The sequence below is a fragment of the Williamsia herbipolensis genome (assembly GCF_000964005.1).
GTDB lineage: Bacteria > Actinomycetota > Actinomycetes > Mycobacteriales > Mycobacteriaceae > Williamsia_A > Williamsia_A herbipolensis.
Genome location: NZ_JXYP01000003.1, coordinates 55,940 through 111,977 on the forward strand (window position 1 = coordinate 55,940; position 56,038 = coordinate 111,977).

Genomic DNA, 56,038 nt, shown 5'->3' on the forward strand with positions numbered 1-56,038 from the left:
CGAACTGGCGTCGGAGGTTCTCGCGTCCTCGCCGACGTCGGTGCGCGCCTCACTGATCGGCATCACCGAGACCCAGGGCATCAGCGATCCCGTTGTCGCGGCGGCTCATCCGACGACGGCGATGGACGAACTCATCATCAGCCAGGACACCATCGAAGGCGTCACCGCCTTCGTCGAGAAGCGCGCCCCTGTGTGGCGGGGTCGTTAGGACCCTAGGGCGCGATGTAGTAGTAGCCGGAGCCGTAACCCTGGAAGACCCGTACCGGGCTGTTCGCCGCATACGGCACCAGGCCGAGTTGGACCAGGCCCGACCCGGTTGCGATGTCATGGGTGACCTTCTCGCCGCGCTTGGTACCGAACACGACGGGGAAGAAGTCCTCCCGGTTGAAAGCTATTGCGCTCGTGAAGTTGGTCCCGATCAGGAGCTTGCACTTGGGATTCTTCGCCCAGCCGACGCCGTTGCCGGTGAAACCGAAGGAGGTCAGCGTGACGCGGGTGACTCCACGTTTCGGAGAGCTGAGGCGAACGTTGAAGGCGCCGCGACAGAAGTCGTGGTCGCCGAAGGCCCCGATGTTGTCGCTGTACACCGACAACTTGGGGATGTCCTTCGGTGGTGCGGCAGATGCAGGAGCAGCAGCCAGCGCACCTCCGGTGAGGGCGGCAGCGGTGACCGCGACGGCGGCGACGAGTGAGCGAAAGCGCGTACGCATGGTGATTGGATCTCCCCGAGGATGTGGTCGACGCCCCGTCGGCGTCGAGAACGTCGTCAACCTACCGTACGAACGTTCTGCGTCGGCGTGCTGCCCGGTGGTTATCCACAGGCCGAACGTCAGAGTCGCGCGTGTCTTAGGTCACATTGCGATAGTCACATGAGTAACATCTGTCACACCGGTGCTCGGGTCGACGGGTGTCGGACCTCTCGGAACCAGGGATGTGATCCTTCGTGAAGCTCACCACGAACATTCATCACGGACGTACTGCCCGACCCACCCACATTTTCGCGGGACGCCCCGGCGGCCTGTTCACCCGGCACCGTCTGGCTCGTCGGTGGCCCGAGGACGGCGAGCGGATGGTCACCGCGGCCGACATGCGCGCATTCGGTCTCTGACGCAGCCGCAGGTCGAATCCACTGCCCACTTGCGGTCTTTACGTGCCCAACCGGTGGGTTTACGTGCCCAACTGGCGGGGCGGGGTGGGGAGATGCCCGGCGCGGCGGGCGAGGCGCTCGATGTAGAACGCCGTGTCGGCCGGATGCTGGGCGACGACGAGGTGGTTCGCCGGGCTGATCTCCTCGTACACGCCACCGAGGATCTGCGCGTAACGACGGTGTCGCCACCGCCACCAGCGCAGCCACAGCCCCGCCGCCGGTAGTGCGGCGAGCACGGTCACCGCCGCACGCACCGTTCCGCCGTCGCGCCGGCGCAGGTCGATGAGATCCATGTTGATGGAGGGGAACGCGGCGTTCTCGACGAGGGTGGCCAGCAACATGTCCGATCGGCTGAACACCTGACGGACCCAGAACCGTTGCGCCGCCGTGTAACCGGTCGGAGGGGTGGGGAAGACCGAATCGTGCGCCGCGGCGCCGAGCAGCTGCGGCAGTCGCAGGAGGTCGGCCACGGCCACGGCGCGGTGACAGTTGCGCACGCGCAGAGCAGTCGGCAGCACGCGCCACGGGAACATCACGAACGTGCCGTCGATCATGAGCACACCGGCCGTGCGATCGGGGTGTTCGCGGGCGAACGCCTCGGCGTACATCGACGACATCGAGTGCGCGGCGATCAGCACGGGTTCGTCGATCGCGAGGGCGTCGAGGACGCTCGAGATCCTGCCGACCTCGCCGACCAACGTGGGCCACGTGTCGCGGGGGAGTGCCTCGCTGGCGCCGTACCCGGGCCGGTCGAAACGGATGACCGTGAACGACGGCGACAGCGCGAAGGCGAGCTGATCGAGATCGAACCAGTTGCTGCCCAACGCCGCCAGCAACACCACAGGCGGGCCCGAGCCCTCGATGATCACATGTGTGGAGCGACCATCGATGTCGATCAGCTGCCCGGGCAGCTCCTCGGTCACCGGGGTTTGGCCAACGGGAAGGCGAGGGTCTCGCGGATCGACTTGCCGGTCAGCAGCATCACCACGCGGTCGACGCCGATCCCCAGACCCCCGGTCGGCGGCATCGCGTACTCGAGGGCGTCGAGGAAGTCCTCGTCGACCTCCATGGCCTCACGGTCGCCCCCGGCCGCGCGGTCGGACTGTGCGGTCAGGCGCGCCCGTTGCTCCACGGGGTCGGTGAGTTCGCTGTAGGCCGTACCCAGTTCGACCCCCCAGGCGACGAGATCCCATCGCTGCGCCACCTCGGGGCGGTCGGGATCCGAGCGCGTCAGCGGCGACACCGACGTGGGGAAATCGACGTAGAACGTCGGCATGGTGGTCCGATCCTCGACGAGGTGCTCGTAGAGCTCGAGCACCAGCTGACCCGCATCCCACTCGGGTCGGTGGAGTATCGCCAGACTGTCACAGATCTCGCGCAGCCGAGCCGCATCGGTGTCCGGGGTGACCGGCGCACCCACTGCGTCCGACACCGCGCCGTGCACCGTCCGGATCGGCCAGTCGCCGGAGATGTCGACCGCCGTCATCGCGCCATCGGGGCCGGGCCGCATGGCGACGGCCGCACCGTGGGCCGCGATGGCCGCGGCCTGGATCAGTGAACGGGTCAGATGCAGCATCGTCATGTGGTCGCCGTGCGCGAGATATGCTTCGAGACTGGTGAACTCGGGATTGTGCGTGCTGTCGACGCCCTCGTTGCGGAAGTTGCGACCGATCTCGAAGACCCGCTCGATCCCGCCGACGCACAGTCTCTTCAGGTAGAGCTCCGGCGCGATGCGCAGGTAGAGGTCGAGGTCGTAGGCGTTGATGTGCGTACGGAACGGCTCGGCGTTCGCCCCGCCGTGCACCCGCTGCAGGATGGGTGTCTCCACCTCGAGGAAGCCCTGGGCGACGAGGTGATCACGGATGGCCCGCACGGCCAGGGCCCGCGTGCGCAGAGCGTCGGCCGCCGAGGGGTCGACGGCGAGCTCGACGTGTCGTAGCCGTACCCGGGCTTCGGGGTCGGTGAGGCCACTCCACTTGTCCGGCAACGGGTGCAGGCATTTGCCGAGCATCGTCCAGTCGTCGGCCAGCACCGACTCCTCGCCCGACCGGCTGCGCCCTCGACGTCCACGCACCGACACCAGATCGCCGAGATCGACGAACTCGGCGAATCGGTGGGCGACTCCCGCGTGCTCGCCGGCGTCGAACAGGACCTGCATCGACCCCGACGCATCGCGGACGTCGGCGAAGATCACGCCACCGAGATTGCGGGCCCGCAGGATTCGGCCGGCGATCTCGACCGGCAGACCCGACTCGGCGGCCAGCGCGGCGGCCACGGTGTGACTCGGCGGCCGGGCGGCCGGATAGGCGTCCACGCCGGTCGCGGTGAGAGCGGCGAGCTTGGCCATGCGCACCCGGACCTGCTCGGGTCTGCGCGGTCCCGTCACCGAGGCCTCTGCCGCAGCGTGGATCTCGTCGATGACGGTGTCGATGTCGAGTCCGGCGGGGATTGCGGGGGTCGTGCCCACGTGGCGCCGCGACCCCATCCGGGTCCGGCGAATGTGGGGCATCGTGACGAAACCCTCGGTGACGATCGCGGCGATGCCCGCGCGCAGGATGAACCGCGCGTCCTCGCTGCACAGGAACCGCGGGGCCCACTGCGGCAGGTACTTGGCGTTGGAGCGGTACAGCGATTCCATCTGGACGAACCGGGAGGCGAAGGTGAGCACGCCGTGCGCCCCCTTCATCACCGGTCCGGCACCGATCTCGCCGCCGCGTTCGAACACCGACCGGAACGCCGCGAAGTTCAGCGATATGCGGGTGACGCCGAATTCCCCTGCCCGGAGCGCGAACTCGGTCACCATCGCCTCCACCACGCCGTTCACGGCATCGCGGTCGCGGCGCATCAGGTCGAGGGATGCGCCGGCGCGACCCCACGGCACGAACGACAGCATCCCGACGACCTCAACGGTCGGATCCGTCTCGTCACCGGCGATCACGGCCTCGACGAGCAGGCACCGGTCGTCGTGTCGATCACCGAGTCGACTCAGGGCCATGGCGAAGCCCCGCTCGTCCTCGGTGTCGCGCCACCGGTCGGCGCGGTCGATGACCGCGGCCATCTCGTCCTCGCTGAGGTCGCCGTGGTGCCGGATCCGCACGGTGACACCGGCGCGACGGGTGCGGGTGACGGCCTGTCGCACACCGCGCATGTCGGGGCCGTGGATGCGGTAGGTGCGGGCGTCGACCACCGCCTCGTCGCCGATGTTGAGCGCGGTCATCCCCGCCGCGGCGTAGGCGGTCGCGCCGCGTTCACTGGCGCCCATCGCGGCGGGATGCCAGCCGTATCGGTCGCAGAGGGTGAAGAACTCGGCGATGGCGTCGGGCCAGAACCGCGGATCGCCGATGGGATCGCCCGAGGCCAGCCCGACACCGACCTCGACGCGATAGGTGATGGCGGCGTGGCCGTTCGGCGCGAACACCACCGCCTTGTCCCGGCGGGTGGAGAAGTACGCCAACGAGTCGTCGTCGTTGTAGGCGGTGATCAGCGCGCGGATCAGACGCTCGTCGGGCGGGGTCATCAGCCCCGCGAGCCGCTGCGAGCGGAACAGCACGACGGCGGCGGCGATGAGCGCGAGCGCACCCAGGAGACCGAGGAGTGAGTTGATGACGGTGTAGGTGTGGTTGCCGTCGAAGGTGCGCGTGCCGACCGACGCGAAGGTCACGACCCGGTTGAAAGCGTAGGGCAGGCGCTGCTCGGATTGGAGATCGCGGGGGAACGCCTCGACCAGGCCCCACCCGACCAGGGTCGCGGCCACCAACCCGCCTGCCAACACCGCGAGCGCGGTGAGCAGTGCGCCGCGACGCACCCGTGTGTAGAACTGCCGATACCGCAGGATCAGGTAACCGAGCACGACGATGTCGATGGCGAGGCCGATCGCGACACCCACCCGACCGGCCGTCGACACCTCGTACTCCCGGGCGACGGCGGGGACGAGATAGATGCTGTTGGTGCCGGCGAACAACACGATGTAGCCGACCGTCACCCACCACGCGACGCGCTTGCGTGCCGAGAGTGCGACGGAGAGCAGGACGAGCACGAACGCCCACGCGAAGCTGGTGTCGGGTGCGGAGATGACGTAGGTGTCGATCCAGTCCCGCGGCACCGCGACGATGTGGCGGACGGTGACCGAGATACTGCCGACGACGGCGAAGGCGGCCAGCACGCCGACGACGCGGCCCGCGAACCGCGGTGCCCGTCCACCGTTGCCCGACGGGGTGCGGATGCGCTCGAGGATCCGCGCAGAACGCTCGACCGGATCGCGCCGTTCGACCGGGTCGAGACGCTTCTCGGCGGAAGCGGTGACGGTCATCGCAGGCGATCCCCTCTCCGGCCTCGTGTGCCCTCGACGTCGCGCGTCCCACGGTGTCGGTGTCACAGTGGGGCAGGTGACATGGTGTCACCTGCACACCTGTGTCGTCATCGGGTGTGGGCGACCGGCGGCGAGGAGCGTGACATGGCAGAGGTGTCCGGCGAGGTCGAGATCGCCGACGACTCGATCCGACTGGGCCAGTTCCTCAAACTGGCGAACCTGATCGAGAGCGGCGCGGAGGCGAAGACGGTGATCGCCGACGGTGAGGTGACCGTCAACGGCGAGGTCGAGACGCGACGGGGTCGGCAGCTCGTGGTCGGCGACGTGGTCGCCGCCGGTGGCATCGCCCTGCGCGTGACCGGCCCTGTCACGTGAGCTGATCCGCACCTAAGCTGATCCTCCGTGAGCGAATCGACTTTTCAGGCCACCGCCGACCTCGTCGACGAGATCGGCGCCGACGTCCGCAGCTGCGACACCCAGTTCCGCCAGTTCGGCGGGCGTCGTGAGTTCTCCGGACCGGTCCGCACCGTGCGCTGCCACGAGGACAACGCGCTGCTCAAATCGGTGTTGGGGACGCCCGGTGACGGCGCGGTCCTCGTCGTCGACGGTGGCGCGTCGGTGCACACGGCGCTCGTGGGCGACCTGATCGCCGAGTTGGGTCGCTCGAACGGATGGGCCGGCGTCATCGTGCACGGCGCGATCCGCGACTCCGCCGTCATCGGCGGGATGGATTTCGGGTGCAAGGCGCTGGGTACCAATCCCCGCAAGTCCACCAAGACCGGTGCCGGCGAAGCCGATGTCGACGTCGCCTTCGGTGGCGTCACGTTCCGGGTCGGCGACGTCGTGCACAGCGACGACGACGGCATCGTCGTCGTCTAGCCACATCAGCTCTGGGCGGGACGCGAGCCACCGCCTACACTGACAACATTGTGTGTCAGATCGGCACACCGCTTGCGAGGAGAAGAGCCCCGATGGCGAGACCGGACACCGCGACCTTCGACCGTCTTCGTCGACTGGTCGCCATCGACCAGTACGACGCCCGACCCACGCGGTCAGTACTCGAGGCCTACACCGGCACCGAGATGACCACCATCCCCATCGGCACCGCCGAGGACCTCGAGGTGGCCGTGCGTCGTGCCCGGGCCGCGCAGGCCCGCTGGGCCGCGACGTCGCCGAAGGAGCGCGCCGACCTCCTGCTGCGCTTCGCCGCGCTGGTCTTCGACCGCCGCACCGAGCTGATGGACATGGCCCAGGCCGAGACCGGCAAGGCCCGTTCGTACGCACAGGAAGAGGTCATCGACGTCGCGCTCACCGCGCGGCACTATGCCAAGACCGGCCCGAAGACGTTGGCCGCCAAGAAGGTCAAGGGCATGATCCCCGGCGCCACCGACGTGCGGGTGCGCTATCAGCCGAAGGGCGTCATCGGCGTCATCTCGCCGTGGAACTACCCGGTCACCCTCGCCGCGTCGGACGCCGTCGCCGCGCTCATGGCGGGCAACGGCGTGGTGATCAAGCCCGACAGCCAGACCCCGTACTGCGCGCTCGCGGTCGCCGAACTGCTCTACGCGGCCGGCCTCGAACCCGAACTGTTTGCCGTGGTGCCCGGCCCCGGCGGTGTCGTGGGGCAGGCGCTGGTGAAGACCGCCGACTACCTCATGTTCACCGGTTCCTCGGCCACCGGCGCCACGCTGGCCGAGCAGGCCGGCAGCCGCTTGATCGGCTTCTCCGCCGAACTCGGCGGCAAGAACCCGATGATCGTGACCTCGGGCGCCAACGTCGACAAGGCCGTCGAGGGCGCCGCCCGCGCCTGCTACTCGAACTCCGGCCAGCTGTGCATCTCCATCGAGCGCCTGTACGTCGAGAAGCCGGTGGCCGACGAGTTCACCCGCAAGTTCGCCGCCAAGGTCGCCTCGATGAAGGTGGCGCCGGCCTACGACTTTGACGCCGACATGGGCTCACTCGCCTCGCAGGCCCAGATCGACGTCATCGACGCCCACGTCAAGGACGCGACCGCGAAGGGCGCCACCGTGCTCGCCGGCGGCAAGAAGCTCGACGAATTGGGGCCGTTCTTCTACGCCCCGACCGTGCTCAAGGGCGTCAACGAGCACATGGAGTGCTTCGCGACCGAGACCTTCGGCCCGCTGGTGTCGGTGTACGAGGTCGACTCGGTGGACGAGGCGATCAAGCTCGCCAACGACACCGATTACGGCCTCAACGCCAGCGTCTTCGCCGGTAGCACCGGCCAGGCGCGGGACATCGGCGCTCAGCTGCGCGTCGGCACCGTCAACGTGAACGAGGGATACGCCGCCGCATGGGGCTCCACCGCCGCGCCGATGGGCGGCATGGGGGTCTCCGGTGTCGGGCGTCGCCACGGCACCGAGGGGCTGCTCAAGTACACCGAGCCGCAAACCATCGCCACCCAACGCGTGATCGGCATCGACGGCATCCGCGGTGTCCCGCGCAAGCTGTTCCTCAAGGTGGTGCCGACCTCGATGAAGCTGCTGAGGTTCCTGCCCGGTCGCTGACCCGACCGTGTGAGTCGTCCCCGCTCAGCCGCTGCGGCGTCGGCGACGCCGGCGCCGCAGGGCCACGGCGACACCGACCACACCCACCGCGACCACATACGGCACGGGGTTGATCGGATCCTGTGTCGACAGCGCGGTCGGTGCGGTACGCCGCAGCTGCGTGAAGCGAGCGGTCTCGTCTCCCGCGTCGGGCGTCGGCACAGCGGGCGCCGGCACCGCAGGCGGTGGTGTCTGCTCGGGCGTCGCGACCGGTGGGGTCGGCGGGGTGTCGTGTGGCGATGACTTCGGCGGCGCTTTCTTGGCCGGTGTCCGGCTTCCGGGCGACGTCGACGCGCGTTTCGCCGGGGCCTTCTTGGCGGGGGCTTTCTTCGCCGCCGCTTTCTTCGCGGGCGCCTTCTTGGCCGCCACCTTCTTGGCCGGGGCTTTTTTCGCCGGGGCCTTCTTGGCAGGTGTCTTCTTCGCCGGCGTCTTCTCGGGTTCGTCGGGGGTGCCGGCGGCCGGTTCGGTCATCGTCGAATGCTCCCTGCTACGCGATGGTGTGGGTGGGGGTGCCTCACGTTGGTGATCATCATGCCGAAATGGACGGGTGCGGCGCGCGTCCTTGGTGACCCTCACAACCGACGATGCGGTGCGCCGGGTTCCGACGCACCGCATCTGTTGTCACAACTGTCGGTCAGGTACGCGCGCGTCGTCGCACCACGAACGTCGTGGCGACGCCGACGACCACCACCACGACGACCACGTAGACCCACACCGGGATCCCCGAGTCGTCGGAGGAATCCGAACCGTCCGCCGAGGGACCGGGCGTACCGGTACCCGCGGTGGTCAGCGTGAACGGCACCTGCCCCGAGACGGGGTGACCGTCGGCCGAGGTGACGCGATAGTTGATGCGGTACTCACCCGCAGGACCCAGTGGGCGCAGAGCGATGCTGATCCGCTGCCCGACGACCTGCGCATCACCCTGCTGCCAGAAGTTCTGGTCGGGTCCCACCACGGTCAGGGTGTCGTAGGAGTCCTGCAGCGCCTCGTTGAAGGTGAGCGTCACGCGTTGCGGGCCCGCCGACACCGACGCACCGCGCGCCGGGTCCGAGGACACCAGCGAGGAGTGCGCCGAGGCCGGCCCGGCGAACGCGATCGACGCCAGCACGACGAGGAACGCGGCGAGCGCGCCCCCGACGAGCCGCCGCGCGACGGACGAGGTCATGCCCGTCGCCGGAACGCGACACCGGCAGCGGCGAGACCGATCACGCCCACGACCAGGCCCGCGCCGCCGAGCCAGCGCGCGGTGGTGTCGGTGTCCGAGCACTCCTCGGCACCGGCAGCGGTGCCCGACCCGTGGTGGTCGTCGGACTTCGCCGCCAACTCGATCTCGGGTGCGGGATGTTCGGGCTCGGAGCCGTCGGCGTTGGGGGCCTGGTTCCAGTCGACCCGCTCACCGTCGGAATAGGTCTGCACCGCGGGGAACGTGACCGACTCCTTCTCGGGCAGCGGACCGGCGCTGAGCACGAACCGCTGGAACTGCCCGGGCGCCACACCGGTCGCCCCGGGGGTGGTGGTCCACGTGACCGAGGTGGCCTCGTCGGTGGTGGGGTCCTTGGTCACCGCGGCCTGCCATCCCGGGATCGCCTCCGGTCGAGCCGATTTCAGGTTCGGGAGGGTGATGGTCAGGCTGGTCGTGGTGGTGTTCGTGTCGGTCTCGTTCGGCACGTTGAACGTGATGACGCCGTAGCCGCCCTGCGCGAGACCGGGGGAGGTGGCGGTCACGTGCGCAGAAGCGGCGGCCGGTGCGAGCGCCGCACCCAGACCGAGGGTGGCGACGGTCGCGACGAGGGCGACCGGGACTCGACCGCGAAAACGAGATCCGGGCCGGCGAGATCGAGGCCGGGAGATGTGATGAATGGTCATGACTGAGATGGATCCTCACTGAGAAGAGATGTGGGTGTGCCGCCTGCGACGGCTCTCATGCCGGCAGGCGGTGCGATGCCCTGTGGGCGGTGTCAGGCGAACGTGCCGACGACCGGAGGGCCGCGTGTCCCGGCGCCCGCGGCGCGATCGATGCGGCGGGCGATGACGAGCAGCGTGACCGTGACGACGGTCGAGACGCTCTGCGCGAGTGCGGTGATGGGTGTCGTGAGGGCTGCGACGACGACGGTCGCCATCCCGGACACGGCGCCGGCGAGGGCGACGAGCACGACGCACAGGGGGATGGCCACCAGGTGCGTCAGCAGCATGAGCAGGCCGTCGGCCGACCCGGGGTGGGCGAGTACCGCGAGATGATCGAGCAGCATCGACGATCCGCCGCCGGCGGAACCGTGTGTCGCGTGACCGGCGCCGCCCATCATCTCGCCGGACGGCATCACGTGGTGATGCCCCGGGGAGTCGGGCGGGGACGCCATACCCGAGGACATCGCGCCGGAGTGCGACATCCCCATCGAGAGGGCGAGGTGGGCGACCGCCTGACCGGCGGAGAGGACCAGGAGCAGCCCGAGACGACCGCAGTGCGGTCCGGCGAAGATGCCGGCGACGACACCGACGAGCAGCGCGGCACCGACACCCAGCGGGCCGGGGGCGGAACCGGAGGCGATCGCGTGCGCGGCGACGGCGAGTGCGGGGATCAGCGCCGCGACCGCGGCCCCCCGGACCGACACGACGCCGGCGACACGAGCGCTCACGGCGCGGCGATCACCGCTCAGGGACGCACCCCGAGGCGGGCCAGAAGATCGGCGTTGATGGCGGTCAGTTCGGTCGAGATCGCCTTGTGTGCGGCACGACGGCGCGGGGCCGGCATGTGCTCGGCCGCCTCGGTCGCCGCGGTCAGGTCGGTGAGCCGCGACTGCATCGTCGAGACGAAGGTCTTCGTCTCCGCGTCGTTGTCACGCGTCCCCGCGAGTGTCGACAGCGACCGGTTGGCCCCGGCGATCTGCGCCGACAGTGCGGCACCGTGGCCGCTGTACTGGTTGATCTCGTCGACGGGGACGCCGACGCGCTCGGCCTGGTAGCGGGTGAGCTGCTCGCGGGCGAGCACCGATCCGCGGTAGGCCAGCGGCACCACGATGGGGGAGGCGACCTTCGCGATCGACAGGTAGCGCTTGACCTTGCGCGGGGTCAGCGAGGTACCCGCGGCGGCGGCGTCGGCCTTCGCCTTGGCCACCTTCACGCTCGCCTTGTTCGTGTCGGTGATGGCCTTCACCACGGCCTTGTCGGACTTGCGCTGGGCGCGCAGCGTCTTCTTGGTGAGCTTCGCCTCCTGGCGCCTGCGCGCCTTGCGATCCCGGTCCACTCCGCGTGAATCGAGGCGTGCCTCCAACTTCGCCTTGGCCTTGAGGGCCTTGGCCTGGGCTTTCCTCTGCGCGCGCGTGCTGCGTCTCGAGGTGAACAGACCCATGAATCGGATCCTCCCGGTTGAAGAAATGTCTCGGCACTACGGTAGAAGAACAGCCACACCAGCATCGCACAGCCGACGGGCGGTGCCCTCGCGCGGGCGAGGAAGCCGGCGGGTGACTCCGGGGGCATGCGAAAGGGATGGGTGCGGATGGACGACAGGGTGGCCGTGCGACGTGCCCGTCGACTCCTCTCGGCACGTGATCTCAGCGGCTGTGACCATCGCCTCGCGCTGGACTCGGGCGTGGTACCCGACACGCTTGCCTCTGCTGAGTCCTCGCCGGAGAAGGGTGTCGTCGCACTCACCGCCGAACCGTCGGCGGAGGATCCGTCGGTCACCCGCCGCAAGGAGGCCGCCACCGCTCACCGCGAGACGGTCGCCGAGATGCTCGAGGGGCTGCACAGCGATCAACCCGGCGCGGTGGTGCGCGTCGCGGGCTCCAATGGTGGTGACCGCGTGGCGGCGACGATGGCGGCCTGCGCCGCCGACGTCGCGTGGATCTGGAACGCGTCGCTGCCCGCCGATCCCGACGCGGGGATCCGCGGGGGATCCGAGCTCCTCGTGCGCGTCGCCGACGGCTACGTGCCCGTGATCGTGGTCAACCACCGCGTCACCGTGCCCGCACCGCCCGCCAAGAAGGCGGCTCCGGGCTCGGGCGACACCCCGGCGGCACCTCCGGTGACCAGCCCGCTCTGGTCGTGGTCGCCCACCCCCGACCCGACCCGCGCGGTTCGTCGCCATCGCCGTGACCTGCTGCGCCTGGCGCACCTGACCCGACTGCTCGCCCACGCCGGCGTCGGGTCGACGACCGGGCTCGGCGGTTCGATCGGACTCGACGCCGACTGCATCGTCGTCCACGACCTCACCGAGACCCTCGCGGGCTACGACGACCTGCTCACCCGCCGCGGGGCCATCGCCGCGGGGGAGTTGACGACCGGGCCGAGCCGCGTCGGTGAGTGCCGCACGTGCCCGTGGTGGGTGCGGTGCGAACCCGAGCTGACCGCCACCCGCGACGTGAGTCTCGTGGTCAACGGATCGCAGGTCGACGCGTTGCGGACCGTCGGAGTGCTGACCATCGACGATCTCGCCGCGTTCGACGGTCCGGTGCCGTCGGACTGGCCCGGTCGGGCCGACCTCGCCGATGCAGTGACCTCTGCGCGGGCCTGGTTGGCCGGGGTACCGCTGATCCGCCGCATCGAGGAGCCCGTCGTCGCGCGCGCCGACGTGGAGGTCGATGTCGACATGGAGTCGTACGGCGAGGACGGCGCCTACCTGTGGGGCACCCTGCTGACCGATCGCACCGACCCCGCGCGCGAGGTGCTCTACCGCCCGTTCGTGACCTGGGACCCGCTGCCCACCGACGACGAGGCCCGGTCGTTCGCGGAGTTCTGGGCGTGGCTGATGGACGAGCGTGCCGCCGCGCACGAGGCCGGTCACACCTTCGCCGCCTATTGCTATTCACAAGCCGCCGAGAACCGGTGGCTGCTGGGTTCGGCCCGGCGGTTCGCGGGCCGTCCCGGCGTTCCCGCGATCGGGGAGATCGAGCAGTTCATCGGTTCCCCGGAGTGGGTCGATGTCTACGAGGCCGTCGGCACGAACTTCGTGTGCCCCCACGGCAAGGGACTGAAGAAGATCGCCCCGGTGGCGGGCTTCTCGTGGCGCGACCCCGAGGCCGGGGGCGAGGCGTCGATGGACTGGTACCGCGTCGCGGTGGGGCGTGACGACCCCGCCGGTCCCGATCCCACCGACTCCGCGGAGGGGCAGCGGGCACGACTCCTGCGCTACAACGAGGACGACGTGTGGGCCACCAAGGTGCTCCGGGAGTGGATCGACACCGCCGCGAAGGACGCGATCCCGCACCGGTCGGCCCTCTAGCCGCCTCGGGTCGACGATCGTCGGGAGGCCCGTCGGGGCCGCGACGTCCACGTTTGACCACCTTGTCGTATATCCTGTGCGGGACCATGTCGGTGACCGGGGGAAACGGTCGCCACCGGCAGGGTTGTGCGGGGGCGGATCATTGTGAGAACCATCTGGTGACGTCCCGCACCGATTTCACTGAACTCAGTGGGGGTGGGGAAAGATGTCTGGATCTGTTTCGGGCACATCGCGTCCGGACGATGGTGTGTCGACGAGCGACGACTCGACGGACGACGGGGTCGAATCGTCGGATGCGGGTCTGTTCGCCCGGCGGCTCGAGGAACTGTTCCGGACCGTGCCGGGCCCGAACGGGCGAGCGTACAGCGCGAAGGCGATCGCGGCGCGGTCGACCGAGCGCGGATTCCGCCTCGGCGAGTCCTACCTGAGCCAGCTGCGGTCGGGCAAGGCGAAGTCGCCGTCGTTCCGCACCGTCGAGGGCATCGCCGCCGCGTTCGGCGTCGACGTGCACTACTTCCTCGAAGACCGTGCGGCGCAACGTACCCGGGATCAGATCGAGCTCATGCGCCTCCAGGCCGACTCGAGCGTGCAGGTCGCGGCGTTCCGCCTCGCGGGCCTCTCGAGCGACTCGGTGTTCATCGTCGGGGAACTGATCAAGGTCCTCCGCGCGCAGCAGGGCCTACCGGTCGATCCGCCGGATCTGGCTTCGGCACTGAACGGCGTCGACAGCCGGCCGTCGAACGAGCCGGTGCACAGCGGTTTACGCGTGGTCCCCGTTCGATCCTGACGGAGCCTCCGCCACAACGGGTTCCGCTGTCGCAGCGCGGGCGGCCCGCGATCTGCGGGTGGCGATGATGACGCCGATCCCGATGACGGTGATCACGACGGCGGCGCTGATGGCGCTGACGGCGATCGTGGTGCTGGCAGCGGCGAGGATGCCCTCGGTGAGCAACCAGATCGCGAAACCGAAGAACAGCACGGCCGCACCGAGGGAGATGGCGCGCTCCGGCAGCTTCCGCCCCAGCGCTGCACCCACGATGATCGCCAACGCGTCGGCGGCCACCATGCCGACGGTCGAACCGATCCACACCCCGACCCAGTTGTGGTCGGTGGACAGCGTGATCGTCGCCAGCATCGTCTTGTCGCCCAGTTCGGCGAGGAAGAACGACGACATGACCGCGAACATCACCGAGGCCCCGGTCCGGGCGGCGCGGCTCGACTCGTTGTCGTCGAGTTCGTCGCCGCGCACGGTCCACAGCCCGAAGACGAGCATGGCGAGACCGCCGACGATGGTGATCAGGTCCGACGGGATCGACAGCCCCAGGTAGTGGCCGACGACCACCGACACGAGGTGGACGGCGGTGGTGGCGATGGTGATGCCGAGCAGCACGACCCACCAGCGGTAGCGGATCGCGTAGGTCATCGCCATCAGCTGCGACTTGTCGCCGAGTTCGGCGACGAAGATGACGCCGAAACTGATCATCAGAGCGGAGAGCATGACTGTGACGGTAGAGGGGTCCGGCCGGGCGAGCAACAGTTACCCAACCCTCATAACCGCAGTTCGGAGGCCCTTTCCGAGCGGTTTCGGCGACCCGTGCGAGACGGTTCAGGCGGCCAGCAACATCGCCAGTACGGCGGTGTCGGGGTCGGAGTTCGGGTCGACCCCGACCTGGTTGCGCAGCGTCACCACCGTTCCGTCGGCCTCCGCCTCGGCCCAGCCCGCGCGGTGTTCGAGGCCCAGTTCGGGGACACCCGGCAGCAGGACGCAACCCGACGCGACCTCCGAACACTCCGGCAGCGACGGTCGCGTCTGCGACGGCGGATGGAGCATCACCAGGGCCGGCGGATGCCCACGCAGGCCGGATCGGTCGCCGCGGCCGTGGGCGAGCACCGCGATGAAGTCGTCGCTGAAGACGCTGCCCATCGCGAGCATCATCCCCACCGTGCCCGGCTCGCACTCGTCGGGACGGTCCTCGACCACCCCGAAGATGGTGGTGGTCTGCAGCAGGCCGGGCCGGCACGCGATCCGCACCGAGGCCACGAGGGTCTGGGTCCATTCGAGGGTGGTGTCGGGCCAACGGCCGGAGATCAACATGCCGCCGAGGCGGCCGTCGCGATGGAACGGGGTGAGGCCGATGGGGATGCCCGCGGCGGACCGCCTCGCCGGACCGATGTCCTCGCTCATGAGGCCTCCTACCGCAGACGGACGCCACCACCGAGCGTCACTTCTCACGAGCATCACCGACCGCGAAGGGCGCCACAACTGCTGGCGCGTACTGCGCAGTGCAGCGTTACAGGATGTTTGCAGGACCGAGACACAAGGAGGGCCACCGACTCTCGTCGATGGCCCTTCTCGGTATTGCTGGGGGCGATCACCCCGGGGTGCTCACGCCCCGACGATGAGTCCCTTGCCCTGGCTCTGCGCCTTGGCGAAACGCTCGCCGGCGTCGGCCCAGTTGACGACGTTCCACCACGCCTTGACGTAATCGGGCTTCACGTTCTGGTAGTCGAGGTAGAAGGCGTGCTCCCACATGTCGAGCATCACGATCGGGATGAGGCCGACCGAGGTGTTGCCGTGCTGATCGGTGAGCTGCTGGATGACCAGCTTGCCCTCGATGGTGTCGAAGCCGAGGATCGCCCATCCGCTGCCCTGCAGCGTGGTCGCCGCGGCGGTGAAGTGTGCCTGGAACTTGTCGAAGCCGCCGAACTGATCGTCGATCGCGGCCGCGAGGTCACCTTCGGGCTTGTCGCCGCCGTTGGGGGACAGGTTCTTCCAGAAGATCGAGTGGTTGGTGTGGCCACCGAGATGGAAGGCCAGGTTCGCCGAGAGCTGGAAGACCTTGTCGGCGATGGTGCCGTCCTCGCGCGCGGCCGCGGCCTTCTCGAGCGCGGTGTTCGCGCCCTTCACGTAGGTGGCGTGGTGCTTGCTGTGATGCAGCTCCATGATCCTGCCGGAGATGTGCGGCTCCAGTGCCGCGTAGTCGTAGTCCAGATCCGGCAAGGTGTATTCAGACACGTTGTTCCTCTCCTCGGGTTCCATACCCGTGCGATGTTCTTCTACCGTATCCAGCCTTACGCAGTGCCGGGGTGAATGCAACAGTCGCCGACGATTCCACCTCAACCCTGGTTCAGGTTTCGACGACAGGGTAAATGCGGCGTGACGTGCAGGGATACCGAGTCCGACGCGTGGTCGGGTGGGTCGGATCAGAAGAGGAAGAGCGCCACCAGGACGACGATGAGTGCGGCGATGCTGATGCTGATCGCAACACAGCGGCCGCGGATGTCGACGGTGTCCTCGTGCCAGGCGGAGGAGTGGCGCCTACCGGCCGACCGATGGGGATCGGACTGGGTGTGTGTCGCCACCGCCAAGCTCCTGTCGCCGTCGAGGGAGTGAGAACGGTCACACGAAGCGACCGTTGGCGCAACTATAGGCACGGCGATGAGACATCTCAAATCGGCGGCGTCGGACCTACCCGATCAGGTCGGTGAGCGCTCCGTCGAGGTCGGGGAACGCGAACCGGAAGTCTCTCGCGGCGAGCACCTCTGACCGTGCGCGGCGCCCGGTGAGACCCAGAAGTGGATCGCTGCGCAGCAGCACGGCCCCCAGACGCAGCAACGGCGTCGGGGTCGGCGGCGCGGGCGGTCGGTGCAGATGTCGGCGCAGCGCGGCCATCAGGTCGGTGTTGCGGACGGGCTGATCGGTGGCGGCGACCAGCACGCCGTCGGGCAGCCCGAGACCGGGCGTGAGCCCGAGCGCGGCCCGCACGATCGCCAACCAGTCGTCGATGTGGATCCAGCTGAACCACTGCTGCCCCGAGCCGACCCGACCGCCCAACCCGACGCGGGTGAGTCGAGACAGCGTCCTCAGCGCCGGGGCCCCGGTGTCGAGGACGATCGAGGTCCGCAGGATCGTCTGATGCTCGCATCGCGCCCCGTGTGCGGCGGCCTCCCACGGGGCGGCGACACCGGTCATCTGCGGCAGCCCGGGATCGGGCAGCGGGGTCTGCTCGGTGCACCACGTCTCGCCGGCGTCGCCCCAGATCGCGGTGGTACTCGCCTGCACCCAGTGGGTGAGCGGCGTGGAGAGTTCGGCCGCCGCGGCGACGAGGGCGCGTGTCGGCACCACGCGACTGCGGGTGAGTTCGGCGATGTTCGCCACCGTGGGCCGGACGTCGACGAGCTTGCCGGCGAGGTTGATCAGGGCGGTCGCGGGTCGATCGAGCTCGCGAACCCACTCGCCGGGTGTCTCGCCGTCCCACCGGACCTGCCGGATCGGCCACTGCGGGTCGCGGGAACGGGTCAGCACCACGACCTCGATGCCGCGAGCACTCAGGTCCCCGCAGATGCGGCGACCGAGCGCGCCGGAGCCCCCGGCGATGACGACGCGGCGCGGGGCCCCGGCGGCCGGGGTGGCGGGGTCCTGCGGCGATGCGGACATGCGTCACGGTAACCCCGGAACAGCTCACAAGGGCCGTGTGAAACCTCACCCATCTCGCCTGTCACAGGCTGTCCACAACGTGGCCGACGGGTGCGCTCGGGAGGGCGCGAGGCCACTATCCTCGCCGGAGGCGTCGGGCGATCTCGGCCGACGACACATTCCTCGACACTGGTGAAGGCGGTGACATGGCGGTCGGCACCACCCCCGCGGGTTCCGCGGCCGCACTGCACGACGCGTTCACCGAGAGCGCCGACGCCGACGTCACCCTGCGGTTGCTGCGATCGCGCAGCGCGATGGTGCACCTCGCGCTCATGGCCGCCCGCCTCGGCGACGGCCAGGTCGACGGCGATCACCTCGCCGCGGGCCTCGCCCACGACATCGCCGCGCTGTCGTCGCACTGGACCGACCGCGACGTCGCCGTCCCGACCGCCGAGGAGCTCCTCGACCTCTGGACGCGCCGCGGGTTCGTCGCCCGCACCCTGGACTCCGATCGACACATCGAGCGCTATCAGCTGACGCGGGGCGCGACCACCGCGCTGGCACAGGTGCAGTCGGTGCGACACGACCGTACGGTCGCCACCCAGACGGCGATGGAGATGGTGATCGGTCGACTGTCGAACATCGCGGTCGCCATCAACCCCGATCCCGGCGAACACATCCGCGACATCGACGCGAAGATCGCCGAGCTGACCGCGCGGCGGGCCGAGCTGGCCGCAGGCGCGGTCCCCGCCGTCGACGCGCGACGGGTGTTCGACGACATCCGCATGGTCACCTCGCTCGCCGAACGGATGCCGGCCGACATCATCGGCTACGGCGAGAAGCTGCGGGAGAACTCCCGCGAGCTGCTCACCGGCGGCCTCGACGAGCGGGCCGGTGCCTACGCCGACGCACTCAACCGGATGTTCGACGGGCACGACGAACTCCACCGGTCCGCCGAGGGCAGTGCCTTCGACGCCTTCTACACCCTCATCTCCGACCACCGTTTGCGCGACGACCTCGAGCGACACATCGACGCGATCCTCGCCGCCCTCCCCGATCTCCCGCGTGATCAGGCCGACATCCTGGGTCGCTTCATCGACCGCATGTGGGACGAGGTGCAGCACGTCGACGAGATCCGCGGGCAGGTGTACCGACGGATCAACACCTTCGTCAAAGGTGGTGACTTCCTGCACTATCGGGCGCTGCGGGAGCAGATCGGCGAGGCACAGCGCGCGGCCGCCGCGGCCTTCGAACACGTCAGCGCGGGCCGCGACATGGGCATCGAGGTCCCGATGGGCGTGGCCGACACCCACTCGATCGGTGCGGTCTCACTGCACGACGGGGTGATCGAGGTCCCCGACGGTGTCGAGGCCTCGGCCGGCGAGATCGACATCGACCCCGCCGCGCTCGTCGGCACCGAGACCATCGACTGGCAGGCCCTGACCGACGCGGTGAACGCGTCGGTCAGGAGCGGCGCCGCCGATCTCGCGGAGGTGTTGTCGCGCATCGATTCCCCGCGCGTGGGCGATGTGGTGGGCGTGTGGTCGCTCGCCCAACGACACGGCGCGGTCGACACGACACGGTCGGCGATGACGGTCGGTGCGCACACCGCGCGGGGTGTCCGGGAGATCACGGTGCCCGCCATCGTGTTCACCGCCCCCATGCCCGAACCCGTGGTGACCGCCGCCGACACCGCGGTGCACCTGCTCGACGACCTGACCGGGGGGACCCCAGCGTGACCACTGACGACGCGACCGACGACGATCTCGCGACCGACACCCCCGAGGCCGGTGACGATCTGTTCGTCGACAGCCCCGACGCCGAGGCCTCGCCGTCGGTCGACCTGTCGCACTTCAGCTTCGACGGCACCGAACCGCTCGGCGAGATCGGTCAGCGCCGCACCGAACCCCGTTTCGACGGCGACACCTCCGAACTCCCCGCGCCGGTCTGTTACGCCCTGCAGGAACTCGTGGCCGCGGCCCACGTGAGCGGCAAGTCCCGTAACTGGCGTGCCATCGAGGCGAACGAGCAGATCATCCGCTCGCGCCTGTCGGAGCTCAACCTCGTGCTCGAGATCGACACCGAGCACCGCTATGCGTTCACCCGCCAGGTCACCGAATCCGATCCGCGCCAACGCAACATCCTCCGCGCGTCGACGCTCACCCTGGCCGCGTCGGTGCTCGCGCTGTTCCTGCGCCAGAAGTACCTGACCAGTGTCGACGAGTCGGCGACGGTGGAACGGACCGAGATGGTCGACCACATGCTCACCTACAAGCCCGTCCGCGACACCGACGAGGCCGGATTCATCCGCCGCGTCGACGCCGCGATCAACGTGCTGGAGAACCGCAAGGTCATCCGCGCCCTGCCCGGCACCGACCGCTACGCCATCCACGGCGTGATCGCCGCGCTGTTGACGCCGGAACAGGTCGAGTCCTACACCCGCGCCTACCGCGTCCTCGCCGGCGACGACCCCAGCCCCGATCTGGCCGAACTCGACGAGGCGTCGCTCGACGAGACCGAGAACGCCCCCGACGCCACCACCGAGGATGAGGACGAGCAGTGACCGACACCCTCGAGCAGACCGCCACGACCGCACGGCGCACCATCGCGATCGGACAGTTCCGGCTCACGCGTATCCAGCTCGTCAACTGGGGAACCTTCCACGGCTACAAGGACTTCCCGATCGACGAGCGAGGTGTGCTGCTGACCGGTCCGTCGGGATCGGGCAAGTCGTCCCTGATGGACGGTCACTCGGTGGTCCTGCTACCCACCTACGACCAGGGGTTCAACGCCTCGGCCGACCTCACCGCCAAGGGCGCGAAGCGGGCCGCGCGCTCGATGGCCGACTACGTGCGCGGGGCGTGGGCGGAGAACGACGACGAGTACAACCAGTCGCAGGTGCAGTACCTGCGCGGGTCGGGCGCGACGTGGTCGGCGATCGCCGCCACCTACGACAACGGCGCGGGCTCGGTGACGACGGCCGTGGCCATCAAGTGGTTCCCCGGCTCCGGGAACGACGGGGCCGCGCTGCGCTCGTGGTACCAGCTGCACCCCGGTGACGCCGACCTGCTGTCGCTCAACGACTGGGCCGCAGGCGGATTCGACATCCGCTCGTACCGGGCCTCCCATCCCGAGGTCGCCTGCTTCGACGTGCAGAGCGCCTACCAGGAGGCGTTGCGCCGTCGGGTGGGCATCGGCAGTTCCTCGGCGGCGCTCGCGTTGATGGGCAAGGCCAAGGCGATGAAGAACGTCGGCGACCTCAACCTCTTCATCCGCACCTACATGCTCGACCGCCCCGACACCTACACCAAGGCGCAGCGGTTGATCGAGAACTTCACCCAGCTCGACGAGGCCTATCAGGCCGCGGCGCGGGCGCATGCACAGGAGAAGGTGCTGCGGCCGATACCCGATGCGTGGCAGGCGTATTGCGGTGCCGAGGAGTCCACGACACGTGCCGCCGAGCTGCTGGGGCCGCCCATGCGCGCGTTCATGCGCGAACACCGCGTGGCGTTGCTGCAGGCCAAACTCGACTCGATCGAGGACCAGCGGACCGCGCTCGACAACGAGGTCGCCTCGTGGGAGAACATCGCCGACGAACGCGAGGACCGGCACACCTCGCTGCGCGACCAGCTCACCGTCGACAAGGGGGAGCTCACGTCGCTGGAGGCGGAACTGAAGTCGTTCGAGGCGCAGGTGACCGCCCGCAACCGTGCCTACGAACGGTATTCGGCGGTGGTGTCGCGTCTCGGCGAGAACACGCCGGAGTCGCACGAGGAGTTCGCCGCACTCCGTGACCGCGCCCCGCAGATCGGCCGTGCCGCCCGGGAGGCCGCGGCGTCGCTGTCGGCGCGGGCGCACCCGGTGTTCAGTGCCGAGACCGACGCCCGTCGAGAGCACGAGGCGGTGCTCGAGGAGCTGACCACCCTGACCGCCCGCCGCTCGCTGCTGCCGCGCGATGCCCTCGCCCAGCGCGACGCCATCGCGACCGGAACCGGTGTGGCCGCCCACGACTTGCCGTTCGCCGCGGAACTCGTCGAGGTCGCACCCGAGCACCGCGACACCTGGGCCGGTGCCGCCGAACGCGTGTTGCGCAGCCTCGGCATGACGTTGCTGGTGCCGCAGGAACACCGCAGGCGGGTCTCGGACTTCGTGAACGCCACCAACCTCGGTGGTGTGCTGGAGTTCCGCGCCTTCGACACCGACGCCACGGTGACCGACCCGACACCGGGAACACTGGCCGCGGTCATGACGGTGGACACCGCGCACCCGGCCGGGCCGTGGCTCACCGGCGTGGTGGCCCGCTCGGCCGCGCACGTGTGTGTCGGCACACCGGTCGAGCTCGACCGCCATGAGCTCGCGGTGACCCCGCAGGGCCTGGTGAAGGCCGGACGCGACCGCTACCGCAAGGACGATCGCCGTCGCGTGGACGACTGCACCCACTGGATCTTCGGCACCAACACCGACGGCAAGCGCGCCGCGCTCGAAGAATCGCTCGTCGGGCTGCAGGCCCGTTTCGACGACGCACGGCAGGCATCGCAGGACATGCGGGACCTGTTGGAGGACAACCGGGAACGCGCCAAGGCGGCCGATGCGCTCGCCGCCTACGGCTCGTGGACCGAGCTGAACTGGTGGTCGTCCCGACGCGACGCCGACGAGCTGAACCAGCGGATCGAGGCCGTCCGCGGCAACCGGGTCGACCTCGCCGAACTCGAGGAGCAGGTCGACATCGCCCGCGCCGACTGGCGTGAGGCGGTCGCGCGGGTCGGTGCGATCAACGATCAACTGCGCCACATCGGTTCGGACTGGGACCGCTGGCTCGCCGAACTCGAGCAGTCCAGCGACGCCGACGCCATCAGCGACGACGACCGCGACTACCTCTCCGGTGTGTTGAGCACCGTGTTGGAGGGCAACGGCAAGCACCTGTCGATCGAGACCTACGGCGAGGTGCGGTCGGATCTGCGCAACGCCCTCGAGGCGGTGCAGGCCGACGCCAACGCCGACCGCGACAGCGCGGAGAACCGCATCGTCCGCGCCGCCGAGGCGTTCGTGCGTGAATGGCCTGCCGCGGCGAACAACCTGACGCCCACCATCGCCGGCGCACAGGATCTCGTGTCGATCCACGCCGGACTCATCGACCATGGACTGGCCTCCACCCAGGAGCGGTTCCGGCAGCTCATCACCACCGACATCTCCCACTCGGTGTCGAACCTCTACAAGGAGATCGGCGACACCAACAAGCGGATCCGTCGCGGGATCGCGGAGGTGAACAGCGGGCTCCGGCGGGTCGATTTCAACACCGGCACCTATCTGCAGATCGCGGTGCAGCACAACCCCACCGAGGAGGCGACGGAGTTCGCCCGCATCGTCGACGCGATGATGCGCGACGCCCCCGCGGCCCGGGCCGGCGACGGCGCGGTGCTGGCGCGGCAGTTCTACCGGATCAAGAACCTCATCATCGCGCTGACCGCGACCGACGCCGAGGGCAAGCGTTGGTGCGACAACGTCCTCGACGTGCGCAACAGCTACTTCTTCTACGGCAAGGAACTCGCACGCCCCGCCGCCGGGCAGGAAGCCGATGACGACGCGCCGCCGGTGCACACCTACCGCAACACCGCGACCAACTCCGGTGGCGAGCAGGAGAAGCTGGTCGCGTTCTGTCTGGCTGCGGCACTGAGCTTCTCGCTGAGCAGTCCCGACGACCACCGCCCCGGCTTCGCGCCGCTGATGCTCGACGAGGCGTTCAGCAAGTCCGACGAGACGTTCAGCAGCCAGTCGCTGCGGGCGTTCGAGCAGTTCGGGTTCCAGCTCATCATCGCCGCGCCGATCCGTATGGCGGGCATCGTCGAGCAGTTCATCGGCCAGGTCATCCTGGTGGACAAGCGGATCGGGCCCGACGGCGCGCGGTCGGACGCCCGGACCGCGACGTTCGGCGAGATCGCGACGGCGCGGCAGCAGCGGTGAGCCGGCCGTGACGTCGTCGGAGCGGATCTCGCTCGAGCAGTGGAACCGCACCGTGCTGACCCGTCAGCACCTGCTCGAGCGCGTCGACGACGACGCCGTGGAGGTGCTCGACCGGTGTGTGGGTCTGCAGTCGCAGGACCCGCGCGCGGCGTTCTTCGGGTTGTTCTCGCGCGTGGTGGATTTCGATCCCGCCGAGCTCGACGGGTTGATGCTCGACCGTGAGGTGGTGCGGATGGCGCTGCTGCGCAGCACGGTCTTCTGCATCGACGCCGCCGACGCCCGTTGGATCCGACCGTTGGCCCAGCCCACGCTCGACGCCGAACTGCGGACCAACCACCTGCGCAACGTCGTCGCCGCCGACCCCGCCGCGGTGACACGGCATGCTCGCGAACTGTTGACCGGCAGGGAGATGTCGACGAAAGCGCTCGGTGCCGCTCTGGCGGAACGCTTTCCCGGCGAGTCGGCGTCAACCCTGTGCACGATCGCCCGGTGCACGCTGCCGCTCGTCCAGGTGCCGCCGCGCGGATTGTTCGCAGGTAGTGGCGCCACCACCTACCGGCTGTTCGACGAGTGGGTCGGTCCCGGTGAGCCCGCCGTCACCGCGGACGAGGCGATCAAGGACCTCATCCGGCTGTACCTGCGTGGGTTCGGGCCGTCGACCGTTGCGGGCGTGCAGAGTTGGTCGGGCCTCACCCGACTCCGTGAGCCGATCGAGGCGATGGAACGCGATTGGGAGCTCAATCGGCTGACCGGGCCCGACGGCGAGGAGCTGTTCGACCTCGACGGCCTCGACATCGCCTCGGCCGATGAGCCCGCGCCGGCGCGTCTCCTGGCGCCGTTCGACAACGTCGTGGTCGCCCAGGCCGATCGCCGTCGCGTCATCGACGAGGACGTCTACAAGGCGATGGCCACCCCGAACGGTCGTCTACCGGGATTCGCGATGGTCGACGGTCGGGTGGTCGGGTCGTGGCGCGTCGACGCCGCCGGGACGGTGGCCGTCGAGTACCTGCGTGACGTCCCCGCGTCACGACGGCGCGCTCTCGCGGCCGAGGTCGACGCGGTGTCGGAGTTCGTCCGACGGCCGAACGACTGAGATCCGGAGATGTCAGGCGTGGGCGCGGCGGTGCAGGGCGGCCATCTCCTCGGCGAACATCTCGACGGGTCCCTCGACGGGGAGACCCGGCGCCACGGTCTCGATCGGGAGCGGCGCCACCGGTGACGCCGGCACACCCCACTCCTGCAACCAGTCGGTGAGCTGCGCCGACGACACCGCGTAGACGATGCGTCTCAGCCCGACCCACGCATGCGCGGCCGCGCACATCGGGCAGTGCTCACCGGAGGTGTACACCGTCGACCGGGCGCGGTCGACGGGGTCGAGGTTCTCCACCGCCCAGAGCGCGATCGCGAGCTCCGGATGGCGGGTCTCGTCTCCGCCGCCGACGCGGTTGCGGTCGGCGAAGACCGGCCGGCCCTCGGCGTCGACCAGGACCGAACCGAACGGCTCGTCGCCCGCGGCCAGGGCCTCGCCGGCCAGGTCGACGCAGCGTCGAAGATGCGTGAGATCGTCGTCGGAGATCGCCATCGTGCCAGCGTAGGCGGTCGCGCGGCCCTCCTGCCACAGGCTTGCATGCAACCTTGTATGCAAGGTGTTACGGTCGTTGCATGACCGTGAACGCGGGACCGGTGGCCGCCGAGCGCGCCTACGCCCACACCAAGGCGCAGATCATCAGCGGCGGTCTGGCCGGCGGGCAGTTGGTGAGCGAGGCCAAGATCGGCGCCGAGCTCGGTATCAGCCGAACCCCCGTCCACGAGGCCTTCCTGCGTCTCGACGCCGAGCAGCTGATCGAGCTGGTCTCCCGGAAAGGCGCCATCATCCGACCGATGACGCCGTCGGAGGCGACCGACGTGCTCGCCATGCGGCAGGGCATCGAATCGGCCTCGGCCGCGCAGACATTCGCCGCCGGAGGGCCCGACGCCGAGATCGTCGGGCGGATCGAGGAGAACCTGCGTCAGCAGGAGGCGGCGGTCGGCGCCGGCGACGTCGCGGCGTTCGTCGACGCCGACGACGACTTCCACGCCCTGCTCATCGAGGCCTCCCGAAATCCGTTGGCGCGGCAGTTCTACGAGCAACTGCGTGGGCGGCAGCAACGACTGCGCACGATGTACCTGCGCATCGATCCCGGCAACCTCGCGGCGTCATATGCCGATCACCGCACCCTCGCAGACTGTTTCGTGGGCGGCGACCGTGACGGCTTCACCGCGGCGCTCGTCGCGCACCTCGAGCGCTACCAGGGAGCGATATGACGATCCCCACCCGCGTGGCCGCCGTTGATCGATCGATCACCGCGACGCACACGGCCGGGAGGGCCTGGGTCCTGGTGTTCGGCACGTTGTTCGTGTGCGCGTGGTCGGGGAACCAGTTCAGCCCGATGCTGCTGCTGTACCGCGACACCGCGCACTACTCGTCCGCGACGGTCACGCTCTTCCTCGGCATCTACGTCGCGGGACTCGCACCGGCACTGGTGATCGCGGGCGCGGTGAGCGACCACGGCGGGCGTCGAGGACCGATGTCGTGTGCGGTGTGGTTCGGGGTGGCGGCCAGCGCGCTACTCGCCCTGGGTGAACTCGGATCGCTGCCGATCTGCCTGGGCCGGCTGTTCGCGGGCATGTCGGTCGGCACGGCGATGGCCGTCGGCACGAGTTGGCTCAAGGAGCTCAGTCAGGGGCGATTCGACCCGACGGCCGACGCCGGCGCCGGTGCCCGCCGCGCCTCACTGGCGTTCACCCTCGGTTCGGCCTCGGGCGCTCTCGTCGCCGGTGGCATCGCGCAGTGGGGTCCGCTGCCCGAGGTCTTGCCGTACCTGATCCACATCGCGGTGGCCGTCCCCTTCCTCCTGCTGGTGCGCCGCCCACCCGAGACGGTGTCCGCAGGCGCTGTCGCACAACCACTTCGGTCACGGCTCACCGTGCCGTCGATGCGCCACCGACGGTTCCTGCAAGTCGTCCTCGTGTGCGGGCCGTGGCTGTTCGCGGCCTGCGCACTCGCCTACGGCTACCTGCCGGTGCTGCTCGCCGACGCGACCGGCGGTCTCGGCCTCGCCTACGCCACACTCCTGAGCGTCGTCGCGCTCACCAGTGGCGCACTCGTCCAGCCCGTCGCCACGCGCATCGACTCGCCCTCGAGTGCCCGCGGCATCGTGGTCTCGATGGCGACGCTGACGGTCGGTCTCGTCGTGATGATCGCCGCCGTCGAGACCTCGCAAGTGGTGGTCGGACTCGTGGCGGCAGTCGTGTTCGGGGTCGGGTTCGGTGTCGGTCTCGTCTCGGGCCTGCGCGAGGTGCAGCGCATCGCGCCCGCGTCCGATCTGGCCCGGCTCACCGGGATCTTCTACGCCGTCGCCTATCTGGGCTTCGTCGTGCCCACGATCCTCGCCGCCCTCACCCCGCCGTTCACGACGACAGCGCTGCTCGTGGTGCTCGCCGCGCTGTTGCTCGCCTCGACCGCCGTCGTGGTGCGCGGATACCGCCGCCACCTGCCGCAGGTCTGACCGAGCGCCGCGGCCGAGACGTGCTCAGCCCGGGAGCTCGCCGGTCCGCGGGTTGCGGGCGGTGATGCAGTAGGGCCGCCCCGTCGGATCGGCCATCACGGTCCAGTCACCGTGCTCGGCGACGACCTCCGCGCCCCAGTCCTCGTGGCGGGCCACCTCCTCGGCGGGATGGGTGCTGGCGAGGTCGACGTGACCGGCGATGGCCCCGGAATTGGTCGACTGCAACAGGATCCGAACCGCGAGATGCTCGGGCCGCGCCAGGTGACGGAACTCGGGTCGGCCACCGCTGCCGCCGATCACCTCCCACCCGGTCAGCGCCTCCCAGAACGCGCACTCACGATCGAACCGTCGCGAGGGGATGTCGATCGACACCTGGTCGATGATGCTGATGGTGTCGCCGGGCCACCGGATGGGACGCGACTTGCGGCTCTGTCCCCGCCAGACCACCAGACAGAACACGAACCCCGCCGGCGAGGTCATGGTGATGCAGTCGTCGGCCCACGAGACCACCGCCGCGCCGATCTCCTGGGCGCCGGCGGCCGAGACGACGATGTCGTCGACCGCCAGATCCAGGTGCACCCCACCGACGCCGTGGTCGATGCGCTGGACCAGCAGGTGCGGATCGCCGTTGAACGGTTCGAGCGAGGCGAACTGGCGCTTCTCGCCCCGAGGCGGAGAGACGGTGCTGCCCGCGATCGCACGCCAGAACGTGACCTCGTCACCGAACTCGTCGGCCGGGAAATCGAGCACGACCGACAACCACCGCACCGAGGTCACCGCCATCAGCGCACCCGGTGCCGCGCGCGCCACCGCTCGAGGGTCGTCCGGTCGCCGGACACCTCGATCTCGTCGCCGCGGTTCCACAACCCGAGGTAGAGGGCGCCGGCGGTGCCCCGCCACCACGCGGTCGCCGACTCCGGTGCGCCGTCGGTGACGGCCAACGCCTCCGCCGACACCGACAGCGTCCAGGCGTGGCCGGTGTCGGTGGTCTCGACGCCGATCGTCGCGGGCTCACCGTCGTACAGCTTCGACCGCCCGCGGGGCGCGAAACGCACCAGCAGTTCGTCGAGACCGTCCGCGGCGAGGACGGGATCGACGTCCAGCGCCGCGGCCATCGGGACCGAACCGTGTTCGGCGGCAACGGCATCGACAGCGTGGATGGTGGTCTCGTGCGCCTGACGGCGGGTCCAGAACTCCAGCGGGGTGCGGCCGGTCTCCATGAACACCCAGGCCTCGACGTCCGGATCGGCCGTCGTGAGGGTCGCGAGGAGTTCCCGTGCACCGTCGACGAACCAGTCGGTGAGGTCGGTCGGCGCCACGCGGTCGAGGACGTCGGACTCCGACGCGAACGGCGCCTCGACGCCCAGGATCTGCGCCTGTGCCCAGCGGTGCACCATCCCCTGATGCGCGACGAGATCGGCGACCGTCCAGTCCGGGCACGGCGGGACGAGGGCGGTGAGTCCAGCCGAGCGCGCCGACGCCGACAACCGGTGCGTCGCCGCGTCGATCACGGAACGGAACTCGTCGATGGTCGGCCCAACGGACATGCCGATCAGTGTGGCACGTGGGGGCTCACAGCTGGGGGAGTACCTGTGCGGCCACCAGTTCGAGGTGGTCGAGATCGCCGAGATCGAGCGTCTGCAGGTACATCCGTGTGATGCCGAGGTCGGCGAACCCGCCGATGGTGTCGACGATCTGTGCCGGGGTCCCGGCGAGTCCGGATGCCCGCAGATCGTCGACGTCGCGTCCGATCGCGTCGGCGCGACGGGCGACCTCGGCGTCGTCGCGGCCACAACACAGCACCTGCGCCGCCGAGTGCCTGATGGGCGCCGACCGTTCGACCGTCGCGCAGGCCTCGTCGATGCGACGGTGCAGCGGGGCGGCGTCGGCGGCGGTCATGAACGGGGTGTTGAACTCCGCGGCGAAGCGCGCGGCCAGCGCAGGGGTCCGCTTCTTGCCCGCACCGCCGATGATGATCGGCGGACCGGGCTGCTGGGTCGGCTTGGGCAGGGCCGGGGACTCGGTGAGTTGATAGTGCTTGCCGTCGAAGGTGAAGCGGTCGCCCACCGGGGTTGCCCAGAGGCCGGTGACGATCGTCAGGTACTCCTCGAGTCGGTCGAACCGCTCGCCGAGCGCGGGGAACGGGATGCCGTAGGCCGAGTGTTCCTCGGCGTACCAGCCCGCGCCGATGCCGAACTCGATGCGCCCACCCGACATCGCGTCGACCTGCGCCACCGAGATCGCCGTCGGCCCGGGTAGACGGAAGGTCGCCGAGGTGACCAGGGTGCCCAGACGGATGGTGCTGGTCTCCCGGGCGATACCGGCCAGGGTGATCCACGCGTCACTCGGCCCGACCCCGTCGGGGACGTTCATCGCGAGGTAGTGGTCGGACCGGAAGAAGCCGGTGAAGCCGGCCGACTCGGCGGTGGTGGCCACCGCGAGCAGCTCGTCGTAGGTGGCGCCCTGCTGCGGCTCGGTGAAAATGCACGTCTCCATCCCTCCAGCATGCCCCCTAGAGTGGCTGTCATGGACAGCACCGGCGGACCCCGCGCATGACCGATCGCTGTCTGCCCCGGTTGCTGCGTCGTCTGCGTCCGCCCCAGGGCGACCGTGTCGCGGTGGTGCGACTCGAGGGCCACATCGGATCGGTGGGTGTGGGGCGCGGGGGCATCACCGCCGACGGGGTCGAGGGCGTGCTGAAGCGCGCGTTCACCGGGGACCGCGTGAAGGCGGTCGTGTTGGTGATCAACTCGCCCGGGGGTTCGCCCGCCCAGTCGGAGTACATCGCCGAACGGATCCGCCAACTGGCCTCCGAGAACGGCGTCCGTGTGTTGGCGTTCTGCGAGGACGTCGCGGCCTCGGGCGGCTACTGGATCGCCTGCGCGGCCGACGAGATCTTCGCCGCCCGGACGTCGATGGTCGGCTCGATCGGGGTGGTCTCCTCGGGTTTCGGCGCGACCGATCTCATCGGCCGCGTCGGACTCGAGCGCCGCATCTACACCGCGGGGGCGAACAAGGCCCGTCTCGACACCTTCTCGCCGGAGAAGGAGGAGGACGTGGCGTGGCTCGCCGGTATCCAGGGCGATCTGCACGCCGCGTTCATCGCCTGGGTGCGGCAGCGTCGCGGCACCAAGCTCCAGGGCGACGACGCGACCCTCTTCAACGGTGACGTCTGGATCGGACGCAAGGCCGTCGACGTCGGGCTCGTCGACGCGGTCGGTGTCTTGCGGTCGGTGATCGCCGAGAGGTACCCCGACGCCGACGTCGACGTCATCACTCCGCCCAAGCCTCTGCTGGCCCGATTGACCGGTGGCCAGGTCGGTGTCGCAGCCGCTGTCGACGGCATGGTCGACGGGGTGGTGTCCGGTGCCCTGTCGGCGGCCGAGAAGCGGTCGCGCTGGTCGGCCTTCGGCCTGTGAACAAGTCCACGGATGCGGGGATTCATCCACAGGCGTGACCTTCCCCTGCAGGCCCGGGCACGTTCTCGACGACCCTCAAGTTGTGGATGAGGTTGTGGAAACTGTGGACAACTTGCGTTTTTATGCACCACTGCGTGAGTCAGGTCACCTTTTTCGTGCAAGTGAGCCCATTTCGTTCGCGGTTCTGAAGACCGGATTGCAGACTTCGCGCGGCTCAGACGCCGCCTGGCCTGTGCACAGCCTGTGGACAAATTCGGTCGCCAACGCCGCCCGGGCCCGACGTGCCACCATGGGACGCGTGGGTGCGCACGGGCGGTCGGGTTCTCGGATCGGCCTGCCGTGATCGATTTCTGCCCCCGCTGTCGCATCCAGGCACCGCACGACCCGCGTCGTTCCGGATGTCCTCGCTGCGGCGGGCAGTTGATGGTCCTCGACGGCCTCGATCAGATCCCGCCCCGCCCCGCGGCCGCCCCGGCGCCGCCGCGACCGCGCCCGGTGCCGACCGCGCGGCGCGACCCGCGCATCCGCTGGGAGGCGCGTCGGCCACCCGAGGCGCGTCCCGCTCCTCGCGGTCCGCGACCGGTCGGCCTCGGACCCACCCCCCGGTACTCGGTGCCGCCGCGGTGGGGACTCGTCGACGTCGTCACCCCGGCCGAGGAACCGAGACCGTCGCGCACAGAGCGCCTCGCCGGATCGTTGACACCACTGCTGCAGGCGACCGGTTCGGTGCTGCTGGTCGCGGCGTTCGCCGAGGCCTGGATCTATGCACTCCTGATCCGCAACCGCACCGCACCCGTGGGTGCGACGACCGCCGGGTGGGCGTACGCCATCACCTGGACGCTGGGCGTGGTGTCGATCGTGATGGTCGTCGCGAGCCTGCTGTCGTTCACCGAGTGGCTTCGGCGCCGCCGCGCGGAGGCCTTCGCCGAGCATGACCGCCTCGACCCCCGACCGACCTGGCAGCTGGTCGTCGGCTGTCTCGTCCCGGTGGTCAACATCGTCGCTCCGGCGGTGTTCCTCCACGAACTCGCGCGGTGCGGTCACGCGCTGCCCGCCGACCGCGTGATGCGCGTGCTGCGGCTGTGGTGGGCGGCGTGGGCCGCGCTGTCGGCGCTGGCGATCGGCACGCTGGTGATCCGTTACGCGTCCGATTCCATCCAGTGGGGTGCGAACGCGGTGCTGCTCACGGTCGTCTGCGACCTCGCCGGCGCGGCCTTCGCGGTCGTGTCCTCGCGTCTGCTGGTCCGAGCGTTCGACCCCGACGCGCGACCCGAACCGTCGACCCGGTGGCTCGCGGCATGACCGGCCCGATGCCGCTTCCCGGTGATCACGGGCCGGACGACCGTGATCGCGACGACGCCGAGGCCATCCCACCCGACGCGCAGATGACCGACGACCTCGCCGAGGTCTCGCGGATCCGCAGGCAACGTCGTCCGGCCGTCGTCGCGCACCGCGGCGCCTCCGCCGATCGCCCCGAGCACACCCTCGCCGCGTACGAGTTGGCGCTCGCCCAGGGTGCCGAAGGGCTCGAGTGCGATGTGCGGCTGACACGCGACCATCAGCTGGTGTGCGTGCACGACCGCACCGTCGACCGCACGTCGTCGGGGACCGGCGTCGTCAGCGAGATGACGCTGGCCCAACTGCGCGAACTCGATTTCGGGAGCTGGCATGCGCGCGGGGCGCCGGCATCGGTGCTGACGCTGGCCGAGTTGCTCACCCTCACCCTCGACTGGCCCGACCCGGTGCGGCTGTTCATCGAGACCAAGCACCCGGTGCGCTACGGCGCGCTCGTCGAACAACTGCTGTTGGCCGAGCTGCACCGGTTCGGGGTAGCGGCACCTGCGTCTGCCGATCACAGTCGCGCCGTGGTGATCTCGTTCTCCCCGGCCGCGGTGTGGCGTGTCCGCCGCAACGCGCCCATGCTGCCGACCATCCTCCTGGGCGAGACAGCGCGGCTCCTGGGCGGCAGCGCGGCGACCGCCGTGGGCGCCACCGGGATCGGACCGTCGATCGTGACGCTGCGCGATCATCCCGACGCCGTCGACCGCGCCGCGGCATCGGGTCGCGCCACCTACTGCTGGACGGTCGACGAGTACGCCGACGTCACGCACTGCGCGCGGATCGGTGTCGATTTCATCGCCACCAACCACCCCGGCCGGGTGCGGGAGTGGCTCGAGCCGGGGCGGCGCTGAACCCCGTGTGCGCGGGGTAATAGATTCTGGTCCCATGGCCAAGAAGAGCAAGCGCGGAACCGGACGTCCCGGCAGTGATCGAGCCGAGCGGGTCGCCGCACGCAAGGCGCGGCAGGCGCAGGCCCTGGCCGCGCCGGCCCGGCCCTTCGAGGGTCTCGCCGCCGAATGCGACATCGTCGCGCTCCGCGCGTTCGTCGCGTCGGCGACGGCGTCGATCACCGTGCACGGCGAGTCGGGGTCCAACGCGGTGTCGCTCGCGACGATCCTGCCCGGTGCGGTCCAGGCCCTGACCCGGGATCTGGGCGGTTCGGTCGAGGGCCTGGTGGCCCTGCAGACCGAGTTCGAGGGGTCCGACATCCCCGGTGAGCTCGCGCACGCGCTGCGCTGGGCGAGCCGCGCCGAGGCGGGCGCACCCTACGAGCCGCGGCCGCAGGACACCGACGGCTCCGAGACCGACGGTGAGGCCGATCTCGCGGCCACCCTGGGCGCCGAGACCACCCTCGACATCACGCTGCACGACGACTTCTCGTGGTGGTTCGCCGATTCCGCCGACATCTCGCCGGACATCGCCGCGATGATCGAGCAGGCCTCGGAGTCGATCCTCCCGACCGCGCGCATCGTCGGCGACGACCTCTCCGGCGCCCCGTGGTGGGTCGACGCCGGCGAACGAGCCCACATCCGCTGGGTGCGGCCCGAGGCCGAGGACGACGTGATGACCGCGCTGGCGCGACTCCACGCGGCGGGCAGGCTCACCCTCGGCGAGGGATCGAAGTTCGCGGGCTCGTTCCGCACCCACGGTCTGCTGGTGCCCGTGTTCGACCTCGACAACGAGATGCATCACGAGGAGTGGACGGCCCCCTGTGCCCGCTTCGAGGCCGATCTCGCCGAGGCCCTCGCCCAGACCGGCGAGCTCACCGGCGAACAGCGTCGCTCGCGCGACGGCATCCGCGGCCGGCAGGTCACCCTGCGGTGACCGGGAAGTCGTTGCGGCGCACGGTCACCCTGCAGAGGCGGGGTCCGGCCGCGGCGATCGTCCTCACCGACGACGACGTCGCCTCACTCGGCGGCACCAAGACTCCGCCGGTGCGCTTCACGATCGGCGGCACCGAGATCGCCGGGCGCATCGGACGGATGGGCGGCGAGAACCTGCTGGGTCTGAACAAGGCGGTGCGGACCCTGCTGGGGGTGGAGGCCGGCGACACCGTCGACGTCGTGATCGAACTCGACGACGGTCCGCGCGAGATCGAGATCCCGTCGGCACTGGCCGCGGCCCTCGACGCCGACCCCACCGTGCGTGCGACGTTCGACGCGTTGGCACCGTCGCGTCGCAAGGAGCATGCCCGCGCGGTCGCCGACGCCAAGCGCGACGAGACCCGGGATCGCCGGATCGCGGCGATCGTGGAGGGCTTGCGGAGCAGCTAGCTCAGATCGCGCCGCCGGCGATCGAGGGCGCGGTCGCGTCGGCCTCGGCCGCGACGTTGAGTTCACGCTGCACGAAGTTCTCGAGATCGAAGGTGTTGCCGTTGCAGCGCTCGGCGACGGTCTGCAGCGTCGTCATCACCGCGACCTCCTCGACCTGCTCCTTGAGGAACCACTGCATGAACTGCTCGCCGAGGTAGTCGCCCTCGTCGCGAGCGGTCTTGGCCAGCGCGATGATCTGGTCGGTGACCGTCTGTTCCTGGTGCAGGGCGAGTTTGATCGGCTCGCGGAAATCGCCGAAATGGCTTTGCGGAGCGGCGATCCCGGGAACCTCGACGGCCATGTCGCGGTCGAGGAAGTACTGGATGATCATCATGGCGTGGTTGCGCTCCTCGACCGACTGGCCGTAGAAGTGCTTGGCCAGCTGCGGGAGATCCTCGTTCGCGTAGAACGAGGCGAGCGCGATGTACTGCTGCGACGCCGCGAACTCATGGGCGATCTGCTCGGCGAGGAGCTGGTGGAAAGCGGATACGGGGCTCGCTGCTGAGCGCGTGGAGACGGACATGGCGACGAGACTAGGCTGTCCGATTTGGCCTGTCACCCAAGTTCGCCCTTACTGAGGTCGCACTTCCCACCGCTCAGCTGATCGCACCGGTGTTGGTACTCAGGAGGTTCTGGGGGATGGGTGCATCCTTCGCGATCAGGTCGAAGAAGGTCGACGTGTCGTCGTCGGGGGCCAGCGCGTCGCCGTCGTCGGTGCTCTCCGAGCCGCCGGTCGGTGTGGTCGTCGTCACCGGACCGCCACGCAGCGCCCACCCCAACATCGCGAGGTTCCAGATGTGGTCACCGTTGTCGACGGTGAGCGTCGAGACGGTGCCGCTCACGAACGGGAACAGCCGGAACGGGTTGGCGATGGTGGAGAAACTCGCCGCCTTCGACATCAGCGCGGTGAGGAACTTGCGCTGGTTCACCACGCGTTCGAGGTCGGCGTTCGGGAACGCGCGGGTGCGCACCAGTCCCAACGCCTGACGGCCGTTCAGATCCTGGCAGCCGGCCCGCAGGTTGAGGCCGGCCTTCGGGTCGCGCAGTGGTTGGTCGAGACAGATGTTCACCCCGCCGACCGAGTCGACGAGGGTGTCGAAGCCACCGAAACCGATCTCGGCGTAGTGGTCGATGTGCACCCGGGTGAACGTCTCGATGGTCTGCACGAGCAGCTTCGGACCGCCGAAGGTGAACGCCGCGTTGATCTTGTGCGGGCCCTGACCGGGGATGGTGACGTAGAGGTCGCGTGGGATGCTGACGATGATCGCCTTCCCGCTGTTGGGGATGTGGACCAGCATCATGGTGTCGGTGCGGCCGAGATCCCCGTCGACATCGCCGGTGGTGAGGTTGCGCTTCTGTTGTTCGGTGAGGCCCGCACGCGAATCCGAGCCCACGAGAAGCCAATTGGTGCCCGGGGTGTCACGGACGCGATCGGGGTAGGCGCTCAGGGCGTCGACGCGATTCAGTTTCGAGTCGTAGTAGAACGTGAGGCCCACCAGCGCCACCACGATGACGAGCAGCAGTGCGAGCAGGGTGCGACCGATGCGGGGGCGACGCAGACGTCGACGCCGGGGCGGTCGCGGCGGCGGGCCGACGGGGCGCTCGGGTCGCGCTGAGCGAGGGGGCCCGGGTGGGCCCGGACGTTCGAGTCTCGGATCGCGTCGGAAGCCCTGGGCGTCGGCCGGTGTGCGACCGCGCGGCGGCGGAGGGGGTGGGCCGCCGCGGCGCGGGGGCGCGTCGCGGAACGGTTCGGGCTTCTGTGGGGGCGCATAGCCGTCGACACCTCGCGCGGGACCCGGTCGTGGCGCGCCCGAGCGTGGAGGTGCGGGCTGGTTCGGTGTCTCCGACCAGGCGCGGGGCGGGCGTCGGTCACCACCGCCGTCACCGCGTCGGGGCCCGCCCGGGTCGCGGGGCCGACGGATGAAGGGCCCCTCCTGGTCGCTCACAGCCACGACTGTACGGAGGCGAGGCGGGTGGATGCGGTCACTGCAGCCAACTGAGATGGTCCCGAAGGAGTGCGTATCCGACGAACGCGACGGTGTCGATGAGGGCGTGGCCGATCACCAGCGGCCACGTGCGCGACGTCAGCTGGAAGAACCGGCCGTAGACCAGACCCATGACGACGTTGCCGAGTCCGCCGCCGAAGCCCTGGTAGAGGTGGTAGCTGCCACGCAGCAGCGCCGACGCCAGCAGCGATCGGTTCTCGCCCCATCCGAGTTGGCGCAGCCGGGTGATCAGGTAGGCGACCACCAGCACCTCCTCGGCCCCGGCGTTGCCGACGGCCGAGATCACCAGGATCGGTAGGCGCCACCACGTGTCGGTGAGGTCGCTGGGCAGCACCTGGGCGTTGACGCCCAGTGCGCGCGCCACGAGGTAGAGGCCGAGCCCCGGCAGCCCGATCCCGGCGGCGAGCGCTGCGCCCCAGGCGACGTCGCGGCGTGTCGGGCGGCGGGTGATCCCGGCGCGGCGCAGTGCCACGCCGCCGCGGTAGATGAGGTAGGCCGCGAGCGCGGCGATGGCGAACAGCCTCGTGGCGGCGAGTAGTTGGCGCGCGAGGTCGATGTAGTCGATCGTCGAGGTCGACTGGTTGAGGGCGACCGTGCTGTTGCCGATCCCGCCCGATCGCAGCTCGGCCTCGAGCAACGACAGCGCCGAGTACGCGCCGGAGAGACCGAACGTGAGGATGACGACGATGCTGATCTCGGCGCCGATGAGCCGACGCTGCGTGCGGTCGGTGACGACCGCGATGTCGGCGGGGCGCGCCGGCGTCAGCAGCGTTCGGATGGGTGAGGGCACCTCGCCACGATAGAGATGCCGCCTGTGTCAGTCGGTGATGCTGTTGAGGTAAGGGCAGCCCGCGAGCGCGCGGATCGCCCGCGACAGGGCCATCACGTCGGTGACGGGGCGGTCGAACGACAGGCGGGTGTCGAGGTCACCGGTCTCGCCCTCCACCCGGAACCGGATGCCCCAGCGATCGATGCCGAGCGGGCGCACCCGCCCGTTGCGCAGGTGCCGCGGGAGGCGACGGCCGAGCTGCTCGATCACGTCGGAGTGGTCGGAGTCGAGGTGGGCGATCCACTCGGCCTCGTACTGCCAGAACGGGTCGGGTGTGGCGCGGGTCAGCTCGTCGGCGGCCACCGCGGCCGCTCCGGTCGATGTGGCGATGACGGCGCCGGTCAGCTGCAGACGCAGCATCGAGTAGCCGTGACCGAGGTCGAGCAGTTCGTCGGCGGGGTGCTCGAGGGCGATCTCCATGGCGAGGTCGCGCTCGAGGTCGGCGGGCACCCGGTGCAGCACGCCGTTGAGCCAGATGAGCGACCGCACGCGTTCGCGGAGTTCGATGGGTGCGCAGTCGGTGACCTCGACCATCGCGGGGACGCCGTCAGAGCCCGCGCGGGTGGCGGCCATGGCGTCGGTGTCGGACCCGATGAGGACGAACGCCTGACCGTCGAACAGGTGCACCATCGTCACCGGCGACGGTTCGGCGCCCTCGATGGCGACCATCGCCGCGGTCACGCGCATGCACGCGGTGCGGATCGCCTCGGCGTCGGTCGGGCGGTCGGTCACGGTGGTTGCCATGGCGGGTCCTGTTCTGGCGGGAGCTGAACGAGCGTGGTTAAGGTAACCCTAACCTAAACTCTGGAACCGAGTCGGGCAACAGGTGGACTAGGCTCGACGCGTGTCCGACCGTCGCCCTCTGCTACCCGAGCCGTCCGGCGCGGTCGCGTATTTCGGTCCGGCGGGAACGTTCACCGAGATGGCCCTCGATCGTCTGATGGACCGCGTCGGGTGGGCTGTCCGCGAACGTTCCGCGCAGTCGAGCCCGGGTGACGTCGTCGGGGTGGTCCGGTCGGGTGCCCTCGAGTACGGCTGCGTCCCGATGGAGAGCTCGGTAGAGGGTGCGGTGCCCGCGACCATGGACGCGCTCGCCGCCGGCGACGGCGTGCAGATCCTCGCCGAGACCGTCCTCGACATCGCCTTCACCGTCGCCGCGGCCCCCGGACGTGGCCGCGACGACGTGCAGACCATCGCGGCCTATCCCGTCGCCGAAGGTCAGACGCGCGAGAGCCTGCGGCGGCTGTTCCCCTCGGCGACGGTCGTCCCGTCCTCGTCGAACGCCGCCGCCGCTGCCGATGTCGCGGCCGGCCGCGCCGATGCCGCGCTGACGACGGCCCTCGCCGCCGGCAATCACGGTCTCGTCGCGCTCGCCGAGGATGTCGCCGACGCGGCCGACGCCACGACACGGTTCGTGTTGATCGGACGCCCGGCGCCGGTCCCGGCGCGCACGGGACGTGATCGGACGGCGGTGATCCTGAACCTGCCGGACGTGCCGGGCTCCCTCGTGCGCGCGATGAGCGAATTCGCCACGCGGGACATCGATCTGATGCGCATCGAGTCGCGCCCCCGACGCCATTCGTCGGGCTATCACTTCTTCCTCGACGCCTCCGGTCACATCGACGACCCTCTGATGGGACACGCGCTGGCGGGACTGCACGCCTTCGCCGAGAAGGTCACGTTCCTCGGTTCGTGGGCCGCCGAGCGCGCGACCGGCGCGGCCTCACCCGACCACTCCGACTCGCTGCGCTGGGTCGAGGCGTTGCGCCGGGGTGAGCACTGATGGCGACGTTGCACCTCGTGCGGCACGGGCAGACGACATCGAACGTGATGGCGCGCCTCGACACACGACCCCCGGGCGCAGGGCTCACCGATTTCGGTGCGCGCCAGGCGGTTCGGTTCGGCCTCGAACGCCCCGACGTCACACCGGTCGCGCTGTACAGCTCGATCGCCCGTCGCGCGCGCGAGACCGCCGACCTCATCGGGACGGTGTGGGGGATCGAGGCCCGGGCAATCGAGAACCTTCACGAGGTGCAGGTCGGCGACCTCGAGGACCGCAACGACGACGAGTCGGTACGCGCCTTCCGTGATCTGATCGCCGACTGGTTCGCCGGTCACACCGATCGGCGGGTCGGCAACAGCGAGAGCCTCGACGACCTGCTGGGCCGCTACGTCCCGGTGATCGAGTCGCTGCGCGACGCCCACGCCGATGCGCCCGGCGATGTCTACGTGGTGAGCCACGGGGCCGCGATCCGACTGGTCGCCGCCCACCTCTCGGGTGTCGATCCAGAGTTCGCGCTCGAGAACGGTCTGCCCAACACCGGGTCGATCGAACTCGCCTGGCGCGACGACGCGTGGACGTGCGTGCACTGGGGAGGTGTCGACCCGGCTCGCCCGTCCGCGGCTGTCACCGTCGACCCGATGGGCTGAGTCAGCCCCATCCGTGGGCGTGCAGCCAGGCGTCGTCGATGCCGAAGTGGTGCGCGATCTCATGTACGACGGTGATCGCGACCTCGTTGACCACCTCGTCGCGGTCGGTGCACATCGCGAGCAGCGGTTCGCGATAGATCGTGATGGTGTCGGGCAGTGCGCCGCCGTAGGTGGTGTCGCGGTGGGTCAGCGCGATGCCCTCGTAGAGACCCAGCAGATCGGGCTCCTCGGGATGGTGCGCCTCGACGAGCACGACCACGTTGCTCATGGCCTCGGTGAGTTCGGTGGGAATGGTGTCGAGCGCGTCCGACACCAGCTCCTCGAACTCCCGGTCCGACATCTCGACCGTCATCGCGCGGATCCGTCTGCGACAGAGAGGTACATGGCGGTCAGCCCTCGGGGGCCGGGACCTCGGTGGGGTTGGGTGCGATGCCCGACGGCAGCGGTACCGGCGTCGGGTTGAGGCGCCCGGGCGGCTCCACCGGTGGCGGCACCGGCACCTTGCCGTTGATGAGCAGGTTGGGCTTGCCGTCGCCGACGAGGGTGGCGAAGCCACCGCGGTCGGGCAGACCGACGTAGCAGACCGCGGTGCGACTGCCCGACAACCAGCTGACCTGGCTGATCGTGGACCACTGCACGTTGAGCGTGGTGTCGGTGAACGCCTTCTGGGTGCCGAAGAACCCGGTTGTCATCTTCGGGCAGACACCGGAGAGGAATCGGTTCTGGGTCGCGATGTCGGGCCACGGCTTCCCCGCACCGGGGGCACCGAACTGCTCGGCCAACCCGACGAGCCCGGTCACCTGGAACGCGTGCTGCTCGGCGCAGTTCACCGGGTCGGTGGGCTGGCGCGATTGCTGGTTGATGCCGATGCACGTACCGATCGGCCACTGCGGCGCCTGGTCGAGGTCGGCGACACGACCCAGGAACGGCTGCAGTCGACCCGTGGAATCTGCGGCCTGGATGCCGCAGCGCAGGGTGCGTTCGCCGTCGTTCCACTGGCGCTGCGAGGGGTACAGCATCCCGACCGAGAAGCGGCCGTTGGGATCGAATCGACCGTTGAGGTAGGAGTTCACCTCGTTCGGGCAGTACTGCTCGCGCAGCGCCACGAACTGCTCCCGGCTCGGCCACGGCGCGGTGTCGCCGAACCGATTCCCCGCGGCGGCCGTGAGGTCGACGACCCCGGCGACCTCGAAGTAGTGCGATCCGCCGCAGCCGATGGCCGACGGGCGGCTCGGATCGTTCTGCGGCCAGGTGAGACACGTGCCCGGGGTCGACCGGTTGAACGCGTTGGCCTGCGGCCCGCGGGCCTCGGCGCCGATCGCGGTCTGGTCGATCGACCCGGCGTCGGAGAACCCACCGATCGCCGCGACGATCGCCGCTGCCGCCAGCGCGCCGAGCACGACGGCGCCGAGCACGGTGCGCATCGGGTGCGCGGTGAGCCACCGGGTTCGTCCTGCCGCCGCTGCGACGGGGGCCGCGTCCTCGGGTTCGCGAGCGTCGTCGGCCTCGGACTCCTCATGCACCGCGGTCTCGTTGTCGGCCTCGAGATCGTCGTCCGGCGCAGCGTCCGCGGCCGACCCCTTCTCGTCGACGGGATCGGGCGAGGTGTCGTCGGACGGGGAGTCGTCGGGTGTGGGGGGTTCGGTGGGCGCAGACATCGCCGTCCATCATGCCTGTCGCGGGGCGGCGTCCGGCCGATACCGTGGACCTCGATGCCGATACCCGACGAACCGACCCCTGACCAGCACTACGACTCCGACATGGCCGAGCTGGCCGGCCGGCTGTTCGACATGGCGCGGGGCGGTCACACCGCGTCGCTGGTCGAGTACGTGCGGGCCGGTGTGCCCGTGAACCTCACGACCGGCACCGGCGACACGCTGGTGATGTTGGCCGCCTACCACGGGCACGCCGCGACGGTCGCCGCCCTCGTCGGTCTCGGTGCCGAGGTCGATCGCCCCAACGACAAGAACCAGACCCCGCTCGCAGGTGCGGTGTTCAAGGGGCACGACGACGTCGTCGAGACCCTCGCCGCCACGGGCGCCGATCCCGACGCCGGCACGCCCACCGCCCGTGATGCCGCCTCGATGTTCGGTCGCGAGGATTACGCGGCGCGGTGGCGGTGATCGGGGACTGACCCGCGCAGGGCGAGCCAGTAGGGTTCTGCAGGTGATCGACCTCAAGATCCTGCGGGACGACCCCGACCTCGTGCGTACCTCCCAACGCAAGCGCGGGGAGGACCCCGCGCTCGTCGACACCCTTCTCGACGCCGACGTCACGCGTCGATCCGCGATCGCCGATGCCGACGCGCTGCGCAACGAGCAGAAGACGCTCGGCAAGTCGGTCGGCAAGGCCTCCGCCGAGGAGAAGCCTGCGCTACTGGCCCGCGGCAAGGAACTCGCCGAGAAGGTGAAGGCCGCCTCGGCGGCCCAGTCCGAGGCCGAGGCCGTCGTGACCGCGACCCATCGGGCGATCGGCAATGTCGTCGCCGACGAGGCGCCCGCCGGCGGCGAGGACGACTACGTGGTGCTCGAACACGTCGGCGAGCCGACGGCGATCGACAACCCGCGCGATCACCTCGAGATCGGCGAGTCGCTCGGCCTGCTCGACATGGAACGCGGCGCGAAGGTGTCGGGGTCGCGGTTCTACTTCCTCACCGGGCAGGGCGCGCTGCTCCAGCTCGGCCTGCTGCAGCTCGCTGCGCGCCTGGCGACCGCCAACGGGTTCACCATGATGATCCCGCCGGTGCTGGTGCGCCCCGAGGTGATGGAGGGCACCGGCTTCCTCGGCGCGCACTCGGCCGAGATCTACCACCTCCCCGACGACGACCTGTACCTCGTCGGGACCTCGGAGGTACCCATGGCCGGGTACCACATGAACGAGATCCTCGACCTCTCCGACGGACCGAAACGTTATGCCGGATGGTCGAGTTGCTTCCGTCGCGAGGCCGGCAGCTACGGCAAGGACACCCGCGGCATCATCCGTGTGCACCAGTTCGACAAGGTGGAGGGCTTCGTCTACTGCAAACCCTCCGATGCCGAGGCCGAGCACCAGAAGCTCCTGGGGTGGCAGAAGGAGATGCTCGCCGCCATCGACGTGCCCTACCGCGTGATCGACACCGCTGCAGGCGATCTCGGGTCCTCGGCCGCGCGCAAGTTCGACTGCGAGGCATGGGTTCCCACGCAGGGGACCTACCGCGAACTGACCTCGACCTCGAACTGCACGACGTACCAGGCCCGTCGGCTCTCGGTGCGCTACCGCGATGAGAACGGCAAGCCGCAGACCGCCGCGACCCTCAACGGCACCCTGGCCACCACGCGGTGGATCGTCGCGATCCTCGAGAACCACCAGCAACCCGACGGGACGGTGCGGCTGCCCGAGGCGCTCGCCGCGTCGGTCGGCACCGACGTGCTGCGCCCCACGAGCTGACCACGCGCCCATGTTGATCGCGGGAGTCCTCGCTGCGCTGTTCGCCTCGATCGCCTACGGGGTGTCGTCGGTACTGCAGGCCCACGGCGCCCGCAGCAGTCACGACGCCGCACTGGCCCGGGGCGAGACCGGGCTCTCGACCGAGACCGGCGCTCCCACACTGCGATCGACCGTGCTCGCGATGCTCACGGTCTACTTCATCGTCGGGACCGTGATGGACGTGGCGGGCTTCGTCGGTGGTGCCGTGTCGGCCCGGTTGGCACCGCTGTTCCTCTCGCAGACCATCATCAGCGCCAACCTCGTCATCACCGCGGTCCTCGGCATCTTCGTGCTGAAGATCCGCCTGCACACCCGTGACTGGGTCGCGATCGCCGTGGTGCTGCTGGCACTGTGCGCGTTGGGGGTGTCGGCGAAAGAGAATCCCCGCCAGACCGAGTCGATGCTGTTCCACTGGGTGTTGCTCGGCGCGACCGCGGCGCTCGTCGTCGTGTCGGTCGCACTCGTGCGGTGGTTGGGTTCGCGGGCGGCGATCGCGGCCGGCCTGTCCGCCGGTGCGCTGTTCGGTGCCGTGGCCATCTCGGTGCGCGTGCTCGACGGGCTCGACCCGTTCTCCCTGTCGACGCTGTTCGCCGATCCCGCGCTGTACGCGCTGGCGCTGGCCGGCGGTGGCGGTTTCTACCTGCACACCGTTGCGCTGCAACTGGGTTCGGTCAACGGTGCGACCGCTGCACTGGTCGTCGGCGAGACCGTGGTGCCGGGTGTGATCGGCGTGATCTTCCTCGGCGACGAGACGGTGAACGGTCTCGCCTGGCTCGCCGTGCTGGGTTTCATCGCCGCCGTGGTCGGTGCCGTCACCGTCGCCTGGTCGGGGGCCGTCGAGGCGTCGGCGCAGGCCGAGGTGCAGGCGGAATAGTGCCGGGCACGGGCGGGTTGAGGTCGTCGACGCCCACCTGAGGAGATCCCGACCGTGCCACTCGTACACATCCACCTGATCGAGAACCGCCGTACCCCCGAACAGGTCCGCGTGCTGGCCGACACCGTGCAGGAGGTGTTGCTCGAGCACTTCGCCGCCCCGCCCCGGGATCGCTATCAGCTGATCACCGAGCACAAGCCGGGCCACATCATCGCCGAGGACACGGGTCTGGGGTTCGAGCGCACCGACGACATCGTGCTCATCCAGATCGTGCAACAGGGCCGCGACAGCGACCAGAAGCAGGCCACCTACCGCGCGTTGGCCGACCGGCTGGGTGCCGAATGCGGTCTGGCCGGAACCGATCTCATCGTGTCGGTCGTCGAGAACACCCAGTCCGACTGGTCGTTCGGCAATGGGGTCGCCCAGTTCGTGACCGGCGACCTGTAGACCTCAGCCGCGCGCCTCGCGGCCTGCGGTGCGGGTCCGTCCGGGTGTCTCGCCGATGATCCCGCGGTAGCGGCGTGAGAAGTGGGCGTGGTCGGTGAAACCCAGATCGGCTGCGAGCGTGGCCAGGTCGGTATCGGGATCGGTGAACAGCCGTGTGGCCGCGTTCTGCATCCGTCGACATTCGATGAGCTGTTTCGGGGTGAAGCCGGTGTGTCGACGCACCACCCGCTCGACCGTCCGCGCCGATGCGTGCACGGCGTCGGCGAGCGCGGCGGCGGTGGTGATGTCGGTGCGTTCCTCGGCGATCACCGCGGCCGAGGTGGCCAGTCGGCCGGCGTCGTCGACGCGTTGGGCAAGCGGGGCGAGCCACTCCCGGAGCACAGCGCTCAGGTCGTCGCCCTCGCCGGTCATCGCGGCGGCGATGCGCGTCGACGGTGCGTCATGGAAAGCGATGTCCGCACCGAGTAGTCCGGCGTCGGCGAGATCGGTCAGCAGGGGGGTGGCGGCCGGCCGGAACAACACACCGGCCGCCCAGCCGCCGCCGGTCAGCGTGCGCTCGGTGACACGCGGTTGCGGCCCGTAGAGGCCGGTGTGGTGCGGGCCGTCGACCTGCGGCCCGGCCTCGACCACGACGTTGAGCGCGGGATAGTTGAGGACTCGTTGCGTCAGTGGCGCTTCGATGTCCCACCGCACCACCCAGATGTTGCGCACCAGTTCGGGGAGGCCGAGCTCGAAGCGGTCGAACACCACACCGGGCGCGCCCGGGTTCAGGTGGCCCCGGGACGCGATCGCGTGGTGGATCTCCGGCGGCCCCATGGTCGGACAAGTCTGTCGCAAACGTACAAGACCTGCCAGCCCCGGGCGGCGACGATGGATGGCATGACACGCACCGAGGACACCACCGCCGCCACCGGAGACCACACCACCGACGGTCGCCCGCACGTCTACTCGTCGCTCACCCCGTTCATCGTGGTGAGCCCGGCCCGCGATGCGATCGGGTTCTACCGAAGCGTGTTCGGCGCGTCGGTCGGCGGTGTCACGGAGATCGACGGGGCCGTCGCCCACGCCGAACTGCAGTTCCCCGAGGGGCGCCTGCAACTGGGTGAGCCGAGCGCGACGTACGACCTCGCCGCGCCCACCCCGGGCGCCCCGGCCGTCTACTCCCTCGCCGTCTACGTCCCCGATGTCGACGACACGGTGACGCGTGCCGTCGCTGCCGGCGCCACGGTGCGGGAGCAGCCGATGACGTTCGTCTCCGGTGATCGGTTCGCGTCGGTGCTCGACCCGTTCGGCGTGCGGTGGTCGGTGATGACGCGCGTCGTCGATCTCAGTCCGGAGGAGAGCGAACGCCGCGTGGCGGACTGGGCGGCCGAACAGGGCTGACGGATCGCGGGTCGCTCGTCTATTCGTGCAGGTCGGTCGACGGCAGATCGCCGAGGATCGCGAATCCCTCGAGGTAGGGCTCGATGTCGCCGGCGACGGTCCACGAGCGCAGCTGCGCCGCTGACCGGCGGCTCACCAGGGCACGGGCGAGGTCGGCGTCGGTGGCGGCGATGACCGCGGCGGGATCACCCTCGGCCGATCGCCACGTCCAGCGCTGCCCGCGCAGTTCGAGAGGCGGGAGCTCGGCGACCCGTCCGGCGAGTCGCTGTGCAAATCGGTCCCGGACATGCTGTGCCGCAGGGGTGTCGGTGGCACCGTGGGCACCCAGTGCACCGCGCAGATCCTGCTCGTGGATGACGATGTCGTTGACGGGCCGGTCGCCCGACAACCGGATGTGAGTGACCATCGCGTCGGTGATGCCGCGCCACTCGGTGACCAGCTCGGTGACGCTCCTGTCGCGTCGGGCCTCGACCTGCGCGGCGGTCCAGGCCTCGTTGTGGTCGTCGGGCTCGTGACCCGCGACGACGTCGGCGCCGATACCGACCATGTGCGACAACAGATCCCGTACCGTCCAGTCGGGACAGGCGGGAACCGACGAGGCGACGGCCGCCGCGGGAGCCCGCTCGACGAGGTCGATGACGCGCTGCTGCGCCGCCGTCCATTCCGTGCTCGCGTCGAACATCAGGCGGGGGCACCGATCGCGGCGGAGATCAGCACCTCGGCGGCGTCACGTGCGTGCCGTGCCGCGGTGGGGTCGGCGACGATCGCCGAGGTCGTCTGCGCGCCCTCGGCGAGCAGGACCAGCTGGCGGGCCAGGGCCGGCGTGGCGCCGGCCTTCTCGACCAGGTCGTCGACGTAGATCTGGAAACTCTCCTTGTGGGCGCGCGCCGCCGCGGCGACCTCGGGTGACGACCCGCCGAGTTCGCCGAACGCGTTGATGAACGCGCAGCCTCGGAAGTCGTCGGTGACGAACCACTCGGCGAGGAAGTCGAACACCGCGAGCAGTTTGTCGCGGGGCGAGGCGAGCGGGGCCGCGACACGGTCGAGGCCCGACACCCACATGGCGTGACGGTGCTCGAGGACCGCCAGCACGATCGCGTCCTTGCCGGGGAAGTCTGCGTAGAGACGCTTGAGGGAGACGCCGGCCGACTCGCGCAGTTCGTCCATGCTCACCTGCTGGATCCCGCGCTCGTAGAACAGCCGGTCGGCGGCCTCGACGATGGCGGTTCTGGTGTCCATGGGGTCAGTGTACTTGCCCAGAGAACGATCGTTCTGTACCGTTGGGAACACGAGAGAATGATCGTTCTCTCGCCGACCGAGCCACAACTCGTCCAGGAGACACGTCATGGGTCAGATCACCACCACAGGCACCGAGAACTCCGCACCGATCGAGCTCTACTACGAAGACCACGGCACCGGGCAGCCCGTCGTGCTCATCCACGGTTATCCCCTCGACGGGTCGTCGTGGGAGAAGCAGACCACCGCCCTCCTCGACGCCGGCTACCGCGTCATCACCTACGACCGCCGCGGGTTCGGCAAGTCGAGCAAGCCGACCATCGGTCACGACTACGACACCTACGCCGCCGACCTCAAGGCCGTTCTCGATCAGCTCGAGCTGAATCAGGTTGTCCTGGTCGGGTTCTCGATGGGCACAGGCGAGGTGGGTCGTTACCTCGGGAAATACGGCTCGTCCCGCGTCGCCAAGGCGGTGTTCCTCGGTTCGTTGGAGCCGTACCTGCTCCAGACCGACGACAACCCGGCCGGCGTCCCCCAGGACGTGTTCGACGGCCTCGCCGACGCGGTGAAGTCCGATCGCTACGCGTTCTTCACCGACTTCTTCACGAACTTCTTCAACACCGACGACTACCTCGGCAACCGCCTCAGCGAAGAGGCCCTCGCCGCGAACAAGCAGCTGGCCTACAACGCCTCGGCGTGGGCATCGGTGGCGGCGCAGCCGACCTGGCTGACCGACTTCCGCGAGGACATCCCGAAGATCGACGTGCCGTCGCTCATCGTGCACGGCACCGCCGACAACATCCTCCCCATCGACTCCACGGGCCGCGAGTTCACCAAGGCGCTGCCCGACGCGGAGTACGTCGAGATCGAGGGCGCGCCGCACGGTCTGCTGTGGACCCACCACGAAGAGGTCAACAAGGTGCTGCTCGACTTCCTCGCCAAGTGAGAACCTTCCCCGCGAAGTAGCGGCTCGTCCGCTCACCGGCCGCACCCGACACCCGGGTGCGGCCGGTTCGCGTTCGGGGGCGTGCCATCGTGGGGCATGGCTGCACGCAAGGTCGCCGAATCCTCGTTGGGCGCGTGGGTGTTCACCGTCAACGGTGCGCGGTGGGATTCCGTGGTCGAGATCGCGTCACAGGGTGGACGACTCACCACCCGCTGCGTCGCGGCCAACTACCGCAAGGACGTGATGGCCGCGGGCCAGCGCGCGCTGCTCTGGGTCAGCGGTCCCCCACACGGACCGCGTCCGCGCGGTATCGCCGGGCTGGGATGGATCACCGGTCCGAGTGAGATCGACCCGGAGAACGACTCCGACGAGCCGTCGTGGCTGGCCCACACCGACATCAGACTGCTCGCCGATGCCGAGCGCGTCCGGGCGACCGACCTCGGCGAGATACCCGGCGTCGCCGGTATGGAGATCCTGCGTCTGCCGCAGGCGAGCAACCCCTCCTGGGTCACGCGCGCCGAGATGGCTCTGATCGAACCGCTGCTGCCCGAGTGGCCCGATCCGCCGAGGGCCGCGTAAGTCGTTCCGACGTCTAACGATGTGCAGAAAAATTGCAGTGCGAATCTAGGCTGCCGCGAAAGCGGGTGCGTCGAGATTCGAGGGAGTTGTCGTGGGTGTTCACAGGGCGTCGCGTGTGTCGAAGTCTGCAGGTAGAGCGGTTCTGACGGGCGCGGCAGCCGGCGCGGTGGTCACCACGGCCGCCGCCGCGGTGCTGATGGGTGCGGGAGTCGGCTCGGCTCCGGCCTCGATGAATGCCGCGACGGATGTCGGCGCCTCGACCGAGAGCGGACCGAGCCGCGTGCACCTCGAAGGCGTGGTGCTCACGAGCAAGACCCTGCAGATGTTGTCGTCGTTGCCGGCGGGCTCGTCGGTGGTGGTCCCCGAACAGGTGCCGGTGTCGACCTCGAGCGGCAGTACCTCCTCGGTGCCGCCGCTGACGGGAACCGGTTCGTCACCGGTCACGCTCTTCGTCCCATCGACCGCCACCGGCGGTTCGGGTCCGGTGTCGCAGGCGTCGGTGTCGCGGTTCAGTGTGTTCACGCCCGAGACGACGTGGACCCCGTTGCGGACCGCAGCCGGCACGTCGTCGACGGCATACGCGTTCGTGCCCGCTCCGGGGACCGATCCGCTCGCCGGTCTGGGCATGTTGATCCGCGTGTTCATCGGCGACGGTACGGACGCGCCGGCGGATTGTGTTGCGGCGGCGTGCAACGGCGGCAACGGGGGTCTGTTGTTCGGCAACGGCGGTCGCGGCGCGAACGGTGGCTCCGGCGGCAACGCCGGCTTCTTCGGCAACGGTGGTGCCGGCGGAGCGGCGACCGTGGCCGGTGGTGTCGGTGGCGCGGGCGGGAACGCCGGGTTCATCGGGGTCGGTGGGAGCGGCGGCGCGGGCGCTGCCGGGGCGGTCGGGACCACGGGCTCGGTCGGTGGCGCAGGTGGCCCAGGTGGTGTCGGTGGTCGCGGCGGTCTGCTGTTCGGCAACGGTGGTGTGGGCGGTGCCGGCGGTCTCGGCGGAGCGGGTGGTGCGGGTGCGGTCGGCGGAAACGGTTCCGGCGGAGCCGTGTCGGGTGCCGCGGGCGGTGATGGCGGCGCGGGAACGGCCGGTGGCGCGGGCGGCCGTGGCGGCGATGCGGGAGCAGGGGGCGCCGCAGGACTCATCGGCGCGGCCGGCCTGTCAGGCGCGAACGGTGACGGCGGTGCGGGTGGGTCCGGCGGCCGCGGAGGTGACGGTGGCACCGGTGCCGATGGTGCGGCAGGCACGGCGGCGACAGGCGCGGGCGGCAACGGCGGGGATGGTCAGAACGGTGGAGCCGGCGGGGCAGGCGGTGTCGGTGGAGCCGCGGGTGTCGGAGGCGCGGCCGGAACCGGCGGTACGGGTGGCACGGCGGGCACGGACGGTGCCGACGGTGCGCAGGGCTTCGGCGGCGCGGGTGGCAACGGCGGCCGTGGTGGCGCAGGTGCCGATGGCGGAGTCGGCAACGTGGGCGGCCTTGCGGCCGGCGCCGGCGCCAACGGGAACGTGGGTGGAACCGGCCAGGCCGGCGGCAATGGCGGCAAGGGCGGGGACGCCGGCGCTGGTGGCGCCGGTTCCGTCATCGGCGCGGCGGGCGTGAACGGAACCGGAGGCGACGCCGGGAACGGTGGTCGAGGTGGTGCGGGCTCGAACGGGGTCGACGGCGCGAACGGGACGAACGCGACGACACCGGGTGGCTCCGGCGCAGCGGGTCAGGCCGGCGGCAATGGCGGAGCAGGCGGCGCCGGGGGTGCTGCCGGTTCCGCGGGCCTCGCCGGCAGCGGCGGGACCGGAGGTGCGAATGGCGCTGCAGGCGTGCAGGGTTCACAGGGCAACGGCGGGGACGGCGGCAGCGGCGGACGCGGCGGAAACGGTGTCGCGGGTGCCGATGGTGTGACCGGTGTGAACAACGGAGCGGCGCAGAACGGTGGCGCCGGCGGAGCAGGCGGTGACGCCGGAGTCGGAGGCGTCGGCTCGACCAACGGGTCGAACGGCGTCAACGGCGCCGGTGGCAATGGCGCGGCCGGCGGTAACGGCGCTGCAGGTGTGAACGGCGGCAGCGGTACCGCGGGCACATCGACCATGGTCAATGGTGGTGCGGGCGGCGCGGGTCTCGCGGGTGGTTCGGGCGGTCACGGCGGGGCGGCAGGTGCCGCGGGGACCGGCGGCACCGGTGGGGCGGCGGGTGTCCGCGGCAACGGCGGCAACGGCGGGTCGGGTGGGAACGGTGGTTCCGGCGGAGCCGGATTCGCCGGGGCCACGGGAGCGGATGGTTCTCGCGGCTCCGATGCGGTCATCAGCGGGCCCTTCAACGGTGTCACGCCGGCGACGGACGGCGGTGCGGGTGCGGATGGACAGGTAGGCGGGAACGGTGGCATCGGAGGCGTCGGTGGCGCCGGCGGTGCCGCGGGTACGGGCCTGAACGCCGGTGTCGTCGGGCGGAACGGCGATGGCGGAACCGGCGGCGATGGTGGGTCAGGGGGAGGTGGTGGTGACGGTGGCGCCGGTGGAAACGGCGCGACGGTCACCTATTCGAACGGTTTCGGAAGCGCGAATCCGGCCAACGGCGGGAACGGCGGACGGGGCGCGGCGGGAGGCATCGGTGGAGTCGGTGGACAGGCCGGCAGTGGGGGGTTGGCCGGAACGGGTGCTCCCGGGGGTATCGGTGCGGCCGGCGCGAACGGCACCGGTGGCGATGGCGGATCCGGCGGCGACGGGAAGATCGTCGTAGGCGGATCCGGAGGTCGCGGTGGTGACGTGACCACCGCGCACGGCACCGCGGTGGCCGGTGCCGGCGGAGCCGGAGGGAACGGTGGCTACTCGAATCAGGGTGCGAACGGAGGCGGAGCGGGCGGTGCCGGCGGAAACGCTGTGTCATCCGCATCGGACGGACAGGCGATCGGTGGCCCCGGTGGTCGCGGCGGCGACAGTGGCCAGAACGGAAACGTGATCGCCGAGCTCCCGTCACCGGGAGGCACCGGCGGAGCGGGTGGCAGCGCCTCGGGCGCCGATGCCGTCGGCGGACAAGGCGGCGCCGGTGGCAATGGCCGCACGACCTACGCGGGTGGTGCGGGCGGAGCCGGCGGAACTGCGACCAGTACCGGAGGCGGTGACGCCACCGGCGGTGCCGGCGGCAGCGGTGGCAACGGCGGGTCCCCCGGATTCAATCTCTTCGGATCACCCGTGAACGCCGGTGGCAACGGTGGAACCGGCGGAACCGGCGGCGGCGCGACCAACTCCGGCGTGGGTGCGGCCACCGGCGGGACCGGTGGCGCGGGAGGCAACGGCAGTCCGGGAGTCACTGGAACCCTGAGCGGCAATGGCGGGAGCGGCGGGAGCGGCGGCTCGGTGAGCGCGGCTGACGGTTCCGCGAACCCGGGCTCCGGCGGAACGGGTGGTGCGGCCGGCGGACCCCTCAAGGCGGCCGGGTCCCCAGGTGCCACCGGTTCGATAACGTCGGCACCATGACGAGGAACGCGAGCGGCCGCCCGGGCACCTCGACCCGCCTCCCACTGGCCGTGGCGTCTCTGGCGGCGGTCCTCGCGCTCGCTGCGCTGGTGGTCTCGGTGATCGCGCTGGTGCAGGGTGGGTCCGACGACTCGTCGCCGAGTTACTCCGAATCGCAGCGATCCGCTGACACCCGCACGGTGTGCGATGCGTTCGCACTCAATCTGAAAGCGGTGTCGATCCAGACCGGATCGCAAGCGCCGGCAGGCGAATCCGGAGTCGCGGCTGCCGCGGCGAACGCGCGGCTGGCACTGTTCGCGGCGGGGGTGAACCTGACGGATGCACTCGAGTCCGCCCCGGCAGCACCCGATGCGCTCCGGTCGGCGGTGACCGACCTCGCGAAGCAATACCGCACGGTGGCAACGCAGTATCTCGCTGACGCCGGTGTGAACTCGACCGAGGTGGCGGTGGCGAAACGCAGTGCGGGTGCGGCGGCGACGTCGGTGAGCAACACCTGCGGATAGGAGTTGCGCCCGACCTCAGTACGGCGGCGGTTCGGCGTCCCGGGCACGCTCGACGGCACGACGATGTGCGTCCCGTTGTCGGGTGCGGAGTTCGTCGAGGTGCCTGCGTGCCGGGTGATCGGCTCTCGAGGGTGGCGAGCGCAGTGCGGAGAACAGATCGGTACCGGTGTAGGCGTTGCCGAGGAACATGTGGCCGGTGGGTGACTCGAAGAGCACCGTGCCCATCTCGTCCTGGTGGTCGCGCCACGCGGTGAAGGTCTTGATCCGGTGGTGGAAACGGCACAGCGGCTTGAGATTCGCGCGCACGGTCGAGCCACCGCGGCTCGGATGGCGGTGGTCGAACGGGTCGGTGTGGTCGATGTCGGCGGACCACGCCGGCGCGCTGCAGCCGGGAAAGGTGCAGCACAGTTCACCGGCTCGGATCAACGCCTGCAGTTTCCTGCTCGGGACGTATCCGGTTGCGTCAGGCGCCGGTGGCAGGGGACGCAGGAACTCGCGCTGGGCGTCCGCGAGCAGCGATCGCATCGTGTCGGCATCGACGATGCCGTGGCCGTCGAGGAACCCCGGCTGATCATCGAGGCCCAGCATTGTCGACAGGTTCGCCACGATGTGGAAGGTCGGACGTGCCGACGTCGACACGGCCTTCTGTGGACCGTCGACCGCTGTCGCAGCGCAGTCGTCGCAGAGGCACTCGAGCCGGGACTCGTGACGCGACAACGCCAGCAGCGCGTCGGCACGACGCTGGTCACGTGTGCGCGGATCCCCGCTGTGCGGCTGCGCCGCCATCGCCTCGAGCTGCGCGTCGATCTCGGCTGCGCTCGCCATGGGCAACGACGCCGACAGCCGACCCTGCCCCGGCGCGTGCCGGTCGGGATGCACCGACACCTTCCTGTCAGCCTCGGCGCGCTCGCGTCGGCGAAGTAGTGCGTCAGGATCGAACTGCGCCACAGCGGCATCGACCATCACCGTGAACCGGGCACGAGCCATCGGGGGCCGGGCGAAGATCGCCTGCGCGAGATGGGCGTCGACATCGGCGATGGTCTCGGGGGAACACAGCGCCGTCCGCGACACGGCGATGAGGAAGTGCCCGAGGTCGAGTCGCCCGGTGGCCAGAGCATGGCCGGTGAACGGGAGTCGATGCCGTAGCGCGGAACCGGCGACGATGAGCTCGCGCGCCCGGCCCGGGGTGACGTTGAGGACCGCACCGACCTCCGCCATGGCACGTTCGAGACCGTCGGGTCCGAACTGCGACCGTGGATCCTGCTTCGCCCGCGCGGCAGCGGACATCTCGCCGAACTGCTCGGACGTCGTGGCCTCACCGCTGTGCTGCGCGGCCACCTCGGCGAGGAAGTCTTCTTCCCGTTCCTCGTGGATCAGGCTCGCCGCCTGCAGTATTCGATAGTCAGCCGACGCCGTGACCGAACGGCAATGGGCGAGTACCTCGACGAGCTCGACGGCGGTCAGAGCAGTATCCTCTGCCAGCTGCGTCATCACCCCCGTGGTCATGATGCGAACGTACAGGCACCCACTGACACCATGGCCCGAGAACGCTGACGCCCTGTGGAATGGACGAGAACTGTGGACAGAATCGCTAGCCGCGCGACGACACCGGGAACAGGCCCAGCAACCTGCGACCCATCGCGATCGACGGTGCCGCGTCGACCCGGACCCCGACAAGCGCCGGGAATCGTTCGCGCACAGCTTCTTCGAAGCGGTCGGTGAGGGTGACGTCGGAGGCCGGGCAGTGGGCGCACGTGCCGCCCAGCGACACGGTGACGACGCCGGAAGCGACCTCGACCACGGTCAGGGCGCCGCCGTGGGACCGGATGAAGTCACCCACCTCGCCGGAGAGAACCTGGTCGACCGCGGCCCGCAACACGTCATCGGCCGAGCCCTCATCCACCGGGCGCCATGCGTTCGGCTCACCCAAGGCCGATCCCAGCGCCGAGCGGATCGCACCGCCCGCGGTACGCCAGGAGTGATTGTCGTCCAGGCGAATGCGTACGGAATCCGGTTCGACGCAGAGCAGCGTGATCACCCCGTCATCGACGAACGCCTGCACCACCACCGGCGCCGACGCCACCTCGCCGATGAAACCGAGAGTGCCGGCGGGCATGACCCAGCGAAGCTCCTGTGGCGCACCGGGTACGGCCTCGGCATGGATGGGGACGGTCATGTCACCGCCGCCACGATGGTGTGTGCGGCGAACGCCATCACCCAGGCGAGCACGAACATGTACCCGAACGCGATGGCCGGCCACTTCCAGGTTCCCGACTCCCGGCGCATCACGCCGATCGTCGACATGCATTGCAGCGCATAGAGGAAGAACACCATCAATGCCGCCAACACGGGCGGGGTGAACAGCGGCTCGCCGATCCGCTCGCCGCTGGTGACGCGCATCGTTGACAGCGCATTGCTCGGATCGTCGGGATTCTCGGCCGCACCGACCTGCCCGAGCGTGGCGACGAAGGTCTCGCGTGCCGACAACGACGCGAGGATGCCGATGTTGATGCGCCAGTCGAATCCGAGCGGCGCGAACACCGGTGCGATGAACTTGCCGACGGCGGCGCCCGCGCTGTGCTCGATGACGTAGGAGGACGTCGCAGCATCGTCGTTCGGGTCGATCCCGGCCGCCCGGAAGTCGTTGTCGCCCCGTGTGGGGAGGTTGAGCAACAGCCACAGGGCCGCGGTCGTCACGAGGATGATGACACCGACCTTGCGGACGAAACCCTTGCAGGCGTCCCACACCGACAACGACATCGAGCGCACCGACGGCCACCGATAGGGCGGCATCTCCATGTAGAACGGGAGCAGTGGACCGGTACCGCGACCGATGCGCGAGAACAGCCACGCCGTCGCCATCGCCGACACGGCGCCGCCGAGGTAGAGCGCGAACATCACCACGCCCTGCGCCCCGAACGGGCCGACCCGGTCGGAGGAATCGACCAGCAGACCCGTCAGCAGGATGTAGACCGGGAGCCGCGCCGAACAGGTCATCAGCGGCGCAGCCATCATGGTGGCCAGGCGATCTCGGGTCGACGGCAGAGTGCGTGTCGCCATGATCCCCGGGATCGCGCACGCCAGCGACGACAGCAGGGCCACGAACGCGCGGCCCTCGAGTCCCGCGACCGACATGATCTTGTCCATCAGGAACGCGGCGCGCGCCATGTACCCGACGCCCTCCAGCAGGGCGATGAGGATGAACAGCAGCGCGATCTGCGGTAGGAACACCAGCACGCCGCCGACGCCACCGATCATCGCGTCCCCGAGAAAGCTTGCCAACCAGCCGATCCCGACATGGTCGCGCACCAGCCCGGCGAGGTGGTCGAAGAACTGTTGGACGTAATCCTGGAGGGGTGCGGCCACGGTGAAGATGACCTGGAAGAACGCGAACATGGTCGCGAAGAACACCAGTGTGCCCCAGACCGGATGCAGCAGAACGGCATCGATGCGACGCGTGCGGTCGTCGAGGCGCGGCAGGCGGTAGCGGGAGGTGGTCAGCACCGACTCGATCCACGCCGTGACCTCGGGTCCATCGGCGGGCGGGGGGAGTGCGGGGGGGGTCTCCTGTGAACATCTCCCAGCCCGCCGGACCAGGGATGGGCACGCGTTGCCGCGTTCTCCTGTGAAAAAAAAAAAGA

58 protein-coding genes (1 of these 58 only partly in view) are annotated in these 56,038 nt (G+C 69.9%); 29 read left to right on the plus strand and 29 right to left on the minus strand.

The features are described 5' to 3' along the window. On the plus strand, positions 1-208 hold the end of the coding sequence (locus tag TU34_RS00855; RefSeq protein WP_045820946.1) for an acetyl-CoA acetyltransferase. Its footprint begins 2,201 nt before the window's first position; 208 of the gene's 2,409 nt are visible here — the last part of the coding sequence; the start codon falls outside the window, past its left edge; its stop codon occupies positions 206-208. Between the two features lie 4 nt (positions 209-212). Here TU34_RS00855 and TU34_RS00860 read toward each other — a convergent pair whose 3' ends face one another. After that, the gene (locus TU34_RS00860) at positions 213-710 is read right to left on the minus strand and encodes a hypothetical protein (RefSeq protein ID WP_045820947.1); all 498 of its coding nucleotides are present in this window, start codon (positions 708-710) and stop codon (positions 213-215) included. 233 nt (positions 711-943) lie between these two features. On the opposite strand from TU34_RS00860, the gene TU34_RS23795 reads away from it, so the two are divergent. Next, positions 944-1,108: a hypothetical protein gene (locus tag TU34_RS23795; protein ID WP_160298489.1), complete on the plus strand. Its 165-nt coding sequence runs from the start codon at positions 944-946 to the stop codon at positions 1,106-1,108. Positions 1,109-1,167: 59 nt separating this feature from the next. On the opposite strand, the gene TU34_RS00865 is transcribed toward TU34_RS23795, so the two are convergent. Both TU34_RS00865 and lysX read right to left on the minus strand, forming a co-directional pair. Next, positions 1,168-2,070, minus strand: a complete 903-nt coding sequence (locus TU34_RS00865; protein WP_045820948.1) for an alpha/beta fold hydrolase — start codon at positions 2,068-2,070, stop codon at positions 1,168-1,170. Further along, positions 2,067-5,456 (minus strand): bifunctional lysylphosphatidylglycerol synthetase/lysine--tRNA ligase LysX, encoded by a 3,390-nt coding sequence (gene lysX / locus TU34_RS00870; protein ID WP_045820949.1) that lies wholly within the window; start codon positions 5,454-5,456, stop codon positions 2,067-2,069. Before lysX ends, TU34_RS00865 begins: the two co-directional genes overlap by 4 nt. Positions 5,457-5,600: 144 nt before the next feature. Between lysX and TU34_RS00875 the strand changes: the two genes are divergently transcribed. The 3 genes from TU34_RS00875 (at position 5,601) to TU34_RS00885 (ending at position 7,981) form a co-directional block, all read left to right on the plus strand. Next, positions 5,601-5,831, plus strand: a complete 231-nt coding sequence (locus TU34_RS00875; RefSeq protein ID WP_045820998.1) for an RNA-binding S4 domain-containing protein — start codon at positions 5,601-5,603, stop codon at positions 5,829-5,831. A gap of 27 nt (positions 5,832-5,858) precedes the next feature. Further along, the gene (gene rraA / locus TU34_RS00880) at positions 5,859-6,335 is read left to right on the plus strand and encodes a ribonuclease E activity regulator RraA (protein ID WP_045820950.1); all 477 of its coding nucleotides are present in this window, start codon (positions 5,859-5,861) and stop codon (positions 6,333-6,335) included. Positions 6,336-6,427: 92 nt separating this feature from the next. Beyond that, positions 6,428-7,981 (plus strand): succinic semialdehyde dehydrogenase, encoded by a 1,554-nt coding sequence (locus TU34_RS00885; protein ID WP_045820951.1) that lies wholly within the window; start codon positions 6,428-6,430, stop codon positions 7,979-7,981. 24 nt (positions 7,982-8,005) lie between these two features. On the opposite strand, the gene TU34_RS24055 is transcribed toward TU34_RS00885, so the two are convergent. The 5 genes from TU34_RS24055 to TU34_RS00910 all read right to left on the minus strand — a co-directional run bounded on the left by TU34_RS24055 (position 8,006) and on the right by TU34_RS00910 (position 11,366). Next, positions 8,006-8,491, minus strand: a complete 486-nt coding sequence (locus tag TU34_RS24055; RefSeq protein WP_045820952.1) for a hypothetical protein — start codon at positions 8,489-8,491, stop codon at positions 8,006-8,008. A gap of 163 nt (positions 8,492-8,654) precedes the next feature. Continuing rightward, the gene (locus tag TU34_RS00895) at positions 8,655-9,185 is read right to left on the minus strand and encodes a copper resistance CopC family protein (RefSeq protein WP_045820953.1); all 531 of its coding nucleotides are present in this window, start codon (positions 9,183-9,185) and stop codon (positions 8,655-8,657) included. Further along, positions 9,182-9,886 carry a YcnI family protein gene (locus TU34_RS00900; RefSeq protein WP_082079722.1) on the minus strand — a complete coding sequence of 235 codons (705 nt, stop codon included), beginning with the start codon at positions 9,884-9,886 and terminating at the stop codon, positions 9,182-9,184. Before TU34_RS00900 ends, TU34_RS00895 begins: the two co-directional genes overlap by 4 nt. 92 nt (positions 9,887-9,978) lie before the next feature. Continuing rightward, on the minus strand, positions 9,979-10,653 hold the full coding sequence (locus TU34_RS22130; RefSeq protein ID WP_052688563.1) for a hypothetical protein: 675 nt from the start codon (positions 10,651-10,653) through the stop codon (positions 9,979-9,981). Positions 10,654-10,670: 17 nt separating this feature from the next. Beyond that, the gene (locus tag TU34_RS00910; RefSeq protein ID WP_045820954.1) at positions 10,671-11,366 is read right to left on the minus strand and encodes a DUF6474 family protein; all 696 of its coding nucleotides are present in this window, start codon (positions 11,364-11,366) and stop codon (positions 10,671-10,673) included. Between the two features lie 147 nt (positions 11,367-11,513). Between TU34_RS00910 and TU34_RS00915 the strand changes: the two genes are divergently transcribed. Together TU34_RS00915 and TU34_RS00920 are read left to right on the plus strand one after the other, a co-directional pair. Beyond that, the gene (locus TU34_RS00915; protein ID WP_045820955.1) at positions 11,514-13,238 is read left to right on the plus strand and encodes a TM0106 family RecB-like putative nuclease; all 1,725 of its coding nucleotides are present in this window, start codon (positions 11,514-11,516) and stop codon (positions 13,236-13,238) included. Positions 13,239-13,443: 205 nt separating this feature from the next. Next, positions 13,444-14,025 carry a helix-turn-helix transcriptional regulator gene (locus TU34_RS00920; protein ID WP_045820956.1) on the plus strand — a complete coding sequence of 194 codons (582 nt, stop codon included), beginning with the start codon at positions 13,444-13,446 and terminating at the stop codon, positions 14,023-14,025. Here the strand turns inward: TU34_RS00920 and TU34_RS00925 are convergent. From TU34_RS00925 to TU34_RS00940, 5 genes are all read right to left on the minus strand, one after another. Beyond that, complete coding sequence (locus TU34_RS00925) at positions 13,999-14,736, minus strand: TMEM165/GDT1 family protein (RefSeq protein ID WP_045820957.1); 738 nt, start codon at positions 14,734-14,736, stop codon at positions 13,999-14,001. The two genes, TU34_RS00920 and TU34_RS00925, sit on opposite strands and share 27 nt — an antisense overlap. Positions 14,737-14,844: 108 nt before the next feature. Next, positions 14,845-15,423, minus strand: a complete 579-nt coding sequence (locus TU34_RS00930) for a hypothetical protein (RefSeq protein WP_045820958.1) — start codon at positions 15,421-15,423, stop codon at positions 14,845-14,847. A gap of 201 nt (positions 15,424-15,624) precedes the next feature. Beyond that, the gene (locus TU34_RS00935; RefSeq protein ID WP_045821001.1) at positions 15,625-16,254 is read right to left on the minus strand and encodes a superoxide dismutase; all 630 of its coding nucleotides are present in this window, start codon (positions 16,252-16,254) and stop codon (positions 15,625-15,627) included. A gap of 188 nt (positions 16,255-16,442) precedes the next feature. Continuing rightward, positions 16,443-16,601, minus strand: a complete 159-nt coding sequence (locus tag TU34_RS23800; RefSeq protein ID WP_160298490.1) for a hypothetical protein — start codon at positions 16,599-16,601, stop codon at positions 16,443-16,445. 106 nt (positions 16,602-16,707) lie between these two features. After that, complete coding sequence (locus tag TU34_RS00940; protein ID WP_045820959.1) at positions 16,708-17,676, minus strand: epimerase; 969 nt, start codon at positions 17,674-17,676, stop codon at positions 16,708-16,710. 185 nt (positions 17,677-17,861) lie between these two features. Here TU34_RS00940 and TU34_RS00945 point away from each other — a divergent pair, with 185 nt between their 5' ends. Genes TU34_RS00945 through TU34_RS00960 form a run of 4 tightly spaced genes read left to right on the plus strand, consistent with a single transcriptional unit; the run spans position 17,862 to position 24,709 of the window. Further along, a complete protein-coding gene (locus TU34_RS00945; protein WP_045820960.1) occupies positions 17,862-19,394 on the plus strand; it encodes a DUF3375 domain-containing protein in 1,533 nt (510 codons plus the stop codon). Next, positions 19,391-20,218, plus strand: a complete 828-nt coding sequence (locus tag TU34_RS00950) for a DUF4194 domain-containing protein (protein ID WP_045820961.1) — start codon at positions 19,391-19,393, stop codon at positions 20,216-20,218. The genes TU34_RS00945 and TU34_RS00950 overlap by 4 nt, the downstream gene beginning before the upstream one ends. Then, a complete protein-coding gene (locus TU34_RS00955) occupies positions 20,215-23,616 on the plus strand; it encodes an ATP-binding protein (protein WP_045820962.1) in 3,402 nt (1,133 codons plus the stop codon). Before TU34_RS00950 ends, TU34_RS00955 begins: the two co-directional genes overlap by 4 nt. Before the next feature lie 7 nt (positions 23,617-23,623). Beyond that, positions 23,624-24,709: a winged helix DNA-binding domain-containing protein gene (locus tag TU34_RS00960; protein WP_045820963.1), complete on the plus strand. Its 1,086-nt coding sequence runs from the start codon at positions 23,624-23,626 to the stop codon at positions 24,707-24,709. Between the two features lie 12 nt (positions 24,710-24,721). Here the strand turns inward: TU34_RS00960 and TU34_RS00965 are convergent, their stop codons facing one another. Then, positions 24,722-25,198 (minus strand): nucleoside deaminase, encoded by a 477-nt coding sequence (locus tag TU34_RS00965; RefSeq protein ID WP_045820964.1) that lies wholly within the window; start codon positions 25,196-25,198, stop codon positions 24,722-24,724. 80 nt (positions 25,199-25,278) lie between these two features. On the opposite strand from TU34_RS00965, the gene TU34_RS00970 reads away from it, so the two are divergent. Both TU34_RS00970 and TU34_RS00975 read left to right on the plus strand, forming a co-directional pair. Beyond that, positions 25,279-25,920 (plus strand): GntR family transcriptional regulator, encoded by a 642-nt coding sequence (locus TU34_RS00970; RefSeq protein ID WP_045820965.1) that lies wholly within the window; start codon positions 25,279-25,281, stop codon positions 25,918-25,920. Then, on the plus strand, positions 25,917-27,164 hold the full coding sequence (locus TU34_RS00975) for an MFS transporter (RefSeq protein WP_082079724.1): 1,248 nt from the start codon (positions 25,917-25,919) through the stop codon (positions 27,162-27,164). The genes TU34_RS00970 and TU34_RS00975 overlap by 4 nt, the downstream gene beginning before the upstream one ends. A 24-nt stretch (positions 27,165-27,188) precedes the next feature. Here TU34_RS00975 and TU34_RS00980 read toward each other — a convergent pair whose 3' ends face one another. From TU34_RS00980 to TU34_RS00990, 3 genes are read right to left on the minus strand one after another with little or no spacing between them, the layout of a single operon-like run. After that, positions 27,189-27,947: a VOC family protein gene (locus tag TU34_RS00980; RefSeq protein ID WP_045821003.1), complete on the minus strand. Its 759-nt coding sequence runs from the start codon at positions 27,945-27,947 to the stop codon at positions 27,189-27,191. Further along, complete coding sequence (locus TU34_RS00985; protein WP_045820966.1) at positions 27,947-28,711, minus strand: maleylpyruvate isomerase family mycothiol-dependent enzyme; 765 nt, start codon at positions 28,709-28,711, stop codon at positions 27,947-27,949. Before TU34_RS00985 ends, TU34_RS00980 begins: the two co-directional genes overlap by 1 nt. 25 nt (positions 28,712-28,736) lie before the next feature. Beyond that, positions 28,737-29,660 carry an LLM class F420-dependent oxidoreductase gene (locus TU34_RS00990; RefSeq protein ID WP_045820967.1) on the minus strand — a complete coding sequence of 308 codons (924 nt, stop codon included), beginning with the start codon at positions 29,658-29,660 and terminating at the stop codon, positions 28,737-28,739. Between the two features lie 56 nt (positions 29,661-29,716). Between TU34_RS00990 and TU34_RS00995 the strand changes: the two genes are divergently transcribed. From TU34_RS00995 to TU34_RS01015, 5 genes are all read left to right on the plus strand, one after another. Next, positions 29,717-30,583, plus strand: coding sequence for a S49 family peptidase (locus tag TU34_RS00995; RefSeq protein WP_045820968.1), 867 nt, complete (start codon positions 29,717-29,719; stop codon positions 30,581-30,583). 423 nt (positions 30,584-31,006) lie between these two features. Beyond that, positions 31,007-31,885, plus strand: coding sequence for a DUF4328 domain-containing protein (locus TU34_RS01000; RefSeq protein WP_052688564.1), 879 nt, complete (start codon positions 31,007-31,009; stop codon positions 31,883-31,885). Positions 31,886-31,968: 83 nt separating this feature from the next. Next, on the plus strand, positions 31,969-32,775 hold the full coding sequence (locus tag TU34_RS01005; protein ID WP_045821004.1) for a glycerophosphodiester phosphodiesterase: 807 nt from the start codon (positions 31,969-31,971) through the stop codon (positions 32,773-32,775). Positions 32,776-32,809: 34 nt separating this feature from the next. Beyond that, on the plus strand, positions 32,810-33,748 hold the full coding sequence (locus tag TU34_RS01010) for a DUF5926 family protein (RefSeq protein WP_045820970.1): 939 nt from the start codon (positions 32,810-32,812) through the stop codon (positions 33,746-33,748). Beyond that, positions 33,745-34,197: a YdeI/OmpD-associated family protein gene (locus tag TU34_RS01015; protein ID WP_045820971.1), complete on the plus strand. Its 453-nt coding sequence runs from the start codon at positions 33,745-33,747 to the stop codon at positions 34,195-34,197. Before TU34_RS01010 ends, TU34_RS01015 begins: the two co-directional genes overlap by 4 nt. A gap of 1 nt (position 34,198) precedes the next feature. Here TU34_RS01015 and TU34_RS01020 read toward each other — a convergent pair whose 3' ends face one another. The 4 genes from TU34_RS01020 to TU34_RS01035 all read right to left on the minus strand — a co-directional run bounded on the left by TU34_RS01020 (position 34,199) and on the right by TU34_RS01035 (position 37,815). Continuing rightward, a complete protein-coding gene (locus TU34_RS01020; protein WP_045820972.1) occupies positions 34,199-34,759 on the minus strand; it encodes a ferritin in 561 nt (186 codons plus the stop codon). Positions 34,760-34,832: 73 nt separating this feature from the next. Beyond that, positions 34,833-36,182: an LCP family protein gene (locus TU34_RS01025; RefSeq protein ID WP_238981115.1), complete on the minus strand. Its 1,350-nt coding sequence runs from the start codon at positions 36,180-36,182 to the stop codon at positions 34,833-34,835. Positions 36,183-36,219: 37 nt separating this feature from the next. Beyond that, positions 36,220-37,032 carry a CPBP family intramembrane glutamic endopeptidase gene (locus TU34_RS01030; RefSeq protein WP_052688566.1) on the minus strand — a complete coding sequence of 271 codons (813 nt, stop codon included), beginning with the start codon at positions 37,030-37,032 and terminating at the stop codon, positions 36,220-36,222. A gap of 27 nt (positions 37,033-37,059) precedes the next feature. Further along, positions 37,060-37,815 (minus strand): DUF2470 domain-containing protein, encoded by a 756-nt coding sequence (locus TU34_RS01035; protein ID WP_045820973.1) that lies wholly within the window; start codon positions 37,813-37,815, stop codon positions 37,060-37,062. Positions 37,816-37,915: 100 nt separating this feature from the next. Between TU34_RS01035 and pheA the strand changes: the two genes are divergently transcribed. Both pheA and TU34_RS01045 read left to right on the plus strand, forming a co-directional pair. Continuing rightward, entirely contained in the window at positions 37,916-38,854 is a 939-nt protein-coding gene (gene pheA / locus TU34_RS01040; RefSeq protein WP_275041716.1) for a prephenate dehydratase, read from the plus strand. After that, positions 38,854-39,501 (plus strand): histidine phosphatase family protein, encoded by a 648-nt coding sequence (locus tag TU34_RS01045; protein WP_045820974.1) that lies wholly within the window; start codon positions 38,854-38,856, stop codon positions 39,499-39,501. The genes pheA and TU34_RS01045 overlap by 1 nt, the downstream gene beginning before the upstream one ends. 1 nt (position 39,502) lies before the next feature. Here TU34_RS01045 and TU34_RS01050 read toward each other — a convergent pair whose 3' ends face one another. Beyond that, positions 39,503-39,853 (minus strand): metallopeptidase family protein, encoded by a 351-nt coding sequence (locus TU34_RS01050; RefSeq protein ID WP_045820975.1) that lies wholly within the window; start codon positions 39,851-39,853, stop codon positions 39,503-39,505. 37 nt (positions 39,854-39,890) lie between these two features. Continuing rightward, a complete protein-coding gene (locus tag TU34_RS01055; RefSeq protein WP_082079726.1) occupies positions 39,891-41,159 on the minus strand; it encodes a septum formation family protein in 1,269 nt (422 codons plus the stop codon). A 54-nt stretch (positions 41,160-41,213) separates the two neighbouring features. Here TU34_RS01055 and TU34_RS01060 point away from each other — a divergent pair, with 54 nt between their 5' ends. From TU34_RS01060 to TU34_RS01075, 4 genes are read left to right on the plus strand one after another with little or no spacing between them, the layout of a single operon-like run. Next, positions 41,214-41,624, plus strand: coding sequence for an ankyrin repeat domain-containing protein (locus tag TU34_RS01060; RefSeq protein WP_045820976.1), 411 nt, complete (start codon positions 41,214-41,216; stop codon positions 41,622-41,624). A gap of 43 nt (positions 41,625-41,667) precedes the next feature. Further along, positions 41,668-42,927: a serine--tRNA ligase gene (gene serS, locus TU34_RS01065; protein WP_045820977.1), complete on the plus strand. Its 1,260-nt coding sequence runs from the start codon at positions 41,668-41,670 to the stop codon at positions 42,925-42,927. Positions 42,928-42,937: 10 nt separating this feature from the next. Next, positions 42,938-43,840, plus strand: a complete 903-nt coding sequence (locus tag TU34_RS01070; RefSeq protein WP_238981116.1) for a hypothetical protein — start codon at positions 42,938-42,940, stop codon at positions 43,838-43,840. A 54-nt stretch (positions 43,841-43,894) separates the two neighbouring features. Further along, entirely contained in the window at positions 43,895-44,287 is a 393-nt protein-coding gene (locus tag TU34_RS01075) for a tautomerase family protein (RefSeq protein WP_045820978.1), read from the plus strand. Positions 44,288-44,290: 3 nt separating this feature from the next. Here TU34_RS01075 and TU34_RS01080 read toward each other — a convergent pair whose 3' ends face one another. Beyond that, a complete protein-coding gene (locus TU34_RS01080; protein ID WP_203225388.1) occupies positions 44,291-45,103 on the minus strand; it encodes an AraC family transcriptional regulator in 813 nt (270 codons plus the stop codon). 63 nt (positions 45,104-45,166) lie between these two features. Between TU34_RS01080 and TU34_RS01085 the strand changes: the two genes are divergently transcribed. Next, a complete protein-coding gene (locus tag TU34_RS01085) occupies positions 45,167-45,670 on the plus strand; it encodes a VOC family protein (RefSeq protein WP_203225389.1) in 504 nt (167 codons plus the stop codon). Positions 45,671-45,689: 19 nt separating this feature from the next. On the opposite strand, the gene TU34_RS01090 is transcribed toward TU34_RS01085, so the two are convergent. Together TU34_RS01090 and TU34_RS01095 are read right to left on the minus strand one after the other, a co-directional pair. Next, complete coding sequence (locus TU34_RS01090; protein WP_045820980.1) at positions 45,690-46,352, minus strand: maleylpyruvate isomerase family mycothiol-dependent enzyme; 663 nt, start codon at positions 46,350-46,352, stop codon at positions 45,690-45,692. After that, positions 46,352-46,909, minus strand: a complete 558-nt coding sequence (locus tag TU34_RS01095; RefSeq protein WP_045820981.1) for a TetR/AcrR family transcriptional regulator — start codon at positions 46,907-46,909, stop codon at positions 46,352-46,354. Before TU34_RS01095 ends, TU34_RS01090 begins: the two co-directional genes overlap by 1 nt. 106 nt (positions 46,910-47,015) lie before the next feature. Between TU34_RS01095 and TU34_RS01100 the strand changes: the two genes are divergently transcribed. From TU34_RS01100 to TU34_RS01115, 4 genes are all read left to right on the plus strand, one after another. Next, entirely contained in the window at positions 47,016-47,852 is an 837-nt protein-coding gene (locus tag TU34_RS01100; RefSeq protein WP_045820982.1) for an alpha/beta fold hydrolase, read from the plus strand. A 96-nt stretch (positions 47,853-47,948) separates the two neighbouring features. Further along, complete coding sequence (locus TU34_RS01105) at positions 47,949-48,431, plus strand: EVE domain-containing protein (RefSeq protein ID WP_052688568.1); 483 nt, start codon at positions 47,949-47,951, stop codon at positions 48,429-48,431. 91 nt (positions 48,432-48,522) lie between these two features. Continuing rightward, the gene (locus TU34_RS24455; RefSeq protein ID WP_160298491.1) at positions 48,523-51,894 is read left to right on the plus strand and encodes a PE family protein; all 3,372 of its coding nucleotides are present in this window, start codon (positions 48,523-48,525) and stop codon (positions 51,892-51,894) included. Further along, on the plus strand, positions 51,891-52,397 hold the full coding sequence (locus tag TU34_RS01115; protein WP_052688572.1) for a hypothetical protein: 507 nt from the start codon (positions 51,891-51,893) through the stop codon (positions 52,395-52,397). The genes TU34_RS24455 and TU34_RS01115 overlap by 4 nt, the downstream gene beginning before the upstream one ends. A gap of 15 nt (positions 52,398-52,412) precedes the next feature. Here the strand turns inward: TU34_RS01115 and TU34_RS01120 are convergent, their stop codons facing one another. The 3 genes from TU34_RS01120 to feoB all read right to left on the minus strand — a co-directional run bounded on the left by TU34_RS01120 (position 52,413) and on the right by feoB (position 55,901). Beyond that, complete coding sequence (locus TU34_RS01120; RefSeq protein ID WP_045820983.1) at positions 52,413-53,903, minus strand: HNH endonuclease signature motif containing protein; 1,491 nt, start codon at positions 53,901-53,903, stop codon at positions 52,413-52,415. An 85-nt stretch (positions 53,904-53,988) separates the two neighbouring features. Then, on the minus strand, positions 53,989-54,573 hold the full coding sequence (locus tag TU34_RS01125) for a NifU family protein (RefSeq protein WP_045820984.1): 585 nt from the start codon (positions 54,571-54,573) through the stop codon (positions 53,989-53,991). Beyond that, positions 54,570-55,901, minus strand: a complete 1,332-nt coding sequence (feoB, locus tag TU34_RS01130; protein ID WP_238981117.1) for a ferrous iron transporter B — start codon at positions 55,899-55,901, stop codon at positions 54,570-54,572. The genes TU34_RS01125 and feoB overlap by 4 nt, the downstream gene beginning before the upstream one ends. Positions 55,902-56,038 lie beyond the last annotated feature (137 nt).

Bases quoted from the DNA above. Each gene is read 5' to 3' on its own strand.
- TU34_RS00925 (WP_045820957.1), bottom strand. From the start codon at position 14,736: ATGCTCTCCGCTCTGATGATCAGTTTCGGCGTCATCTTCGTCGCCGAA.
- TU34_RS01080 (WP_203225388.1), bottom strand. From the start codon at position 45,103: ATGGGGCCGCCGGAGATCCACCACGCGATCGCGTCCCGGGGCCACCTG.
- TU34_RS00985 (WP_045820966.1), bottom strand. From the start codon at position 28,711: ATGTCCGTTGGGCCGACCATCGACGAGTTCCGTTCCGTGATCGACGCG.
- TU34_RS01090 (WP_045820980.1), bottom strand. From the start codon at position 46,352: ATGTTCGACGCGAGCACGGAATGGACGGCGGCGCAGCAGCGCGTCATC.
- TU34_RS00945 (WP_045820960.1), top strand. From the start codon at position 17,862: ATGGCGGTCGGCACCACCCCCGCGGGTTCCGCGGCCGCACTGCACGAC.
- TU34_RS01020 (WP_045820972.1), bottom strand. From the start codon at position 34,759: ATGTCCGTCTCCACGCGCTCAGCAGCGAGCCCCGTATCCGCTTTCCAC.
- lysX (WP_045820949.1), bottom strand. From the start codon at position 5,456: ATGACCGTCACCGCTTCCGCCGAGAAGCGTCTCGACCCGGTCGAACGG.
- TU34_RS01055 (WP_082079726.1), bottom strand. From the start codon at position 41,159: ATGTCTGCGCCCACCGAACCCCCCACACCCGACGACTCCCCGTCCGAC.
- TU34_RS01010 (WP_045820970.1), top strand. From the start codon at position 32,810: ATGGCCAAGAAGAGCAAGCGCGGAACCGGACGTCCCGGCAGTGATCGA.
- TU34_RS01120 (WP_045820983.1), bottom strand. From the start codon at position 53,903: ATGACCACGGGGGTGATGACGCAGCTGGCAGAGGATACTGCTCTGACC.
- TU34_RS00885 (WP_045820951.1), top strand. From the start codon at position 6,428: ATGGCGAGACCGGACACCGCGACCTTCGACCGTCTTCGTCGACTGGTC.
- TU34_RS01005 (WP_045821004.1), top strand. From the start codon at position 31,969: ATGACCGACGACCTCGCCGAGGTCTCGCGGATCCGCAGGCAACGTCGT.
- TU34_RS00920 (WP_045820956.1), top strand. From the start codon at position 13,444: ATGTCTGGATCTGTTTCGGGCACATCGCGTCCGGACGATGGTGTGTCG.
- TU34_RS24055 (WP_045820952.1), bottom strand. From the start codon at position 8,491: ATGACCGAACCGGCCGCCGGCACCCCCGACGAACCCGAGAAGACGCCG.
- TU34_RS00975 (WP_082079724.1), top strand. From the start codon at position 25,917: ATGACGATCCCCACCCGCGTGGCCGCCGTTGATCGATCGATCACCGCG.
- TU34_RS00895 (WP_045820953.1), bottom strand. From the start codon at position 9,185: ATGACCTCGTCCGTCGCGCGGCGGCTCGTCGGGGGCGCGCTCGCCGCG.
- TU34_RS00995 (WP_045820968.1), top strand. From the start codon at position 29,717: ATGACCGATCGCTGTCTGCCCCGGTTGCTGCGTCGTCTGCGTCCGCCC.
- TU34_RS00915 (WP_045820955.1), top strand. From the start codon at position 11,514: ATGGACGACAGGGTGGCCGTGCGACGTGCCCGTCGACTCCTCTCGGCA.
- TU34_RS01060 (WP_045820976.1), top strand. From the start codon at position 41,214: ATGCCGATACCCGACGAACCGACCCCTGACCAGCACTACGACTCCGAC.
- TU34_RS01000 (WP_052688564.1), top strand. From the start codon at position 31,007: ATGGTCCTCGACGGCCTCGATCAGATCCCGCCCCGCCCCGCGGCCGCC.
- TU34_RS00940 (WP_045820959.1), bottom strand. From the start codon at position 17,676: ATGTCCGCATCGCCGCAGGACCCCGCCACCCCGGCCGCCGGGGCCCCG.
- TU34_RS01115 (WP_052688572.1), top strand. From the start codon at position 51,891: ATGACGAGGAACGCGAGCGGCCGCCCGGGCACCTCGACCCGCCTCCCA.
- TU34_RS01050 (WP_045820975.1), bottom strand. From the start codon at position 39,853: ATGACGGTCGAGATGTCGGACCGGGAGTTCGAGGAGCTGGTGTCGGAC.
- TU34_RS00930 (WP_045820958.1), bottom strand. From the start codon at position 15,423: ATGAGCGAGGACATCGGTCCGGCGAGGCGGTCCGCCGCGGGCATCCCC.
- TU34_RS00860 (WP_045820947.1), bottom strand. From the start codon at position 710: ATGCGTACGCGCTTTCGCTCACTCGTCGCCGCCGTCGCGGTCACCGCT.
- TU34_RS01070 (WP_238981116.1), top strand. From the start codon at position 42,938: ATGTTGATCGCGGGAGTCCTCGCTGCGCTGTTCGCCTCGATCGCCTAC.
- TU34_RS01095 (WP_045820981.1), bottom strand. From the start codon at position 46,909: ATGGACACCAGAACCGCCATCGTCGAGGCCGCCGACCGGCTGTTCTAC.
- TU34_RS01035 (WP_045820973.1), bottom strand. From the start codon at position 37,815: ATGGCAACCACCGTGACCGACCGCCCGACCGACGCCGAGGCGATCCGC.
- TU34_RS01125 (WP_045820984.1), bottom strand. From the start codon at position 54,573: ATGACCGTCCCCATCCATGCCGAGGCCGTACCCGGTGCGCCACAGGAG.
- TU34_RS01100 (WP_045820982.1), top strand. From the start codon at position 47,016: ATGGGTCAGATCACCACCACAGGCACCGAGAACTCCGCACCGATCGAG.
- TU34_RS00965 (WP_045820964.1), bottom strand. From the start codon at position 25,198: ATGGCGATCTCCGACGACGATCTCACGCATCTTCGACGCTGCGTCGAC.
- TU34_RS01045 (WP_045820974.1), top strand. From the start codon at position 38,854: ATGGCGACGTTGCACCTCGTGCGGCACGGGCAGACGACATCGAACGTG.
- TU34_RS00970 (WP_045820965.1), top strand. From the start codon at position 25,279: ATGACCGTGAACGCGGGACCGGTGGCCGCCGAGCGCGCCTACGCCCAC.
- TU34_RS00900 (WP_082079722.1), bottom strand. From the start codon at position 9,886: ATGACCATTCATCACATCTCCCGGCCTCGATCTCGCCGGCCCGGATCT.
- TU34_RS00990 (WP_045820967.1), bottom strand. From the start codon at position 29,660: ATGGAGACGTGCATTTTCACCGAGCCGCAGCAGGGCGCCACCTACGAC.
- TU34_RS00875 (WP_045820998.1), top strand. From the start codon at position 5,601: ATGGCAGAGGTGTCCGGCGAGGTCGAGATCGCCGACGACTCGATCCGA.
- TU34_RS00980 (WP_045821003.1), bottom strand. From the start codon at position 27,947: ATGGCGGTGACCTCGGTGCGGTGGTTGTCGGTCGTGCTCGATTTCCCG.
- TU34_RS00910 (WP_045820954.1), bottom strand. From the start codon at position 11,366: ATGGGTCTGTTCACCTCGAGACGCAGCACGCGCGCGCAGAGGAAAGCC.
- TU34_RS01085 (WP_203225389.1), top strand. From the start codon at position 45,167: ATGACACGCACCGAGGACACCACCGCCGCCACCGGAGACCACACCACC.
- TU34_RS01105 (WP_052688568.1), top strand. From the start codon at position 47,949: ATGGCTGCACGCAAGGTCGCCGAATCCTCGTTGGGCGCGTGGGTGTTC.